Annotated in this window: 46 protein-coding genes (1 of these 46 running past the window's edge); 23 read left to right on the top strand and 23 right to left on the bottom strand. The window is 53.1% G+C overall.

What is annotated here, in order from left to right:
• Both ACIDE9_RS14025 and ACIDE9_RS14020 read right to left on the bottom strand, forming a co-directional pair.
• On the bottom strand, positions 1 to 237 hold the start of the coding sequence (locus ACIDE9_RS14025) for an NrdJb (protein ID WP_411995294.1). The gene continues 456 nt to the left of window position 1, outside the view; 237 of the gene's 693 nt are visible here — the first part of the coding sequence; the start codon lies at positions 235 to 237; the stop codon falls past the left edge of the window.
• A gap of 159 nt (positions 238 to 396) precedes the next feature.
• A complete protein-coding gene (locus ACIDE9_RS14020; protein WP_411995293.1) occupies positions 397 to 2,562 on the bottom strand; it encodes an adenosylcobalamin-dependent ribonucleoside-diphosphate reductase in 2,166 nt (721 codons plus the stop codon).
• A 375-nt stretch (positions 2,563 to 2,937) separates the two neighbouring features.
• Here ACIDE9_RS14020 and waaA point away from each other — a divergent pair, with 375 nt between their 5' ends.
• Positions 2,938 to 4,203: a lipid IV(A) 3-deoxy-D-manno-octulosonic acid transferase gene (waaA, locus tag ACIDE9_RS14015; RefSeq protein WP_411995292.1), complete on the top strand. Its 1,266-nt coding sequence runs from the start codon at positions 2,938 to 2,940 to the stop codon at positions 4,201 to 4,203.
• 714 nt (positions 4,204 to 4,917) lie between these two features.
• On the opposite strand, the gene metH is transcribed toward waaA, so the two are convergent.
• A complete protein-coding gene (metH, locus tag ACIDE9_RS14010; protein ID WP_411995291.1) occupies positions 4,918 to 8,706 on the bottom strand; it encodes a methionine synthase in 3,789 nt (1,262 codons plus the stop codon).
• A gap of 58 nt (positions 8,707 to 8,764) precedes the next feature.
• Positions 8,765 to 9,418 carry a DUF2490 domain-containing protein gene (locus ACIDE9_RS14005; protein ID WP_411995290.1) on the bottom strand — a complete coding sequence of 218 codons (654 nt, stop codon included), beginning with the start codon at positions 9,416 to 9,418 and terminating at the stop codon, positions 8,765 to 8,767.
• A 118-nt stretch (positions 9,419 to 9,536) separates the two neighbouring features.
• Between ACIDE9_RS14005 and ACIDE9_RS14000 the strand changes: the two genes are divergently transcribed.
• From ACIDE9_RS14000 to ACIDE9_RS13975, 6 genes are all read left to right on the top strand, one after another.
• A complete protein-coding gene (locus tag ACIDE9_RS14000; RefSeq protein WP_194742882.1) occupies positions 9,537 to 9,923 on the top strand; it encodes a CidA/LrgA family protein in 387 nt (128 codons plus the stop codon).
• On the top strand, positions 9,916 to 10,656 hold the full coding sequence (locus ACIDE9_RS13995; protein WP_411995289.1) for an LrgB family protein: 741 nt from the start codon (positions 9,916 to 9,918) through the stop codon (positions 10,654 to 10,656). Before ACIDE9_RS14000 ends, ACIDE9_RS13995 begins: the two co-directional genes overlap by 8 nt.
• Positions 10,657 to 11,521: 865 nt before the next feature.
• A complete protein-coding gene (locus ACIDE9_RS13990; protein ID WP_411995288.1) occupies positions 11,522 to 11,863 on the top strand; it encodes a hypothetical protein in 342 nt (113 codons plus the stop codon).
• Positions 11,864 to 12,085: 222 nt separating this feature from the next.
• On the top strand, positions 12,086 to 13,168 hold the full coding sequence (locus ACIDE9_RS13985; protein ID WP_194752660.1) for an efflux RND transporter periplasmic adaptor subunit: 1,083 nt from the start codon (positions 12,086 to 12,088) through the stop codon (positions 13,166 to 13,168).
• An 18-nt stretch (positions 13,169 to 13,186) separates the two neighbouring features.
• Complete coding sequence (locus ACIDE9_RS13980; protein WP_194752659.1) at positions 13,187 to 16,375, top strand: efflux RND transporter permease subunit; 3,189 nt, start codon at positions 13,187 to 13,189, stop codon at positions 16,373 to 16,375.
• Entirely contained in the window at positions 16,365 to 17,825 is a 1,461-nt protein-coding gene (locus tag ACIDE9_RS13975; RefSeq protein WP_411995287.1) for a TolC family protein, read from the top strand. Before ACIDE9_RS13980 ends, ACIDE9_RS13975 begins: the two co-directional genes overlap by 11 nt.
• 57 nt (positions 17,826 to 17,882) lie before the next feature.
• Here the strand turns inward: ACIDE9_RS13975 and ACIDE9_RS13970 are convergent, their stop codons facing one another.
• Together ACIDE9_RS13970 and ACIDE9_RS13965 are read right to left on the bottom strand one after the other, a co-directional pair.
• Positions 17,883 to 18,260: a DUF4186 domain-containing protein gene (locus ACIDE9_RS13970; protein WP_411995286.1), complete on the bottom strand. Its 378-nt coding sequence runs from the start codon at positions 18,258 to 18,260 to the stop codon at positions 17,883 to 17,885.
• 6 nt (positions 18,261 to 18,266) lie between these two features.
• Positions 18,267 to 19,499 (bottom strand): MFS transporter, encoded by a 1,233-nt coding sequence (locus tag ACIDE9_RS13965; protein ID WP_411995285.1) that lies wholly within the window; start codon positions 19,497 to 19,499, stop codon positions 18,267 to 18,269.
• Positions 19,500 to 19,789: 290 nt separating this feature from the next.
• Between ACIDE9_RS13965 and ACIDE9_RS13960 the strand changes: the two genes are divergently transcribed.
• The 9 genes from ACIDE9_RS13960 (at position 19,790) to ACIDE9_RS13920 (ending at position 28,452) form a co-directional block, all read left to right on the top strand.
• Positions 19,790 to 20,647 carry a hypothetical protein gene (locus tag ACIDE9_RS13960; RefSeq protein ID WP_411995297.1) on the top strand — a complete coding sequence of 286 codons (858 nt, stop codon included), beginning with the start codon at positions 19,790 to 19,792 and terminating at the stop codon, positions 20,645 to 20,647.
• A 3-nt stretch (positions 20,648 to 20,650) separates the two neighbouring features.
• The gene (gene alkB / locus ACIDE9_RS13955; protein ID WP_411995284.1) at positions 20,651 to 21,289 is read left to right on the top strand and encodes a DNA oxidative demethylase AlkB; all 639 of its coding nucleotides are present in this window, start codon (positions 20,651 to 20,653) and stop codon (positions 21,287 to 21,289) included.
• 198 nt (positions 21,290 to 21,487) lie between these two features.
• A complete protein-coding gene (gene hpf / locus ACIDE9_RS13950; RefSeq protein ID WP_194752653.1) occupies positions 21,488 to 21,814 on the top strand; it encodes a ribosome hibernation-promoting factor, HPF/YfiA family in 327 nt (108 codons plus the stop codon).
• Positions 21,815 to 21,976: 162 nt separating this feature from the next.
• Positions 21,977 to 22,927: an HPr(Ser) kinase/phosphatase gene (gene hprK, locus ACIDE9_RS13945; RefSeq protein ID WP_194742506.1), complete on the top strand. Its 951-nt coding sequence runs from the start codon at positions 21,977 to 21,979 to the stop codon at positions 22,925 to 22,927.
• A gap of 19 nt (positions 22,928 to 22,946) precedes the next feature.
• Positions 22,947 to 23,828 carry an RNase adapter RapZ gene (gene rapZ, locus ACIDE9_RS13940; protein WP_411995283.1) on the top strand — a complete coding sequence of 294 codons (882 nt, stop codon included), beginning with the start codon at positions 22,947 to 22,949 and terminating at the stop codon, positions 23,826 to 23,828.
• Positions 23,829 to 23,852: 24 nt separating this feature from the next.
• The gene (locus ACIDE9_RS13935; protein WP_019881015.1) at positions 23,853 to 24,260 is read left to right on the top strand and encodes a PTS sugar transporter subunit IIA; all 408 of its coding nucleotides are present in this window, start codon (positions 23,853 to 23,855) and stop codon (positions 24,258 to 24,260) included.
• Between the two features lie 11 nt (positions 24,261 to 24,271).
• Positions 24,272 to 24,541: an HPr family phosphocarrier protein gene (locus ACIDE9_RS13930; RefSeq protein WP_194752651.1), complete on the top strand. Its 270-nt coding sequence runs from the start codon at positions 24,272 to 24,274 to the stop codon at positions 24,539 to 24,541.
• Complete coding sequence (gene ptsP, locus ACIDE9_RS13925; RefSeq protein ID WP_411995282.1) at positions 24,542 to 26,293, top strand: phosphoenolpyruvate--protein phosphotransferase; 1,752 nt, start codon at positions 24,542 to 24,544, stop codon at positions 26,291 to 26,293.
• A gap of 128 nt (positions 26,294 to 26,421) precedes the next feature.
• Positions 26,422 to 28,452, top strand: coding sequence for a M3 family metallopeptidase (locus ACIDE9_RS13920; RefSeq protein ID WP_411995281.1), 2,031 nt, complete (start codon positions 26,422 to 26,424; stop codon positions 28,450 to 28,452).
• Between the two features lie 46 nt (positions 28,453 to 28,498).
• Here the strand turns inward: ACIDE9_RS13920 and ACIDE9_RS13915 are convergent, their stop codons facing one another.
• Positions 28,499 to 29,152, bottom strand: a complete 654-nt coding sequence (locus tag ACIDE9_RS13915; protein ID WP_411995280.1) for a PEP-CTERM sorting domain-containing protein — start codon at positions 29,150 to 29,152, stop codon at positions 28,499 to 28,501.
• 143 nt (positions 29,153 to 29,295) lie between these two features.
• On the opposite strand from ACIDE9_RS13915, the gene ACIDE9_RS13910 reads away from it, so the two are divergent.
• The 3 genes from ACIDE9_RS13910 to tmpT all read left to right on the top strand — a co-directional run bounded on the left by ACIDE9_RS13910 (position 29,296) and on the right by tmpT (position 31,711).
• Positions 29,296 to 29,607, top strand: a complete 312-nt coding sequence (locus tag ACIDE9_RS13910) for a hypothetical protein (RefSeq protein ID WP_411995279.1) — start codon at positions 29,296 to 29,298, stop codon at positions 29,605 to 29,607.
• Positions 29,608 to 29,761: 154 nt separating this feature from the next.
• Positions 29,762 to 31,009 carry a hypothetical protein gene (locus ACIDE9_RS13905; RefSeq protein WP_194742406.1) on the top strand — a complete coding sequence of 416 codons (1,248 nt, stop codon included), beginning with the start codon at positions 29,762 to 29,764 and terminating at the stop codon, positions 31,007 to 31,009.
• A gap of 54 nt (positions 31,010 to 31,063) precedes the next feature.
• Positions 31,064 to 31,711 carry a thiopurine S-methyltransferase gene (gene tmpT / locus ACIDE9_RS13900; RefSeq protein WP_411995278.1) on the top strand — a complete coding sequence of 216 codons (648 nt, stop codon included), beginning with the start codon at positions 31,064 to 31,066 and terminating at the stop codon, positions 31,709 to 31,711.
• Here the strand turns inward: tmpT and ACIDE9_RS13895 are convergent.
• Complete coding sequence (locus ACIDE9_RS13895) at positions 31,708 to 32,367, bottom strand: HAD family hydrolase (RefSeq protein ID WP_194753806.1); 660 nt, start codon at positions 32,365 to 32,367, stop codon at positions 31,708 to 31,710. The genes tmpT and ACIDE9_RS13895 overlap by 4 nt on opposite strands.
• Positions 32,368 to 32,609: 242 nt before the next feature.
• Between ACIDE9_RS13895 and ACIDE9_RS13890 the strand changes: the two genes are divergently transcribed.
• Positions 32,610 to 33,503 carry an N-acetylmuramoyl-L-alanine amidase gene (locus ACIDE9_RS13890; RefSeq protein ID WP_411995277.1) on the top strand — a complete coding sequence of 298 codons (894 nt, stop codon included), beginning with the start codon at positions 32,610 to 32,612 and terminating at the stop codon, positions 33,501 to 33,503.
• Positions 33,504 to 33,652: 149 nt separating this feature from the next.
• On the opposite strand, the gene ACIDE9_RS13885 is transcribed toward ACIDE9_RS13890, so the two are convergent.
• The 5 genes from ACIDE9_RS13885 to ACIDE9_RS13865 all read right to left on the bottom strand — a co-directional run bounded on the left by ACIDE9_RS13885 (position 33,653) and on the right by ACIDE9_RS13865 (position 41,879).
• Complete coding sequence (locus ACIDE9_RS13885; RefSeq protein WP_411995276.1) at positions 33,653 to 34,537, bottom strand: transglutaminase family protein; 885 nt, start codon at positions 34,535 to 34,537, stop codon at positions 33,653 to 33,655.
• A gap of 9 nt (positions 34,538 to 34,546) precedes the next feature.
• Entirely contained in the window at positions 34,547 to 37,087 is a 2,541-nt protein-coding gene (locus ACIDE9_RS13880) for a circularly permuted type 2 ATP-grasp protein (protein ID WP_411995275.1), read from the bottom strand.
• 61 nt (positions 37,088 to 37,148) lie between these two features.
• Positions 37,149 to 40,439, bottom strand: coding sequence for a DUF2126 domain-containing protein (locus ACIDE9_RS13875; protein ID WP_411995274.1), 3,291 nt, complete (start codon positions 40,437 to 40,439; stop codon positions 37,149 to 37,151).
• A 121-nt stretch (positions 40,440 to 40,560) separates the two neighbouring features.
• The gene (locus ACIDE9_RS13870; RefSeq protein ID WP_411995273.1) at positions 40,561 to 41,406 is read right to left on the bottom strand and encodes an SPFH domain-containing protein; all 846 of its coding nucleotides are present in this window, start codon (positions 41,404 to 41,406) and stop codon (positions 40,561 to 40,563) included.
• 35 nt (positions 41,407 to 41,441) lie between these two features.
• Positions 41,442 to 41,879, bottom strand: coding sequence for an NfeD family protein (locus ACIDE9_RS13865; RefSeq protein ID WP_411995272.1), 438 nt, complete (start codon positions 41,877 to 41,879; stop codon positions 41,442 to 41,444).
• A 63-nt stretch (positions 41,880 to 41,942) separates the two neighbouring features.
• On the opposite strand from ACIDE9_RS13865, the gene ACIDE9_RS13860 reads away from it, so the two are divergent.
• Both ACIDE9_RS13860 and ACIDE9_RS13855 read left to right on the top strand, forming a co-directional pair.
• Entirely contained in the window at positions 41,943 to 43,169 is a 1,227-nt protein-coding gene (locus tag ACIDE9_RS13860; RefSeq protein ID WP_411995271.1) for an FAD-binding domain-containing protein, read from the top strand.
• Positions 43,170 to 43,217: 48 nt separating this feature from the next.
• Positions 43,218 to 46,115 carry a valine--tRNA ligase gene (locus ACIDE9_RS13855; protein ID WP_411995270.1) on the top strand — a complete coding sequence of 966 codons (2,898 nt, stop codon included), beginning with the start codon at positions 43,218 to 43,220 and terminating at the stop codon, positions 46,113 to 46,115.
• Between the two features lie 27 nt (positions 46,116 to 46,142).
• On the opposite strand, the gene ACIDE9_RS13850 is transcribed toward ACIDE9_RS13855, so the two are convergent.
• A complete protein-coding gene (locus tag ACIDE9_RS13850) occupies positions 46,143 to 47,174 on the bottom strand; it encodes a zinc ribbon domain-containing protein (protein WP_194752639.1) in 1,032 nt (343 codons plus the stop codon).
• A 116-nt stretch (positions 47,175 to 47,290) separates the two neighbouring features.
• Between ACIDE9_RS13850 and ACIDE9_RS13845 the strand changes: the two genes are divergently transcribed.
• Positions 47,291 to 47,509, top strand: coding sequence for a (2Fe-2S)-binding protein (locus ACIDE9_RS13845; RefSeq protein WP_411995269.1), 219 nt, complete (start codon positions 47,291 to 47,293; stop codon positions 47,507 to 47,509).
• On the opposite strand, the gene ACIDE9_RS13840 is transcribed toward ACIDE9_RS13845, so the two are convergent.
• The 9 genes from ACIDE9_RS13840 to ACIDE9_RS13800 all read right to left on the bottom strand — a co-directional run bounded on the left by ACIDE9_RS13840 (position 47,506) and on the right by ACIDE9_RS13800 (position 57,623).
• On the bottom strand, positions 47,506 to 48,252 hold the full coding sequence (locus ACIDE9_RS13840) for a molybdopterin-synthase adenylyltransferase MoeB (RefSeq protein WP_411995268.1): 747 nt from the start codon (positions 48,250 to 48,252) through the stop codon (positions 47,506 to 47,508). The two genes, ACIDE9_RS13845 and ACIDE9_RS13840, sit on opposite strands and share 4 nt — an antisense overlap.
• Positions 48,253 to 48,267: 15 nt before the next feature.
• The gene (locus ACIDE9_RS13835) at positions 48,268 to 48,951 is read right to left on the bottom strand and encodes a type II secretion system protein (protein WP_411995267.1); all 684 of its coding nucleotides are present in this window, start codon (positions 48,949 to 48,951) and stop codon (positions 48,268 to 48,270) included.
• 41 nt (positions 48,952 to 48,992) lie between these two features.
• Positions 48,993 to 50,057, bottom strand: coding sequence for a hypothetical protein (locus tag ACIDE9_RS13830; RefSeq protein WP_411995266.1), 1,065 nt, complete (start codon positions 50,055 to 50,057; stop codon positions 48,993 to 48,995).
• A gap of 131 nt (positions 50,058 to 50,188) precedes the next feature.
• The gene (locus ACIDE9_RS13825; RefSeq protein WP_411995296.1) at positions 50,189 to 50,809 is read right to left on the bottom strand and encodes a hypothetical protein; all 621 of its coding nucleotides are present in this window, start codon (positions 50,807 to 50,809) and stop codon (positions 50,189 to 50,191) included.
• Entirely contained in the window at positions 50,809 to 52,314 is a 1,506-nt protein-coding gene (locus tag ACIDE9_RS13820) for a hypothetical protein (RefSeq protein WP_411995265.1), read from the bottom strand. The genes ACIDE9_RS13825 and ACIDE9_RS13820 overlap by 1 nt, the downstream gene beginning before the upstream one ends.
• A gap of 2 nt (positions 52,315 to 52,316) precedes the next feature.
• Complete coding sequence (locus ACIDE9_RS13815) at positions 52,317 to 53,516, bottom strand: type II secretion system F family protein (RefSeq protein WP_411995264.1); 1,200 nt, start codon at positions 53,514 to 53,516, stop codon at positions 52,317 to 52,319.
• Entirely contained in the window at positions 53,513 to 55,237 is a 1,725-nt protein-coding gene (locus ACIDE9_RS13810; protein ID WP_411995263.1) for a GspE/PulE family protein, read from the bottom strand. The genes ACIDE9_RS13815 and ACIDE9_RS13810 overlap by 4 nt, the downstream gene beginning before the upstream one ends.
• A gap of 2 nt (positions 55,238 to 55,239) precedes the next feature.
• A complete protein-coding gene (locus ACIDE9_RS13805; RefSeq protein ID WP_411995262.1) occupies positions 55,240 to 55,956 on the bottom strand; it encodes a hypothetical protein in 717 nt (238 codons plus the stop codon).
• The gene (locus ACIDE9_RS13800; protein ID WP_411995261.1) at positions 55,953 to 57,623 is read right to left on the bottom strand and encodes a type II secretion system protein GspD; all 1,671 of its coding nucleotides are present in this window, start codon (positions 57,621 to 57,623) and stop codon (positions 55,953 to 55,955) included. Before ACIDE9_RS13800 ends, ACIDE9_RS13805 begins: the two co-directional genes overlap by 4 nt.
• Between the last annotated feature and the right edge of the window lie 48 nt (positions 57,624 to 57,671).

The following is a 57,671-nucleotide window of genomic DNA, read 5'->3' as shown; positions in this document are numbered from 1 at the left end:
GTGTTCTTGTGGCGTGCCTTCGTACATGATGACGTCGTTGATGGTGATGTAGAGCGCGTGCTCGGTCACCGGCGTTTTGATTTTGTAGGTGTTACCCACGAGCATATCCGGGCGGCTCAAGGGTTCACCCATTTGAATGATGTTTGCGACAGGCGCTGAAGCGGCCTCGGCTGCTTTTTTGTCTTCATCGGTCACCAGTTTGTAGGCGGTGATTTTTTTGTCGATTCTGATTGCCATGTTGTTCTCCCTATTGGAGTATATTCTTTATCAATAATTCGTTTTAAGCGTCGCGTGTGCAGTGAAGGCTAGGCGCGTTTGGATTTTTTACCGGAATGTACAAGTAGTACATGAGGATTAAAAATTCAAACGTAACAACGCATTCACAAACAAAGCCGCTTAAAACTTGCCGTAATAGCCTTCTTTGAAAGCGTCGAATAAATTCGCCGCCGTGTGAATCTCACCATCGTACTCAATCTCTTCATTACCTTTGGCTTCGATTTCGGTGCCATCTTCCAGCGTGAATTTGTAAGTGGTGCTTTCGAGGTCTTTCTCGGTCACCAGTACACCCTGGAACGCTTCAGGGTTGAAACGGAAAGTGGTGCAACCTTTGAGGCCTTTGTCATACGCGTAGAGGTAGATGTTTTTAAAATCCTCAAAGTCGTAATCAGTCGGCACGTTAATGGTTTTGGAGATGGAGCTATCAATCCATTTCTGTGCAGCCGCCTGAATATCGACGTGCGCTTTGGCCATAATGGTGGATGAATCGAGGAAGTAATCCGGCAATTGCTCTTCCGGTTTATCGCTGAACGGCATGGCGTTAGCATTCACCAGTTCACGGTAAGCCAGCAGCTCGTAGCTGAATACGTCAACTTTCTCTTTGGATTTTTTGCCTTCACGGATGACGTTACGGGCATAGTGGTGGGCAAAGCTAGGCTCGATACCGTTGCTGGCGTTGTTGGCCAAGCTCAGTGAAATCGTGCCGGTGGGCGCGATAGAACTATGGTGCGTGAAGCGTACACCTTTGCTCGCGATCTGGTTACGCAGACCTTCTGGGAATTGCTGCATATAGCGGCTATATTTACCCAGCAACACTTTACCAGCCAGTTTCTGGCCAACCTTGATGCCATCGGCGGCCATTTCCGGGCGTACGCGCAGCATGTCGGCGGTGACTTCAAATTTCTCATCCATGATCGGTGCCGGGCCTTTTTCTTCAGCCAGTTGCACGCCGACTTCCCAACCTACTTCGGCCATGATGCGGGTGACTTCTTCAGTGAATTTCACTGAGTCTTCTTCACCGTATTTCATTTTCAGCATGGTCAGGGTTGAACCCAGGCCCAGGTAGCCCATGCCGTGACGGCGTTTGCGGGCGATTTCCTGACGCTGTTGCTCCAATGGCAAACCGTTGATTTCCACCACGTTATCCAGCATGCGGGTAAATACGCCCACCACTTCGCGGTATTCGTCCCAGTCAAAATGCGCATCGTCAGTGAATGGCTGGCGCACGAATTTGGTCAGGTTGACGGAACCCAGCAAGCAGGCGCCGTAAGGTGGCAATGGTTGCTCGCCACAAGGGTTAGTGGCGCGGATGTTTTCGCAGAACCAGTTGTTGTTCATCTCGTTGACGCGATCGATGAGGATAAAACCTGGCTCGGCAAAGTCGTAGGTGGAAGACATGATCACATCCCACAGACGGCGCGCTTTGATGGTTTTGTAAATGCGGCAAGCGACTTTACCGGCTTCCGGGCCTTCTGTTTTGGTCAGGTATTTATTTTTGATTGGCCAGTCACGCCACACCACTTGTGACTCGTCATTCACATTGAGGCCATCAATAATGGCTTCTTTCTCGGTCACCGGGAACGCCAAACGCCATTCGTCATCGGCTTTGACGGCTTCCATAAATTCTTTGGTGATCAGGCAGCTCAGGTTGAACTGGCGCAAACGGCCATTTTCACGTTTGGCTTTGATAAAGTCAGTCACGTCCGGATGCGAAATATCAAAGGTCGCCATTTGTGCGCCGCGACGGCCACCGGCAGATGAGACGGTGAAACACATTTTGTCGTAGATATCCATAAACGACAGCGGGCCGGAAGTATAAGCCCCGGCACCGGCGACAAATGCGCCTTTTGGACGCAAGGTAGAAAACTCGTAACCGATACCGCAACCGGCTTTGAGGGTCAGGCCAGCTTCGTGCACTTTGCCCAGAATATTGTCCATGCTGTCTTCGACCACGCCGGAAACAGTACAGTTAATGGTAGAAGTGGCTGGCTTGTGCTCTTGCGCACCGGCGTTGGAGGTAATGCGGCCTGCCGGAATCGCGCCACGGCGCAATGCCCACAAAAACTTTTCGTGCCATTCGGCTTTTTTGTCTTCGGTGGTTTCAACATCAGCCAATGCGCGTGCCACGCGGCTGTAAGAATCGTCCATGTCTTGATCAACATGCTCACCAGATTTAGTTTTGAGACGGTATTTCTTGTCCCAAATATCAAGCGAGACAGGCTGCACCGGAATATCGACGGCGACCTCTTCTGACTGGACTTTCTTTTGTTCAACGGCTTTCAGCATCGAGTTCTCCCACCTTTGGTGATTCTTATTAATTGATAACGCGTTGTGAACCGGAAAAACCCTGCGGCTGACAACGCGCTGGCACGAAAGATTGGCTTAAAACAAGCGTTTACACGCCATTTTTGCCGCACGCTATGGCTTGCGATTAGGCCCCAATCAAACACAACATCTTGTGTTGGTGGCAGTAATTTATGCCTATATTTTGTTGACGTCAACCCATTTTTTACGCCTTTTTTTGGTGCGTATAACTTGCATTCCGGCAATCACTTTTACTACAAGGCCTCAGGCATAGGTGAGTCATCACTCTCGTGTTTTGCATGCATTTCATTGGTGCGTGCCGACGAGATGTCAGCACAAATATGCGAGAATATCGCCATGCCAAGATTCGTCTATACCCTGCTCATGTTCGCGGTAGCCGCCCTGCTGCCGCTCAAGCTATTCTGGCGGGGCCTCAAGCAACCCGAATACCGCCAGCATGTGGGTGAACGCTACGGCTTTTACACGCAATCCGTTAATGCACCTGTCATTTGGCTGCATTGTGTTTCGGTGGGTGAAACACGCGCCACACAACCACTGATTCAAGCCCTGCTGGCACACTATCCGCAACACCAGCTCTTGATCACCCACGGCACGCCCACCGGTCGTGACACCAGCAGTCAGCTCTTTAAGCAGGAAATTGCCAATGGCCGTGTGCTGCAAGCCTACCTGCCGGTAGATACGCCGGGCGCCAGCAAACGTTTTCTGGCGCACTTCAACCCTGACTTAGGTTTGTTAATGGAAACCGAGCTATGGTTCCATCTCATTAACCAGGCCACGCGGCTAGGCATCCCCATGGCATTGCTGAGTGCCCGACTCTCGCCCAAATCAGCCGCTGGCTACGCCAAACTCGGCAGCCTGACGCGCAAAGGCCTGCAACAATTATCATTGGTCGCCGCACAAACGGCCGCCGATGCCGAGCGCCTGCAAGCACTGGGGGCACAACACCCCATCATCTGCGGTAATTTGAAATTCGATGTCACGCCGCCCGCAGACAGTGCAGAAAAAGGCGCCGCGCTGCGCCAATTGCTAGGTAAAGACCGCACCGTGTTCATGGCAGCGAGTACGCGTGAGGGTGAAGAGTCATTAATCCTCGACGCCGTACAAGGCACCGATGTACTCACCTTGTTAGTGCCACGCCACCCGCAACGTTTTGCTGAAGTAGAATCGCTGCTTAAGGCACGCGGCTTGCGTTATGTATTGCGTACGGAGCTGGTGCAACCCTTGAATGACGATGTCCAGGTGGTGCTGGGCAATAGCATGGGTGAGATGTACACCTATTACGCCGCAAGTGATTTCGCGGTGATGGGTGGCAGTTTGCAACCGCTGGGCGGGCAAAACCTGATTGAAGCAGCGGCCATGGGTGTACCGACGATATTAGGGCCAAATATGTTTAATTTTGCGCAAGTGACGCAAGCGGCTGTGATCGCGGATGCAGCAGTGCAACTAGGCGATGTGACGGAGCTGCATGGCATGATTGTTACCTTGGCGGCGGATAGAAGCAAAGTGCAAACGATGGCGCAAGCGGCGAAGGGGTTTACGTTGCAGCATAGAGGGACAACACAGAGGTTGATGGCTGCAATAGCGCCTTTATTAAAAAGGTAATTCTCCACGTTGAAAGTGGCTTGCGAATATAGAAATATTGCCGAATAAGGTCACATCTAATTTCGCCTATTGGCGAGTCACTTTCTGATGCTTGCCCCTCAGAAAGTAACCAAAGAAGAGGGCACCCAGCCATCACGGCCTTCGGCTTCCTTGTGTTGCTCAACAAAATAAGCCGGTCACGAAACTCAACCTAGCGGGCTGCACACTACGCAGCCCACCGCGGGATTCGGACAGTCGCTCCCTCTACTCTTATTTTGTCTCCGCTACTCAGCGTGATGGAATGGGATTGATCTCACCAAACTAACATTGTCGAAATCTGAACGATTCAAAAACCGGATTCTTTTATTAAACCTGCTAAACGATGGCGCTCGCGGGTGTTCGGGGCCCCCATCTGCCGCGCCGAGCAACGCAGGGTTGACGGGAGTCTTCGGCCATCGGCTGTTCGAGCTCCGCAACAAGCCACGTCTTTTGTGGCTTGTCAGGGCGAGTTTCGATGGACGCCCGGCAAGCCGAGTAGCGCAGGAATCAAGCGGAAGCTGGGGTGCATTTCTTTTGGTTACTTATTCTTTGGGCAAGCAAAGAAAAGTAACTCGCCGAAAAGGCGAAACAAAACGCCACATAAACACACAAACCGAAAAATCACCTTCACCGCGCATCAAAAAAACAAAAAAGGCGCACCTCTCAGCACGCCCTTTTCATTCGACCCAACATACATTAACCCAAGTTTGGCGCTAACCACCGCTCCAGCCAATCCTTATCCACATTGCGCCGTTTCGCCATATCCTCCAGCTGGTCATTGCCTATTTTATCCACACTGAAATACCTGGATTCAGGATGCGCAAAATAAAAGCCGCTTACTGCTGCCGCTGGCAGCATGGCGTAGCTATCGGTGAGCTGCATGTCGATCTCGGTAGCTTGCAGCACCTTGAACATATCCTCTTTCACCGTGTGGTCGGGGCATGCCGGATAACCCGGTGCCGGACGGATGCCTTTGTATTGCTCTTTAATCAGCGCTTCATTGCTTAAGTCTTCGTCTGCCGCATAGCCCCACAGGTCTTTACGCACGCGCTCGTGCATGTACTCGGCAAAGGCTTCAGCCAGGCGATCGGCCAGTGACTTGAACATGATGGCATTGTAGTCATCGTGATTTTTTTCAAAGTCAGCCAGGCGTTTTTCCATGCCCAGGCCAGCAGTCACCGCAAACAGGCCAATGTAATCATCGGTGCCTTTAGGCGCAATAAAGTCAGCCATACACTGGTTCGGTCTGGCGACGCCGTCAATCACCGGTTTTTGCGTTTGCTGGCGCATGCCGTACCAGGTGAGTGCGACCTGGCTGCGGGTGTCATCGGTATAAATCTCGATATCGTCGCTATTGACCTGGTTGGCGGGCAACAAAGCAATGACGCCATTGGCGCTGAGCCAGCGGCCATCAATAATACGCTTGAGCATGACCTGTGCTTCGGCAAACACTTTGGTCGCAGCTTCGCCAACGATTTCATCTTTCAAAATCGCCGGATAGAAACCTGCCAGATCCCAGGTCTGGAAGAACGGGCCCCAGTCTATGTATTGCGCAATCAGCGCGAGATCGATATTTTTAAAGACGCGGCGGCCGATAAACTTAGGCTTCACTGGCGCAGCAGCGCCGGTAAACTCCAATTTCGCGGCGTTGGCGCGCGCATCGGCTAGGCTTAGCATAGGCACACCTTTTTTATTGGCATGCTGATGACGGGCTTTTTCGTAATCGGCTTGAATCTCGGCCAGGTAAGCGCCGCGCGTTTCTGGCGTGAGCAGGTTTTGCATAACGCTGACGGAGCGCGAGGCATCCGGCACGTAAATCACTGGACCTTCATAGTTAGGTGCAATTTTCACCGCCGTGTGCGCACGGGAAGTGGTGGCGCCGCCAATCAGCAACGGCGTCTGGTTTTCGACAAAGTGCGGGTCGCGCTGCATCTCTTTGGCGATATAGGCCATTTCTTCAAGCGACGGCGTAATCAAGCCGCTCAGGCCAATAATGTCGGCGTTTTCACGCTTGGCCATTTCGAGGATTTCCGCCGCGGGCACCATCACGCCCATGTTCACGACCTCAAAGTTGTTGCACTGCAACACGACGGAAACGATGTTTTTGCCGATGTCGTGCACATCACCCTTCACCGTCGCAATCACCACTTTGCCTTTGGGCTTGGCGACCATGCCAGTGCGGCGTTCTTCGGCGGCTTTTTCTTCTTCAATAAATGGAATCAAATGCGCGACGGCAGATTTCATTACGCGGGCGGATTTCACCACCTGCGGCAAAAACATCTTGCCCTGGCCGAACAGGTCACCGACCACGTTCATGCCATCCATCAGCGGGCCTTCGATGACGTGAATCGGGCGACCGCCGTTGTTCATAATGTCCTGGCGCACTTCTTCGGTGTCGGCGACGATAAAATCGGTAATGCCATGTACCAGCGCATATTCCAGGCGCTTGCTCGCAGGCACAGGTTGCTCTGGCGTGCCACGCCAAGCCAATGTGGCTTCGGCTTTCTTGCCACCGGCGACCAAGGTCCCGGCGATTTCAATCATGCGCTCGGTCGCGGCCAGTGGATTGTCAGGGTCAACGACACGGTTGAGCACCACGTCTTCGACGCGCTCACGCAACTCGGCCGGAATATCGTCATAGACGCCAACCATACCCGCATTGACGATCCCCATGGTCATGCCGGCCTGGATAGCGTGGTAAAGGAACACAGTATGGATGGCTTCACGCGCCGGTTCGTTGCCGCGGAAGCTGAAACTCACGTTAGACACACCGCCGGAAATGCGGGCGTAAGGTAAGTTCTGCTTGATCCAGCGCGTGGCTTCGATAAAGTCCACCGCATAGTTGTTATGCTCTTCGATACCGGTGGCCACGGCAAAAATATTCGGGTCAAAAATGATGTCTTCCGGCGGGAAGCCGGTGCCGACTAACAAGTCGTAAGCCCGTTTGCAAATTTCGGTTTTACGCGCAAAGGTATCGGCCTGGCCAGTTTCATCAAACGCCATCACCACCACGGCGGCACCATAGCGCTGGCACAATTTGGCCTGGCGTAAAAACTCGGTTTCGCCTTCTTTCATCGAAATCGAGTTCACAATCGCTTTGCCCTGTACGCACTTCAGGCCTGCCTCAATCACCGCCCACTTGGAGGAGTCGATCATGATAGGCACGCGCGCAATGTCAGGCTCTGAGGCGACCAGGTTGAGGAAGTGCGTCATGGCTTTGACCGCATCCAGCATGCCTTCGTCCATGTTGATATCAATCACTTGCGCGCCGTTTTCTACCTGCTGGCGTGCCACGCTGAGTGCTTCTTCGTATTGCTCGTTGATGATCATGCGCGCGAACGCTTTGGAGCCGGTGACGTTGGTACGCTCACCGACGTTCACATACAGTGAGCTTTCATCGATGATAAATGGCTCCAGGCCTGAGAGCTTGGTTGTGACCGGTAGCTCAGGTACCTCGCGTGGTGGCAGGTCTTTAATCGCGTTATAAATGGCGTTGATATGGGGTGGCGTGGTGCCGCAGCAGCCACCGGCAATATTGATAAAACCGCTCTGGGCAAATTCCTTGACCAGGCTGGAAGTCACGTCTGGTGTTTCATCAAAGCCGGTATCAGACATCGGGTTAGGCAGACCGGCGTTGGGGTAGATACAAACAAAGGTATCGGCCACTTTGCTCAGTTCTTCGGCATACGGGCGCATCAGCGTCGCACCGAGTGCACAGTTCAGGCCCACGGTGAGCGGTTTGACATGACGCACAGAGTGCCAGAATGCAGTTACGGTCTGGCCAGAGAGGATACGGCCAGACGCGTCGGTCACCGTACCGGAAATCATGATCGGCCAGGTTTTACCCTGCTCGTCAAAAAAGCTTTCAATCGCAAACAAAGCCGCTTTACAGTTAAGCGTATCGAAGATGGTTTCCACCATCAGGATATCCGCGCCACCATCGACCAGGCCACGAATTTGCTCCATGTATGACGTCACCAGTTGGTCAAAACTGACATTACGTGCAGCCGGATCATTGACATCAGGCGAAATGGAAGCAGTTTTGGGCGTAGGCCCTAAGGCACCGGCCACAAAGCGTGGTTTGTCTGGCGTGCTGTATTTGACGCAAGCGGCTTTGGCCAGTTTGGCCGACTCGACGTTCATCTCGTACACCAGGTGCGCCATATGGTAGTCGTCTTGCGCGACGCTGGTGGCGCCAAAGGTATTGGTTTCGATGATGTCGGCCCCGGCGGCGAGGTATTTCTCGTGAATCTCCTGAATCACATGTGGCTGTGTCAGCGTCAGCAGCTCGTTATTGCCTTTGACAAACAGCTCGCGCTCGCCCGGCGGGCCTTGAAAGTCCTTGAAACGCGCACCGCGATAATCCGCTTCCGTCAGCTTGTATTGCTGAATCATGGTGCCCATCGCGCCATCCAGAATCAGGATGCGTTTTGAAAGCGCGTCACGTAACCATTGTTCTGTGGCGGAAATCGACAGTTGCGTCATGCGTATCAACTTGAAAACAAAAGCGATATTTTAACACAAGGGCTTTCTGGCGCTGCGGCTAGAAATTGAAACGGAAGGTGGTCATCAGCACGTGGTTTTCACGGTCCGTGGTACGCGTATTCACGAACTGATTCAGGTAACCAACATCAACATTGGAAAAATTACTAAACTTCCAATTCACGCCGAGGAACAAGCGGTTCTGGTCTATGCCACGCCGCACGCCCCATTCGGTCTGGTTCAGGCTGATAAATAACTCGTCATAAACAACCCACTGCAATTGTGGATGCCATTGGCTAGGCGTGGTCGCCCTGACCATCTGCCGCAAACGGTGGCCGACATCCTGAAAGTCTTCGCGGCGACGTTGCTCAAAGCGCGTGCGGCTGGTGAAAGTAACGTTGGCCACCTCGTCAAACTGGTGTTGAAACTGCTGCCACAGGCGGTTTTCACGCTGCGCAGACTGGCCGGACGGATGACTGATAATGGTGTCATAGCCTAACCAGACGCTGCTGTTCGCGTTGAACTTGTAAAACACCGATGGCCGCAAAATCAACTGGTCAAAATGCTGACCCTCGTCACGCCAGCGCGGATGCGTGTCCATGCTCCAGTAAAAGTTGTCGGCAGGCAGCTTGCCCTGGGTGTAGATGCTTAGCCAGTAACGACCATCCTCTTCAGTGTCGGCCAGCGCCTGTGGCAGTCCACACACGGCAAACATGAACAAAATGCGGCTCAAAAAAATATAGCTGAATCGGAAAAATGACATTAACATCGCGGCAATCAACAATTGTAAGAATGGGCCCGTCTGATGGACGGACAGACCTATAGGGGATCGCATGATATCAGGTTTGGTTCAACTCTTTTTATGGCAAGGTCTGGGCGAACTGCTGAGCAAGTTCTTTTTGCCGGGCATTCCGGGGCCGGTACTCGGCCTGCTCTTGCTGCTGACATTTTTATGCCTGAAAGGCCAAGTCAATAGCGACCTGGCCATGGTGGCCGACAGCTTTCGCCAGCACCTGGGACTCTTGTTTGTGCCTGCCTCGGTAGGTGTATTGCTGTTTTTGCCCGAACTGCAAACCCATGCATTGGCAGTCGGCACCGCGCTGGTAGTCAGCGTGATCCTGACCATTGCGGTGACCGCCATCGTACTCAAAGTGTTCTGGTATTTCTCGCTCAAGCGTCACAAACATATCACCATCAACAAGGGGCAGCGCCATGAATAAGCGTATCCCGATTTCCGAAATCTGGGTCTATCTTTCTGGCGACCCGCTATTTGCGCTGATTATTACATTGGCCACTTACCAGATTGGCTACCTGCTGTATGTCCGCGCCAAACGCCATCCGCTGGTGAACCCGGTGGCCATTTCAGTGCTGGCTACTTGCGTGCTCATCAACCTGCTCGACATGCCGTATGAAAAGTATTTTGAAGGCGCGCAGTTTGTGCACTTCTTACTCGGCACGGCCACGGTGGCTTTGGCGGTGCCAATTTATAATGGCTTTAAGCGCATGCAGGGCAAGATTTTTCATATCTGGGTGGCACTCACGGTTGGCAGTACGGTGTCTATCGTCAGCGCGGTGGCCATCGCCAAATGGATGGGCGCAAGCGACAATATTATCGGCAGCATGTATGCCAAATCGGTCACCGCACCGATTGCCATGGGCATAGCCGAGCGACTCAATGTGTCTCCCACCCTAACCGCAGTGTTTACCGTAATCACCGGCATGCTAGGGGCGATTCTGGCGCCCTATATATTAAATAGCGTGAAAGTGCATCAATGGTGGATACGTGGTACCGCCATTGGCGTTGGCGCGCATGGGCTTGGCATTACGCGCGCGTTTAGCGTCAACGAAGAGGCTGGCGTTTATGCCAGCATGGCGATGGGGTTGAATGGCGTGATTAGCGCTATAGGCTTGCCGATTGTGTTGACTTATCTGCGACCGCATCTGGGGTTTTAGCCACTAATAAAACATTCCATTCGCCTCTCGGCGAGTCACTTTCTGGTGCTTGCCCCTCAGAAAGTAACCAAAGAAGAGGGCTCCCAGCCATCACGGCCTAACGGCTCCCTTGCGTTGCTCGACAAAACAAGCGGTCACGAAACTCGCCCTAGCAGCTTGCACACGACGCAAGCTGCCGCGGTGCTCAAACAGTCGCTCCCTTCTCTCTTGTTTTGTCTCCGCTACTCAGCGTGATGGAATGGGATTTATCTCGTCAAACTCACGTCGCATAAATGCGGACGGTTTAAAAACCAGATTCTTTTATTAAACCCGCTAAAGGATGGCGCTCTCTTGGTGTTCGGGGTCCCCATCTGCCGCGCCGAGCAACGCAGGGTTGACGGGAGCCTTCGGCCATCGGCTGTCCGAGTTCCGCAACAAGCCACGTCTTGTGTGGCTTGTCAGGGCGAGTTTCGATGGACGCCCGGCAAGCCGAGTAGCACAGGAAACAAGCGGAAGTTGGGGTGTCTTGTTCTTTGCCTTCTTTCTTATGGACAAGCATAAGAAAGAATGGTCGCCGTAAAGGCGAAACACATCAGTCATAAACTCACCTAGGGCAAACAAAGAAAAGTAACTCTCCAACAAGGCGAAAAAGTAGCTGACCATCTCCAAAACGGCGCAATCTCGCGCACCAAACTGGTGCACCCAAAACTGACAGCCAGCTTACAAAAGGCACTTTTCTTCGAACTCGGCGTGATAGCGTATTGTCATTCGCTATGCATCAGGGTACATTGTAAGCAATGTAAAGAGCTCAATCTGCGTATCACCGAGACTCAACTCCTGCTTGTTTTTAATATTGGCTTTTGATTTCTTTCCATACACTCATCGCATGCAAAAACATCTGAACACCGCCGCGTTGCAGCTCAGACTGTGGGTCGTCACAGTGCTGCTGGCTGTGCTCGGCTTTGCATTGGTGGCTGAGTTTTCAGATCACTCCAGCTACAGTGACGATACCGTGCGTGTACGCGTGGCCGAAGTCGTTGAATACTCCGGTGATGGTGAAATACCCTTTTCTTCCCTTACCCCACTGATTTCCCCACCCGCAAGCATGACAGTTGCTTGCGTGATTCTGTTTGCGTTGCTGGCCTTGCCTCGCCGCCGCGTGACCCCACGCCCGGTGTTTGTTCGTCACCTGCACTCGCGCGCACCACCCGCCAACACCCAGGTGTAATCCGCGTTTGCGCTCTGCACAACGCCGCTGATTGCCACTTTCCCCCTCGTTGTTACCAGCACTCTCATAAGCGTCCTTTCAGGACGGCGCCTAGGCTAGCGGTTGTGGTTTGCAACAAGAAAGGATAGTTTGGCGATCAAGACAGGCCCCTGCAGCCAGGCATCCGCCAACCACCTGTTTTTTGCAAGTATTTCTCTTCATTTTTTAAGATAAGAACACACTATGATTAAACAGAACTTAATCGTTTTAGGCTTGCTTGGCTCCCTGCTCAGCGCTTGTCATCAGGAAGAGGCGCACGAAGAAGCGCCACCAAAACTAGAGGTCACAACGCCATGGCACAAAGACACCATGATTACCAAGGAATATGTCTGCCAGATTCATGCCATCCAGCATATTGAATTACGCGCGCTGGAGCGCGGCTATTTGCAGGACGTCTATGCCGGTGAAGGCCAGGTCATCAAACAGGGGCAACCCATGTTCAAGATTATGCCCAATGTCTACCAGGTCGACTTGCTGAAAGCACAGGCCGAAGCCAAAACCGTGCAAATCGAGTATGAAAACACCAAGGCACTGGCTGAGAAAAACATTGTTTCGCAAAATGAGCTGGCCCTGGGCAAAGCCAAGCTGGATAAAGCCAATGCCGAAGTGCAGCTGGCACAAACCCACCTCAACTTTACCAATATCAATGCGCCGTTCACCGGCATCATGGACCATTTGCTGGTGCGAAAAGGCAGCTTGCTGGACGAAGGTGATTTGCTGACCACCTTGTCTGACAACAGCCGCATGTGGGTGTATTTCAACGTGCCTGAAGCGGAATACCTAGACTTCAAGATTCACCAAAAAAACGAAAAAGGTGTGCCGGTGCAATTGCGCATGGCCAATGGCGCCTTGTTTGACCAGGCTGGTGCGATTGAAACCGTCGAAGCCGACTTTGATAATAAAACTGGCAACATTGAGTTCCGGGCCGACTTCCCTAACCCGCACGGTTTATTACGCCATGGCGAAACCGGCACTATTTTGCTGGAAGTCCCTTACCCGAATGCCATGCTGATCCCGCAAAAAGCCACCTTTGAAGTGCTGGATAAGACCTTCGTTTATGTGGTGAACAAAGACCACAAGATCGAACAGCGCATGATTCAAATTGCCGCTGAACTGCCCCATTTGTTTATCGTGAAATCCGGCCTCAAAGACACCGACACGGTGTTGCTGGAGGGCTTGCGCCGCGTCAGAAACGGACAAAAAATCGACACCGACTACAGAGCACCTGAAAAAGTCGTTCCTGAGCTGGAACTGTACGCAGAATAATCTTAAGGTGAAAAAAACATGTTAAACATCTTCCTCAGACGACCGGTGATGGCGATTGTGCTATCACTGGTGATGATTTTCCTCGGCTTTCTGTCGATCAAAACCCTGCCAATTTCGCAGTTTCCGGAAATTGCCCCGCCGCGCGTAATCGTGACGCTGGCTTTCCCAGGTTCCAGCGCCGACGTCCTGGTGCAGTCTTCCCTGATTTCGATCGAGCGCGCCATCAACGGTGTGCCAGGCATGAAATACATTGTGTCTGACGCCACCAGCGCCGGTGAAGCGACGATACAGGTGATTTTTGACCTCGGCGTAGACCCGAACGCGGCCATGGTGCTGGTGAAAACCAGGCTGGACCAGGTCATGAGTAAACTACCGCCCCTGGTGCAGTTAGAGGGGGTGATCGTCAATACCGTACAGCCAAGCATGCTGATGTATGTGAACCTGTACAGTAAAGATAAAAATGCCGACGAGAAATTCCTGTTTAACTACGTCAACGTCAGCGTGATTCCTGAAATTCAGCGTGTCCACGGTATTGCGCAAGCGCAGAACCTGGGTAGCCGCCAGTTTGCGATGCGTATCTGGCTCAACCCGGAACGCATGCGGGCTTACAAGATCTCGTCCAAAGACGTGATGGATGCCATCAGCAGCCAGAGCGTGATTGGGCGCCCAGGTCGCTTGGGCCAGAGCTCGGGGATTTACGCCCAATCCAAAGAGTATGTACTGGTTTACAAAGGCCGCTACAACAAGCCTGAAGAGTATGGAAACATTATTATCCGTGCCGACTCTAATGGTGAAATCCTGCACCTCAGGGATATTGCCAAGATTGAGTTAGGCAGTGAGTTTTTTGATATTTACTCCAACAAAGACGGCTACCCATCTGCCGCGATTGTACTCAAGCAAAACTATGGCACCAACGCCAGCGAAGTGATTGCTGACGTGAAAACCAAGATGGAAGAGCTGAAACAAAGCTTCCCGGCTGGCATGGATTATGAAATCAATTACGACGTCTCCAAGTTCCTCGACGCCTCGATTGAAAAAGTCATTCACACGCTGGCAGAAGCTTTTGTGCTGGTCGCGCTGGTGGTGTTTATCTTCCTCGGTGACTGGCGCTCAACGCTGATCCCGACACTGGCGGTGCCTATTTCGCTGATTGGTGCCTTCTTTGTCATGAAGGCATTTGGGCTCAGTATTAACTTGGTCACACTGTTCGCCCTCGTGCTCGCCATTGGTGTAGTGGTGGATGATGCCATCGTGGTGGTGGAAGCCGTGCATGCCAAAATGGCCTCTGACCATGTCGGCCCTTACAAAGCCGTACAACGTGTGCTGGGTGAAATCGGTGGCGCCATTGTGGCCATTACATTATTGATGACCTCGGTGTTTATCCCGATCACCTTTATGCCAGGCCCGGTCGGCGTGTTCTACCGCCAGTTCGCCATTACCATGGCCTCCTCAATCGTGTTGTCCGGTATCGTGGCGCTGACATTAACGCCAGTACTGTGCGCCATGATCCTCAAAGACACGCACGGCCAGCCCAAACGCAAAACACCCATTTCGGTGTTTTTGGATGGCTTTAACTGGGTGTTTGAAAAGGTCACTGGCCGTTATACCAACTTTTTGGAAAAAGTGGTCACCCTGCGTACCGTGACCTTTGTCGTGCTGGCGCTGTTCTCGGCCGGTATTTTCTATGTCGACAAAATCCTGCCTGCCGGGTTTATCCCAGGTGAAGACCAGGGCATGATTTACGCCATTATCCAGACGCCTCCAGGCTCAACACTGGAAACCACCAACAAGGTAGCACGTCACCTGCAAACACTGGCCAAGCAAGTGGAAGGCGTGGAGTCTGTCTCCTCACTGGCGGGTTATGAAGTGTTGACCGAGGGCCGTGGCTCCAACGCGGGGACGTGTATTATCAACCTCAAGGACTGGTCTGAGCGTAAACAGTCAGTGAAACAGATCATCGAAGAGCTGGAAGAAAAAACCAAGAACTTCGGTGCGGTGGTGGAGTACTTCCAACCGCCAGCCGTGCCTGGTTATGGTGCGGCGTCTGGCCTATCTCTGCGCTTGCTGGATAAAACCACCAGCGCGGACTACTACGTGTTTGACAAGATCAACAAGGAGTTCATGCAGAACCTGGGTAAGCGCAAGGAATTGACTGGCCTGTTCACATTCTACGCAGCGAACTACCCGCAGTATGAGTTGATTATCGACAACCAGTTGGCAATGCAGAAGAAAGTATCGATCGAAGATGCCATGAACAACCTGGACATTCTGATCGGCAGTACTTACGAGCAAGGCTTTATCCGCTTTAATAACTTCTTCAAGGTGTATACCCAGGCCGGACCTGAGTTCCGTCGTTACCCCAGTGACGTGCTGAACTATTTTGTGAAAAACGAAGAGGGTGAAATGGTGCCCTACTCCGCCTTCATGACCCTCAAGAAACGCCAGGGCCCTAACGAGATCACCCGTTACAACCTGTACAACTCAGCGGCGATCCGCGCTGAACCGGCACCGGGTTACACCACTGAATCGGCCATCAATGCCGTGAAAGAAGTCGCACGTGCCACCCTGCCTAAAGGCTACGATATCGCTTGGGAAGGCCTGTCTTACGACGAAGAGAAACGAGGCAATGAAGCGCTGATGATCTTTATCGTGGTACTGGTATTTGTCTACATGGTGTTGGCCGCGCAGTATGAAAGCTTTATCTTGCCGTTCGCGGTGATCCTGTCCTTGCCTGCCGGTATTTTTGGCTCGCTGTTTCTGCTCAAGATACTGGGACTAGCCAACGATATTTACGCGCAGGTTGGCCTGATTATGCTGATTGGTCTGCTGGGTAAAAACGCCGTATTGATTGTGGAATTTGCCGTGCAGAAACATGGCCAGGGCATGTCTATCCGCGATGCGGCGATTGAAGGCGCCAAAACCCGTTTCCGCCCTATCCTGATGACCTCGTTTGCCTTTATTGCAGGCTTGATTCCATTAGTGATTGCAACAGGCGCAGGCGCCGTGGGTAACCGCACCATTGGTACCTCAGCCATGGGTGGCATGCTGTTCGGTACCATCTTCGGGGTGATTGTGATTCCAGGCTTGTACTATATTTTTGGTACCTTGGCCGATCGTAAATCACTGATCCGCAAAGAAGAGACAGAGCCTCTGACCGAGACCTACAAATACAACTCCCATCAGGATGATGATGACGATGAAGAATAAGCATTTAACCTGGATGGTCGCTGGTGCAGTGTCGTTGATGCTGCAATCGTGCGCCATCCCATTTATCACCAGCAAGCAGGCTGACACCACGCTGCCTACGCAATATCAGGAAACGGCCACGCCAGCAGGCAATAGCGCCAGCGTGAAATGGCAGGACTTTTTCGATGACCAGAACCTGGTGGCGCTGATTGATACCGCGGTGAACAACAACAAGGAAATTCATATCATGGCGCAACGTATTACGGTTGCCCAGAATGAAATCCAGGCCCGTAAAGGTGAATATTTGCCATTCGTCGGTATCGGCGCCAGCGCCGATAAAGAGAAGGTCGGTAAATATACCCGTAACGGTGCGGTTGAAGAAAACCTCGATATCAAGGAGGGCCGCTCCAACCCTAGGTTCCTCGGCAACTACCAGTTTGGGCTGGTGGCGTCGTGGGAGCTGGACGTATGGAAAAAACTGCGTAATGCCACCAAAGTGGCGGTCATGGAATATATGGCCACCATTGAGGGCAAAAACTTCCTGGTCACCAACCTGGTGGCTGAAGTTGCGCATGCCTACTATGAGTTGATTGCGCTGGATAACGAGTTGACCACGCTGGACCAGAACATCAAGATCCAGCAGAACGCGCTGGAAGTGGTGAAGCAGTTGCAACAATATGCGCGCGCTAACTCACTGGCGGTGAAACGGTTTGAAGCTGAGGTACAAAAGAACCAGAGCCGCCAGTACGTGTTGAAGCAAAGCATTGTCGAAACTGAAAACCGCATCAACTACCTACTGGGACGTACTCCGCAACCGATACAGCGCGCCTCAGCCGACTTCATGCATATGCAAAACAAAGTGATGCAAACCGGCGTGCCTTCAGAGCTATTGGCCAACCGGCCGGATATCCGCCAGGCCGAGCTGGAACTCTCTGCAGCCAAGTTGAATATTGATGTGGCCAAAGCCAACTTCTACCCGTCCTTCTCTATCCGGGCGGGTCTGGGCTTTCAGGCGTTTGATCCTAAATATCTGCTCAATATCCCGGCTTCGGTCATGGCCTCCTTCGGCGGCGAGCTGGTCGCGCCGCTGATCAACCGGAACGCGATTGAAGCGCAATACAAGAGCGCCAATGCCGTGCAGATTCAGGCAGCGTATGACTATGAGCAAAAGATTATCAATGCTTATATGGAAGTGGCGAACCAGATTGCCAATATCGACAACCTGGACAAAAACTACCAGTTGAAAAACAAGCAGGTGGAAGCATTGACGCAATCGATTGACGTCGCCAACCAGCTGTTTAAAGCCGCACGTGCCGATTACATGGAAGTGTTGCTGACACAACGTGATGCGCTGGATGCCAAAATGGAGCTGATTGAAACCAAGCAGCAACAAGTGGCTGCCGTGGTGGATTTATATCGCTCGCTGGGCGGTGGCTGGCAAACACCTGACGCAACGCCAACCAAGCAATAGTAGTTAAGTAATACCTAAAAGGGAGAAGTGCCAATGGCCTTCTCCCTTTTTTTGTTTTTAAGGCGGTTGATGTGCTTCTGGCGTTTGTAAATAGCGCAGCAACCAGTGCTCAATCACCACCACGATATACGCCTGCTCTTCCAGCGTCAGCGCACGGCCTGCAGGCAGCCGATGCCATTTAGCGAGGCAACCGCGGCAACAAGTCGCCGTTGCATGCTGTGCCACAAACACCGGGTGGCCGCGCATTGGCGTTTGCTGGCCGTCATTGGCCACCACTGCGGGCGCCAGCCTGTCAGCGATAAAGCTTTCAGCATGATTCAGTATCGTAGGCAGGCCCTTTTGCTGCAAATAGTGCAGGTCTTTTGTGTTTAAGCGGAAACCGGTACGAAAGGTAGAGCGTTGCAGGGCTTGAAACAACGACTCCAGATCGCGCATGATTTTTTAATGCAGATGAGAAAGATGCAGGTCGCGCAATTTAGGCGCCTTGATGGCGGTGACACCGACCACGGCAATCGTCATGCAGCCGCCAAATATGACGGACGGCACCAGGCCCATGAGCCTAGCTGTGAGGCCAGACTCAAACGCACCCAGTTCATTGGATGAACCAATGAAAATACCGTTGATCGCCGACACACGGCCACGCATATTATCCGGCGTCGCCAGTTGCAGAATGGTTTGCCGCAAGATCACGGATACCGCATCCATCATGCCGGAAATCGCTAAAATCACAATCGCCAGCCAGTAAGTATTGCATAGGCCAAAGGCAATCATGCATAAGCCAAACCCGGCCACCGCCAATAATAACCAGCGGCCACTGTGCTCATGAATCGGATGTTTTGCCAGCCAGAGGCCGGTCACAATCGCCCCCAGCGCAGGCGCCGCACGCAACACGCCCAGGCCTTCCGGGCCCATCTGGTAAACATCATGTACAAACGCAGGCAACATGGCGACCGTGCCGCCAAACAACACGGCAAACATATCCAGCAATTGCGCACCCAACACCACCTGCGTGCGCCGTACAAAATGCAAGCCTTCGCCTATGCTGGCAAACACGTTCATGGGCTCATGGTTGTGATGTTCTTGCACGCGTAATGTGGTTGCGGCAATAGCCGCCGCCAGGGCCAGGATGGCAGACAAGCCATAAGCAATCGACTTATCGGCAAAGCCAATGAGTAAGCCACCAATGGCCGGGCCAACAATCAGGCCAATCTGGAACATGGAGCTGCCAATGCCTGAGGCTTTGGCAATGGAGGCACGCGGAATAATCAGCGCAAACAGGGTGTTGTAACTGGGCGAAATCAGCGCCCGCGCAAAGCCGGTAAGCGCCACCGTGCCATAAATCCACCACTCGGTGTGCTGTGGATGATGCTGTGCAATCAACACCAGCAAACCCGCATTCATCGATAGGAATAAAGCCGAAACCATGGCAAAGCCACGCCGCGAGAAATAATGATCGACCGCATGCCCGGCAAACAGGGCGCTGCCCATATAAGGGATGACTTCAGCGAGACCGATCAGGCCTAGTGACCAGGGGTCATGGGTGATTTCATAAATATGCCAGCCGATGGCAACCATCATCATTTGGTACGACAGCACCATAAAAATACGATAGGTCAGCAACTTGGGGAACGCATAGCCCTGATGGGCAAGAATCTGACGAACGGATAAGGACATGGCGTCTATTATACGCTATCCCTACCAGCGGCCTGTGTATTGGCATCTTGCCGCAGAATCCCCTAAAATAGCCAGGCGGGTGCAGTGAATCAGGCAGTAGGCGGTCACGCTGATGAGCCGTCGTTGACCTCGTGCGACCCTGCCGATATAGATGAGGCGCACCCGCCTCAGTCAAATGAAGAGAATAGGCGCACCCGCCCGGACCGCTTGTCAGGAACGCTACTATGCGCCACCTTTATCACTGTTTGCGAAGCACACTATTGCTAGCCGCAATAGCTCTCAGCTTGCCAATGCTGGTGCAGGCACAAGAGGTGATGCAGGTGTGGGTGACGGTCGACTGGGAAGGTTTGTCACTAGAAGACGACAACCTGCAAGCCATACAAAAGTTTAGGCAGCAATTTCCGCAGGTGCCATTACTGCACCTGATTAATCCCGCATATTTTATCCAGCCAGGCATCAACCGCGCGCAAATTGGCAGCCAGATTCGCAGCACCTTGTTGCCACACGACACCATCGGCCTGCATATACACCCCATGCGCACACTGGTGAAATATTGCGGGATCAGCTACCAGGCCGAGCCTTCCATTTCCGGCGCGGACGAGCACTGCACACAGGCCAGTTGCGGCCACACCGTCAGCCTGGAATATGCTTATAGCCAGACGGAACTGACACGCCTGGTCAGTTGCGCCAGCGAGTTAATGGTCAGCAACGGCTTCAAATATCCGCGCCATTTTCGGGCAGGCGCCTGGCAGTTTGGCCCCAAATTGCAAGCAGCACTGGAAGCCAATCATTTCTTATGGGACAGCTCGCGTATTGATGCCAACTTGCTCACCACACGCTGGCATGCTGACAGCCCCTTAGTAAAACTGCTACAGCAATTGCACCCGCAAAGCACTCCCTTCGACCAACCCTATGCGCTGGGCTATCAGTTGATGGAGTACCCGGATAACGCCGCCATGGCCGATTACACCAGCGCCAAACAATTACTGAGCCAGTTTGAGCAATTACTCAGCACCCAACGGCCAGTGATGGTGATGGGCTTTCACCAGGAATCTGCCGCAGAGTATTTATTGCGTTTGGAACGCACCATCCCACGTATGGAACAGTTGGCCAAACAAAAAAATGTGCGTATCGAATGGATGCCTTAAGCCATGGATTTGTTTTCTGAACAAGCAGCAGAACACATCCCTCTCGCCGAGGGGGCTGTCTGGTTACCAGGCTTTGCCTTGCCCTATATGCCAGCGCTGTGGGCTTACCTGCAGCAACACCTGTCTGCACATCCGGCACAACAGATGATGACGCCTATGGGGCATCCCATGTCCGTCAAGACCAGCAGCATGGGCCACTGGGGCTGGGTCAGCAGCCCGCAAGGTTATGGTTACAGCGCACATGACCCGGTAAGCCAACAACCATGGCCAGCGATCCCCGCTGTCATCATGGCCCTGGCTGCAGCCGCTGCCGAAAAGGCAGGCTACCCAACCTTTATCCCCGATAGCTGCCTGATCAACCTTTATGCGCCCGGCAGCAAAATGGGTCTGCACCAGGATAAAGACGAAACAGACTTTTCACAACCCATCGTTTCGGTGTCACTCGGCCTACCGGCGACCTTTATGTTCGGTGGTGCCAAACGTAGCGACAAATCAGTGCGTATTCCCCTGCACCATGGCGATGTGGTGGTATGGGGAGGTGAGAGTCGGCGCTTTTACCACGGCGTTGCCGCTATCAGGCCTAACCAGCACCCGCTCGTAGGCAACAGGCGTATTAACCTGACATTAAGAAAAGCAAAGTAACCCACAATCACCGCCCCGCAGACGCTCATGCGCTCGCAAAAAAGTCTGCACAACTTCTGATTAACATCAAAAATCCGCCTCACTTCCGGGTTGCATCTGTTTCTCAAAAGAGTAAACTGAAACTGTCTTATCGAACTTTCACTTCTTTTTTATAGGTGAAAAAATCCGATGGGATAATTTCAGAAAAAGGAGTTTGTCATGAATTTACAACTTACAGGACATCATTTAGAAATCACTCCGGCACTGCGTGAGTACGTGTCATCCAAGTTCTCCCGCATCAGCAATCACTTCGATCATGTGATTGATGTCAAAGTCACCATGTCTGTTGAAAAGCTTGCCCAAAAGGTTGAAGCGACACTGCATGTACCAGGCAACGATTTGCACGCGGCTTGCAGCGACGAGAATATGTATAGTGCCATCGACATGCTTACTGACAAACTTGACCGTCAGGTATTGAAACATAAGGAAAAAAACGGTGACCACCATAAATCTGGTGGCGCAGTCAAACACCAGTTAAGTTCCTAAGTCTTGCCTACGATTCTCTACCCGTACGGGTAGAGAATTCACCCCACCCCTCAGCACATCACTTTTACGTCGTTTCACCGCTTTTACGTCAATTCACGCCCGACACACCACATTCAGTTGTAAAATGGCTGTCAATTCCATGTTTACATGTTGATAACGCGTATGGCGCAAATCTCAGTCGCTGATTTGTACAAACAGATTCGCAGCAAACTCAAATTGAAATGGGTGGCAGGCGAGTCTGGCAGTCAAAAAATACTGAATTCCGGCACTGTCACCAAACCTTCATTGGCATTGGTCGGGCATTTGAATTTTGTGCACCCTAACCGCGTGCAAGTGCTAGGCTGTGCCGAAATGGATTACCTGGCGGGCCTGAGCATCCTCGCGCTGCAACAGGCGGTGAGTAATTTATTTTCAACTGACCTGGCCATGGTGGTCATCGCCAACGGTGAAAAAGTGCCGCCTATCATGCTGGAAGCCGCCCAGCAAACACAAACCCCTTTATTTACCACGCCCATGATCAGCCCGCAGCTCATGGAGTTGCTCAGCCATTATCTGGCGGTGTCCACCGCAGAAACCACCAGCATGCACGGCGTGTTTATGGAGGTGCAGGGGTTTGGGGTGCTGATTACCGGTAGCGCGGCCATTGGTAAAAGCGAACTCGCGCTGGAGCTGATTTCACGCGGGCACCGCCTGGTGGCAGATGATATTGTCGACTTTTACCGTATCTCCCCCGAGCGCATTGAAGGGCGTTGCCCCGAGTTGTTGCAGGATTTTCTGGAGGTGCGCGGCCTGGGCATTTTGAACATCCGCGCACTCTATGGCGATAATGCGGTCAAACCGACTAAACCGCTGGATATGATGATACAGCTGGAACTGGCCGATGAAATGAAGCCGCAAGACCTGGACCGTTTGAGTGCAAACCGGCAAACCCAGCATGTGCTGGATGTTGAGGTCAGCAAGGTCATTATCCCGATTGCGGCTGGCCGAAACATTGCGGTGCTGGTTGAAGCCGCCGTGCGTAACCATATGCTGTTGCTGCGCGGCGTCAATGCCACCAAGCAGCTCACCCAGCGGCAAAAACAAATCATGCTCAGAGAAAGCAAATTACGATGAACAAAAAGTGGTCACGCGCATGCAACTGGTGATTGTCACAGGCTTATCAGGCTCGGGTAAAACCATCGCGCTGCGTGTGTTTGAAGACAGCGGTTATTACTGTATTGATAACCTGCCCGCCACCCTGCTGCCGCATATTCAAAGCCACGTTGCCGACCGCGATGCCGCCAAAGTGGCAGTCAGCATTGATAGCCGCAGCATTGCCATTGAGTCTTTGGCCGACATCGTACAAGCCCTGAAAACACAAGGCATTGCCGGGCATCTGCTGTTTCTGGATGCCAGCTTGGAAACCCTGGTCAAACGCTTTTCTGAAACACGCCGCAAACATCCACTCAGCACACCTGATCAGGCGCTGGCTGAAAGCATTAACCACGAACGCGACCTGCTCTCTGGCCTGAATAACCTGGGGCATCATGTAGACACCAGCAATTTGTCAGCCAATGCCTTGCGCCACCATACGCGCGACTGGATGCTGCAAATTGAGCAAGGCTACCAAGAGGCACGGCCGCACTCGCTGGTGTTATCGTTTATTTCGTTCGGCTTCAAACATGGTATCCCGCTGGATGCCGACTTTGTATTTGATGTGCGCAGCCTGCCTAACCCGCATTACGACCCGATTTTGCGTCCTTACAATGGCAAGCAGGCGCCAATTCAGCAATTTTTACAAAACGAAGCCATGGTGCTTGAAATGCAGCGTGACATTCAGCACTATATAGAAAAATGGCTACCAAGCTTTTATCACGACCATCGCAGCTATGTCACCATCGGCATTGGCTGCACAGGGGGGCAACACCGTTCCGTCTATCTAGTGGAACAACTGGGGGCATATTTCAAGCAACAGCATCAGGTCATGATCCGTCATCGTGAATTACAGGATGCCCATGCCACGGTTAGCCCTTAAATTACGGAGTCTGAGAGCAAAATTATGATTGGTGTATTGATTATTGCGCATGGCAGCCTGGGCCCCAGCCTGATCGATTGCGCAACCCATGTGATGGGTAATCGCCCGGCACAGCTGGATTTCCTGGAAATTTCCAAACATGACGACCCGGCCAGCGTATTGCCCAAGGCGCAGGTACTGGTGAAGCAACTGGATAGTGGTCAGGGTGTACTGGTCTTGTCAGATATTTATGGCGCGACGCCCTGCAACATTGTCACCCGATTGCTGACGCCTGATGAAATTGAAGGCGTCGCCGGGGTCAACCTGCCCATGCTGGTACGTGTGTTGAATTACCGCCATGAAGGCCTGCACTCCTGTATCCAGAAAGCTCTGAGTGGCGGTCGCGATGGCGTCGTCCACTTTACCAAAACCACTTGTCACCACGCCCAATAACTTAAACATCTATGGCAAAACTCTCTCTCGAAATTATCAATAAACTCGGCTTGCACGCACGTGCCTCCACTAAATTCACCCAAACTGCCAGCCAGTTCAAGAGTGAAGTCTGGGTGGAAAAAAACGGCAGACGCGTCAATGCCAAAAGCATTATGGGGGTCATGATGCTGGCTGCCGCCAAAGGTAGCATCATTGATATCGAAGCCACGGGCGCAGATGAAGCGCAAGCAATTGCGGCGCTGCAGGCGCTGGTGAACGACTACTTTGGTGAGGGCGAATAATTGACCAGTTTCAGCATGCACGGTGTGGGCGTGTCCAGTGGCATTGCCATTGGCCATGCACACCTGATCTCCCATGCCTTGCTGGAGGTGGTGCATTTTAAAATAGATGCCGATGGCGTCGATGAAGAAATCGCCCGTTTTGAGCGTGCCATTGACCTGGTCAAGCAGGACCTGGAACAGCTCAAGTCCCAGCTCCCAAAAAATGCGCCTGCCGAACTGAGTGCATTTATTAATACACATTTGGCCATGCTAACGGATAAGTCACTCTCCGAGGCACCCAAGACGATTATCCGCAATGAGTTGTGCAATGCCGAATGGGCGCTCAAGCAACAAATGGACGATATTGTTGCCCAGTTTGACGCCATTGAAGACGCTTATTTACGTGAGCGCAAACAGGATGTGGTGCAAGTTGTTGAGCGCGTGATCAAGGTATTGCTGGGCCGCGACCAACTGGCTGCCAGCGAAAAGAAACTGCAAGCGCGGCAAGAGCGCGCCATGATCCTGGTCGCACATGATGTGTCACCAGCCGACGCCATCCAGTTTAAACACCACCAGTTTGCTGCGTTTATTACCGATGTCGGCGGCGTCACCTCGCACACCGCCATCCTCGCACGCAGCCTGAATATTCCATCCATTGTGGCGCTGCAACGTGCCCGTGATTTAATCAACGATGGCGAGCTGATGATCGTAGACGGTGCCGCAGGCGTGGTCATCGTCAATCCAGACCCGGAAGTCCTGTCCGAGTATCAACTCAAACAAAACCAGTGGCAACTGGCGCAACAAAAACTGCAACTGATCAAAACGACCAAAGCAGTGACAGTGGATGGCGTGGCGATTGATTTATTCGCCAACATTGAAGTGCCGGAAGACGTGATTAGCGCCAAAGCCTCCGGTGCGGTGGGGGTCGGTTTATACCGGACCGAGTTTCTGTTTATGAACCGTGCAGAAATGCCAGACGAGCAGGAACAATTCGAGGCCTACAAACACGTGGCCGAGGCCATGAAAGGCCACCCGGTGACTATCCGCACTCTGGATATCGGTGCCGATAAACAACTCAACCCGGATGAGGTGGTCACCGCCACCAACCCCGCACTAGGTTTGCGCGCCGTGCGCTATTGCCTGGCCGAGCCACATATTTTCCATACGCAGTTCCGCGCACTGTTGCGCGCGTCGCATTACGGGCAAGTTAAAATCCTGATTCCCATGCTGTCGACGTTGGCTGAATTACGCCAAACAAAACTATTGCTGGAACGAGCCAAAGAGTCGTTACGCCAGCAAAAAATTCGGTTTGACGAGCAGATCCAGCTCGGCGGCATGATAGAAATCCCTGCTGCCGCCATTAATGCAGACGCTTTTGCACAAGAACTGGACTTCTTATCGATAGGCACCAACGACCTCATTCAATACACGCTGGCGATTGATCGCGCGGATGACGCCGTCGCACATTTGTACAACCCACTGCACCCGGCAGTGCTGCGCCTGATCCAGATCACGATTCAGGCCGCCGCCAAATATGGCAAATCAGTCTCGGTCTGTGGTGAGATGGCGGGCGATATCAAATTGACGCGCCTGCTGGTCGGCATGGGTATGCGCCAGTTGTCCATGCACCCGGCCCATATCCTGAGCGTGAAATCGCAAATCCTGCAGAGCGAAGAGAGTGTACTGGCCAAGCAGGCCAAAAAAATCCTGTCATTCAATGACCTGGAAAAAATTGTCCCACTGATTAAAAAATATAACGGCGAGCTGCTTTAGCAAGAGGTGCGCAGCCTCTTGCATTTAGTAAACTCATCACCATCATCAATATATACAATCACCCAAACGCGAACATTTGGCCAATAATAGGCCTCTATCAGATATTGCAACCCTCAAAGGATACCGTTGTGAGCACTAATCCATTACTCGTTTTTAACGGCCTGCCAAAATTCAATGATATCCGCCCCGAGCATGTGTCTCCGGCGATAGACAGCCTGCTGACCGAAGGCCGTGCCCTGGTTGAGCAATTAGCGACCACCAGCGAAACACCTGACTGGCAGAATTTTGTGCAGCCAATTGAGAATTACTCTGAAAAATTATCACGTAGCTGGGGGCCAGTCGGCCATATGAATGCCGTGGTCAACACACCAGAGTTGCGCGAGGCCTACAATGACAACCTGGCCAAACTGACTGACTTTTATAGCGACCTGTCGCAAGATGAGCGCCTGTATAACAAATATAAAGCCATCCAGGCCAGCACAGGCTATGCCACACTCAGCCGTGCGCAGCAAAAAATCATAGACAATGAAGTGCGTGGTTTTAAACTCGGTGGTGCTGAGTTACCAGCCGCAGAGAAAGTGCGTTTTAAAGAAATTGCCGAACAATTATCCAAGCTGGGCAGCAAGTTTGAAGAGAACATTCTCGACAACACCAACGACTTCAAACACTTGGTTGCAACGGCAGACGAACTGGGTGGCCTGCCGGAAGATGCCCTGCAAGCGGCGGCTGAGGCCGCCAAGGCAGAGGGCAAAACAGGCTATCTGTTCACTTTGCACTTTCCCTCTTATATGCCAGTCATGCAGTATTGCGAAAACCGCGCACTGCGTGAAACGCTTTATCGTGCCTATGCCACACGTGCCTCAGAGTTTAGCAAACCGGAGTGGGATAACACGCACCTGATTGCCGACCTGCTGAAACTCAAACGCGAAGAAGCGCAACTACTGGGCTTTGGCAACTATGCAGAGCTATCGCTCGCGACCAAGATGGCCGATACTCCAGCACAAGTGATCGACTTTTTGGACACCCTGGCAAAACGCGCCAAACCCTACGCTGAAAAAGACATGGCCGAGTTAAAAGCCTATGCTGAAAAACTCGGCTTTAGCGATATGCAAGCCTGGGACGTGGCGTTTATCAGCGAAAAACTGCGCGAAGAAAAATATGCTTTCTCTGACCAGGAAGTGAAACAATACTTTCCCGAAGACAAAGTGCTGGCTGGCCTGTTTAAAGTGGTGGAAACTATTTTTGGCGTACAAGTACGCAAAACTGATGCCCCGCTATGGCATAAAGACGCCAGCTTTTACGAGATCAGCGACCAGCAGCGTCAGCCGATCGCCTACTTTTACCTGGATTTATATGCCCGCCAAGGCAAACGCGGCGGCGCCTGGATGGACGAATGCATCACGCGCCGCAAAACCGCCAACGACATTGAACTGCCTGTCGCCTACCTGACCTGTAACTTCTCGGCACCCGTCGGCGACAAGCCTGCCCTGTTTACACACGACGAAGTCATTACCATGTTCCATGAGTTTGGTCACGGCTTGCACCACATGCTGACGCAAGTGGATGAATACAGCGTGTCTGGCATTAAAGGTGTGGAATGGGATGCGGTAGAGCTGCCCAGCCAGTTTATGGAAAACTTCTGCTGGGAATGGGATGTTTTACGTCATATGACTGCCCACGTGGACAGTGGTGAGCAGTTGCCGCGTGTATTGTTCGACAAAATGGTGGCCGCCAAAAACTTCCAGGCCGGCATGCAGACCGTGCGCCAAATCGAGTTTTCGCTGTTCGATATGCGTTTGCACAGCACCTTTGACCCGGCGAGCAAACAAACCGCGCTGGATGTCCTGGAGCAAGTGCGTAACGAGGTCGCCGTGCTGCGACCACCCTCATGGAACCGCTTCCCGAACAGTTTCAGTCATATTTTTGCCGGCGGTTATGCCGCAGGCTACTACAGCTACAAATGGGCTGAAGTGCTGTCTGCCGATGCCTACAGCCTGTTTGAAGAACTGGGCGTACTGTCTGAAACGGCGGGTAGCCGCTTTAAAAACGAAGTGCTGGCGCAAGGCGGTGCCCGCCCGGCCATGGAGTCGTTTGTCGCCTTTAGAGGCCGTGAGCCGAGCATGGATGCTTTGCTCAGGCATAATGGCATGACAAATTAATAAAAAAGCTCCGTTAACGGAGCTTTTTTATTAATCGGGTTAACATTCAGCGAGATTTTCTCATTGAATATAGCGTCATCAATAGCAAGCCCAGTGCAACCAACGAAAGCACGGATGGCTCAGGAACCCCGGAGACTGTCTGCAAAACGATATTATCAAATTGCACGCCAGGAAATGCAGAACTATCAATCGCAAATTGAGTTAATCCGGTAAATCCTACCAATGAATAAGCCGTCAATATATTCTCGGCACTCGAATTGGGTAAAGTGATTACCTGACTAACAATAGTCCCATCCACTTTAAGGCCATAAATAGTGGTTTGATATGGCACTCCTACTTCGCGATCAACGCCAAAAGGATCATTCAACCCCAGCGTCACTGGCGCAAGATCGACTGACAGGAAATCAAAGCTGGTGCCTGTATTGTTCTCCACAAAAACCATACCCGAATTAAAAGTAGTGAGCGCAGTACTCCCGGCAAAACGGGGGTCAAATGCACCTGCACTTGCAAAACTGTAAGGAACAGGATTCGAAGCCGTAAAAGTATAGCCTGAATCAACATAAGGGCCTGCAATGAAGGTATAGCCAATGTCATTCTGCTTTAGGCTTTCGAAATCAATAGTCACTGTCGCAGCATTCACAGTCTTGACTAAAGATACAGCCATCGCTAGCACAATCAAAAAACTTTTAAATTTATACATGTTGTTACCCTCTCTCCGTCGCCGCTATCCTAGCTTAAAACTGCAAGACTGTGCAAAGGAAATACATGTCCTTCGCGAAGGTCTGTACTTTCTAACGTGTTTGCCTTAGTCTTACTGCAACTTTTGCTTTGTAAGGTCAATAGATGCCGCGCACCTCTGTCACACTCATAATGTTGCTATGCTTCATTGCAGGTTCAGCTAAAGCAACGTCCAGCCAACCTGACGACATTCAAGCCAAGACACCGGAGGGCGACGAGGTGATCCTACATTCCAATGGCTACTGGGAGTTTAAGGATGCCAAGAAAGCAGAAGTGGCCAAAGTCAAAGTGGAGGAGTTTGAGCGCAGCAACGGCTGCCCTTTAGGCATGCGGCCCAGCTTTTTGGGCATGGGGCGCTGCATTGCCTACGACGACCCGATTCTCAAACGCGGCTCACTCAGTGGCAAAGGCCGTTAAATACCCAGAACTTCAAGCACTAAAACAGGGCAGCCATGGCGGCACTGTGTGCATCCCTCGACGCCAACTCACTGATAGTACTTGGTTTTCTCCGGCAAAGCCAAGTGGAACGCGCCTTGCTTAAACATGGTTTTACATTGAATGTTAAAGCACCATGATTAACTCTCTCGACTTTGCCCGCCACGGCGATAAACAAAATTCCGCCTTCTTTGAGGAGTATCTGCAAAAACTGCTGGAAGAGCGTGACCAGATGGGCCTGACCGAGATGATTCAGGAAATTGATGCGTTAATGATTACGGTGGACCCGGATCATTCGATTCAATATATCGCCGAATTGTCGCTGATGACCTCCTACCATTACCTGGTTACGCTGGAGAGTGAAAAACATTGGACCCATGTATTACGCATAGACCTCAACTCGCCGGATTTACTGGTGCGCGAGGTGAAAGACCCTAACCTGCGCGGCATTTTCCGCTCGCTGAATGAGATTTACCCGGTGGGCGCGCGCAAGCCTAACAGCCGTTATATGGGTGAAATAATCCGCGTCAGCAATATGCATGAAGTGGTGAAATTACAGGAAGAACGCGAGTTCCGCTTCTTCACGCAAGACGAGGTGCGCAAGCTGGAATTACCAGGCAATGTGGCCATCAGCAAGCCGTCACCGTACACGCACAATATCGTCGGCTATATGAAACGCGAGCCTGGCGAACTGCGGGTATACTCGCTAGGTATCAGCACCATACGCGCGGATGTACAGGCCGCCTATGAGCAAGCCAAAGACCAGCAAGCCAAGCTACGTATCGACGACCTGATTTTGCCGGTAGACCACCTGGCCACGCGCGTGTATAGCCAGAACCGCGAAGTGGCCATCCTGGAATATTTATCCTGGTCCAGCTACTTTTTCTGGGGCGCTTACAATATCTGGGACCAGAACTCCTCTACCAATGTGACCAAGAGCGTGCACGGCTTTGCCGAAACCAAGAGCCCGGCCAAAGTGTTCACCGCCAACAACACGCCTTACTTCGTCAATCACCTGGAAAAATTGCCCTCTCCTACTGAAACCTTTGTGCGCAACTATGGCCCGCGCCTGCATCATATTGCCTTGTCGGTGAAAGACGGTACGCGCGATGGCAAAGAAAATATCGACTTTGTCGTCAATGCCATTGCCAGCCAGGGCAAGGGCTTTTTGCTGGATGTGATAGGCTCAAAAGAAGAAGGCCTGAAGCAGATTTTCTCCAATGCCTCTGAGCACTCGTCACTGATTATTGAATACGTGCAACGTTATGATGGCTTTGATGGTTTTTTCACGCGTGACAATGTCGCCAAGCTTACAGAAGCCGCCGGGGTAGAAGAAGGGGTACTGGAAGCACAAGCCAAACTGAGCCAGTTAGCGGGCAAGTAATCTGGCAAGCATATCTGCCTTATACTATGCGCTGCTTTTCATGACCCGCATATCATGCATCACGACTTCTGGCATCAACGCTGGCAACACCAGCAAATCGGCTTTCACTTACATGAGGTCAACCCGTTTTTACTGGCCCATGTTGAGGCACTCAAATTGCAGCCCGGTCACCGTATATTGGTGCCGCTCTGTGGCAAAACGCTGGATATCCATTGGCTGTTGGCGCAAGGCGTGCAAGTGGTGGGCGCCGAACTTAGCGCCATAGCCGTAGATGCCTTGTTTGCTGAACTCAACCTCGTTCCTGAAATCACGCAGACAGGCACACTCAAGCATTACCGCACAGCCCAGTTAGAAGTCTTTCAAGGTAATTTTTTCGCGCTGGACCGGACGCTGCTTGGGCCTGTGGATGCCGTATATGACCGTGCCGCCCTGATTGCGCTGCCGAATGAAATGCGCCGGCAGTACAGCCAGCACTTAATCAATCTCACGCACACCGCGCCGCAACTCCTGATTAGCTTTGCCTATGACCAATCGCTATTGCAAGGCCCGCCGTTTAGCGTCAACAAAGAAGAAGTTGGCGCGCACTACCAGGCGCATTACCAGTGCACAGAACTGACCAGTGTATTCATGGAAAAAGGCTTGAAAGGGCAATATCCTGCTGAGGAAACGGCCTGGTTACTCAGCCCGAGAAGCTCGAACTAAATGACACAACCCGCGAGCGTCTCATGGTGCGCCAGCCAGTGCTGCAAACTCTCAACCACCTGATGTGCCCCTGCACGGACTTGCTCGCTAGGTTGCCTGAGGTCTGGCACCACCACCACGCGCAAACCTGCAGCAATCGCCGCCTGTGCTCCCAGCTCACTGTCTTCAAAGGCAATGCATTCGTCTGCGTGCAAGCCCAGTTTTTCCAGCGCTAGTAGATAAATATCCGGATTGGGTTTGCCGCGCTTCACCTCTTGCCCGCTGGTGACATGGCTAAAGTAATCCAGCACGCCAGTGTGGGTTAAACGATGTGTGATATGCGGCATGGGCGAAGAAGAAGCCACGCTGCACACAACGCCTTGCGACTGATAGTACTGCAACAAGGCATGTGCGCCGTTTTTGAGTGGAAACGCATGGTCGCGCGCGTCGAGAAAAGCATTCAGGCCCTGCATCACGTGCTGAAAATTGGCTTCGCTCCCTAACTGCTGCGTCATCAGCCGGGTCGAGTCAGACCATACTCGCCCAACCAATTCGACATATTCGGCCTGGGTATAAGTAATGCCTATGCTGGCCGCCGCCTGTATGCAGCCTTGCATAATAATGCGCTCAGAGTCGATCAACAGACCGTCCATGTCAAAAATAGCCGCTTTAATCACTGACAACGCTCATTGATGAAATAAAACACCATTTTACCGCGACTGCGTTGCGGCTAAACACACACTTGCTGGCAGACATGGGTTTATTTGTTGCCAACACACCATCAAACAAACACAACTTAACAAAGAGCGGCTAATATAAAACCACATGACAGCAGCAGAGGCTGCTCATGCCATACAGAGATCGCCACAGCAGCGTGGATGAACAGGTGGCGGCACTTAAACAATCAAGGAGCCCCTCCATGGATAAAGCAAAACTGTATACCTTGCGCTGGTCAGCCATGCAAATTGCCAGGCTGTCTGCCGACCCCAAAGTCGATGCACTGGCGCTCAGCCAGATTGAAATCCTGTCACAACTGCTGGAAGAGCCGGTTCCCGAAGAGTTCAGGCCACCCGAACCACCGCGCCCCAGCCTGCATCCTGAGGAAGCTGCCCCAGAAAAAAAGCGTTATCCGGTCGGCGAAAGAAAACTGTGGTACCCGGAAGCCGTCATACGCACCGACATTAAACGCGCCGCCCAGGGTGAATACCCGAAAGCCTATCCTTATGGCGCGATTGTGCACTTCACAGCCGGGCAATACACCAAAGGGCTGGAAAACGCGGTGAGCGCCATTACTAGCAGCCCGTATTTCTTTTGCTGCATCAGCACCGATGGCAAACTGGTACAGGCAAACCCGCTCAACCAATGGGGCTACCACGCTGGGGAAAGTGCCTGGACCATTGCTGGTGCGAAATGTAATGGCGTGTCCAATTTTCTGGTCGGCATAGAAATCACCAACCCGGGGCGGCTAGAGGTGCATAACGGTAAGTATTACACCTATTGGGATACCAGCCATAAGCAACCAATAGACGCCAAAAAAGTGCGTGTGATTGATAAAAATACCGACAACATCCTGGCTGGGGCTTATCTCCCCTACACCAAAGCGCAGGAAACCACTCTGCTTGAGTTTTTGCTCTGGGCCAAGGCAAACAATCCCAGCGTCTTTGATTTTGATTATGTCCTCGGCCATGACGAAGCGGCAGGTCCCAAAGGCATAGGCCGCTGGCGTAAAAATGACCCTGGCGGCGCCTTGTCGATGACCATGTCTGAATTCAGGCAACTACTTAAAGACGAGTATAAAAAGCGCTATGGCTAATCACGATAGGTAAAAAAATGCCCCGACAAGTCGGGGCTAACGTGGACTTTACTACTTACCTACTCCTCACATGGCGTAGATTAAACGTTGTACGAACGCCGAGAGTTGATCAATATCAAATCAACGGCTAAATAGCACTGAAAATGACGCTAGGCGGCGTACGCTAATGGTGTCACCGTCACACTGACTGTCAGTTGCTGCTGGCCGCCCCCCAGCACCACGCCGCGCATGGGCGACACATCCCCAAAATCGCGCCCCCAGGCCACGGTAATATGTTCCTGCTGCACCAGGCAATTGTTGGTCGGGTCAAAGTCCACCCAGCCATTGACCGGGCAATAGACGGATACCCAGGCATGTGAAGCATCTGCGCCCACCAGCCGTGGCTGGCCTGCGGGAGGATGTGTGAGGATATAGCCACTGACATAACGGCATGCCAGGCCCAATGAACGCAAAGCACCAATCATCAGGTGAGCAAAATCCTGGCAGACGCCGCGGCGGCCTTTGAGTACTTCATCCAGCGGCGTTGAAATGTCTGTTGCCTGCGCATCAAATTCAAATTCGGCGTAGATCTGCTGTGTCAACGCCATCGCGGCCTCCAGCAACGGACGTTGCGGCGTAAAACACGTTTGTGCAAACGTGGCCAACGCCTCACTGCATTTCACTCTTGCCGTGGCATAAATAAACGGCGTGGCTTCGAGATGCTGCGTCCCCTGCAATTGCAACATAGCCTGCACCTGCTCCCAAGCGGGGCTTTGCATGAGTGTTTGCATGGTGGGGCGCGGCTGTACATCAACCTGAAAACGTGAAGTGACTTCCAGTGACTGATGCGGGGTCAGCAGTGTCAAATAATCATTATGGTTGCCAAAAAAATCACAGCGCCGCGATTGCTCGGCAGGCGATGGCTCACACGCAAGGGTATAAGAAACGCACTGCTGGAAGTCCGTCTGGCGCGGCATCATATGCAATAACTGTTGCGACTGGATCACAGACGTATCGTAGCTATACACGGTTTGATGTTCGACCTGGTAGCGCATCACTTTCCCTTAATGCCCAGGTGTCACCAGCGGACTGGCATAACTGAAAAAACGCAGACTCAAGCGGTCTGACAAGGTGAGCGTCACCGCATAGGTGCGGTTAAGCCACTCGGCCAAAGCAGTATTTCCTGCCGTAAAAGATTGATCAGGATCGAGTTGCAACAATGCCTGCCAGCAATTATTCAGCTCAGTGGCGATGCCGCCCGCATTGTCCTGCGCGTCCATTTCTTCCAGGTATTTGACCAGGCCCTTGATCTGGAACACCACAGAATTAGGGTTATTATCATCCATCAACAACAAATCCAGCACCGGTAACCACTCTGGCTGTGCAGCATAACGGGCCCGATAGGTGACCAGGTTATTGGTGACCTGCAACAACCACTCCAGGTTGCTGTGCTGTGGCATGCCGAGCGCACGGCTCAACAGCACACACATAAACTGCAAGCGCTCTATGCGTCGCCCCAGGGACATAAAACGCCAGCCCAGGTCACGCGTCATCCAGTCCATGGCAAAGCCCGTCAGGGTAACGAAATGATTAATGGCCTGCTCAATATAAGACAAGGCATCCTGGAGAGTGGCATGCTGGTGACGGGTAATAAACAGGCGTGACAATACGTTCACCGTCCGCCAGTGGTCATTCGAAATGCGTTCACGCAGGTTGAATGCCTGCTGAAACAATTGCTGCACACTGGTAGCCAGACTGCTGGACTGTTGTGAGAACACGGCCTGAATCAGCAACGGTTCAATATCATCATCCGTCCAGGGTTGCCAGCTGGCAATGGCCTCTTCATCTTCCGGGTTGGGTAACAGGTCAAACCACTGGCACAAGCCCTGCATGGTCGCCCACTCGCCGTCGCGCATCTCCGGCGTGTACTCGAGCAAGGCGCGGATGGTGGCACGTAACATGATGGCTTTTTGCAGATTACGCACTGAGTAACGGCCATACCAGAACAGGTTTTCTGCCATGCGGCTGGACAGGTAGGCATTTTCACGCACCAGGTCCTGGCTGGAGCTGGTTTTACGCAACAGGCTGAACGGCGGTTGGCTGTCAGGCGAGAGCACCCAGGTATCTTTGCTGGTGCCGCCACGCTGCATGGTGACCACGCGGGCATCTTTACCGCTGGCCACGCGCGACAAGCCGCCTGGCAGGATGGCATAGCCGTTAGGCGTCGCAAAGGCATACACCCGCAAACTCACGGCGAGCGAGCCGATTTGCGGATGGCTCTGGTGGCTGGTCAGCACCGGCGCATGCGAAATATCCACTTGCTCCTGCGCAATATAGTGGTCGGGTTGCGCCCGCAACTTGGCAATCAGCGATTCTTTTTGGCCCGGGTTCAAATCCTCCCCAAAAATGGGGGATGACCGCACTTGCGGATAAGCCGGTTTGATGACGAGGTCATCCAGGTGCTGGATCACATATTCCAGGGCGGCTGGTTCACCACACCACCAGGTAGCCACCGAAGGCATACGTAAGGTTTCGCCTAACACTGACTGGCATAAGTTAGGCAAGAAACCGAGCAAGGCGCCAGATTGCAGCAAATTGGCACCCAGGGCATTGGCAATCAACACATTGCCCAATCGCGCGGCCTGCGTCAGGCCAGCCACACCCAGCAAGGACTCGGCATTCAGTTCCAGCGGATCACAGTAGTCGTCATCAATACGCCGCAAAATCGCATGCACGGGCTTGAGTCCGGCAATGGTTTTTAGCCACACCACGCCATTGCGTACGGTGAGGTCACTACCTTGTACCAGCGGATAACCGAGGTAGCCCGCCAGGAAGGACTGCTCGTGGTAGGTTTCGTTATAAGGTCCGGGGGTCAAAATAACCACCAATGGCGGCTCCCCTTGACCCAGCGCGGCGATACCGGGTACCGTTCGTGCCTGGTTATCCGCCACGCGGTGTCCCCAGTGCGCCAGACTATCGCGCATGCTGGCAAAAAAGCCGCTCAGGCGCTCAATATTCAGGTCACGGAACAGCTCGGGAAACGCACTCGTAATAATGGTACGGTTTTCCAGCGCATAGCCCGCGCCAGTTGGCCCTTGCGTGCGGTCAGACACCACCCACCACTGGCCGTTAGGCGCGCGTGCAATATCGACGGCATAGCTATGCAATGCAATATTGTCATAATGTGGAATCCCGACACAAGACGGCAAAAAGCCGTTATGCCCGTAAATCAATGCCGGGGGCAATTGACCATCGGCCAACAGCCGCTGCTCGCCATAAACATCCAGCAATACCTGGTTAAGCAAGGTAGCACGCTGTGCAACCGAAGCGGCAATGTGCTGCCATTCGTCTTGCGGAATAATCAGTGGCAGGACATCCAGATCCCAGGGCCGCTGCACGCCATGGGTATCGGCATAGACGTTATAAGTGACACCGTTATCCCGCACCTGGCGCTGCACGGCTTCCACGCGTTTACGCATGGCGGTCGGCTCTTCAGACTCCAGCTGTGCCAGCAAGGCCTGCCAGTGCGGACGTGCCTGACCGCTGCTATCCAGCAGTTCGTTGTAGCGGTCAGAAAAATACAGTTGGTTAAGCACTGGTTGCATGCGGGATCAGGAGAAAAAATACATTACATTACATTACAAGACAATGAGTGTAACAGGATGTTCACCCATTGGCCTGCCAACGCAGGTCCAGCGTAAACGGAAAACGCGGGTTAGGTGGTTCTTTTACCACACACATCTCGCCTGGCGTGTGTCCATGCGCCCAGAAACGGGCAAATCGGCGCGCCTCTGCCTCATTGGCATTGACCGGGAAAGTATTGTAATTGCGCCCACCCGGATGCGACACATGATAGGTGCACCCACCTAATGACTTGCCACTCCAGGTATCTACCAGGTCGAACACCAAAGGCGCTTGTACCGGGATGGTCGGATGCAAGGCTGACCACGGGTTCCAGGCGCGGAAGCGGATACCTGCCACATGCTCGCCCGCATTGCCGGTTGCCTGCAAGGGCAACGGACGGCCATTGCAGGTCACCACATGTCGGCCGTCCGTCAGGCCACGCACACGCAACTGCATGCGCTCCACGGACGAGTCCACATAACGCGCTGTGCCGCCGCCAGACACCTCCTCCCCCAGCACGTTCCATGGCTCTATGGCCTGCCGCAGCTCCAGCTCTATGCCGTGATAAGCCACGGTGCCATAACGCGGAAACCTGAACTCGACAAACGGCTCAAACCAGCGCTGCTCAAAGGCATAGCCTGCCGCACGCAAGTCGGCCACCACATCGGCCATATCCTGTGCCACAAAATGTGGCAACATCCAGCGGTCATGTAATTCAGTGCCCCAATGCACCAGCTTGCCGGTATAAGGCGTTTTCCAGAAGCGTGCGACCAGGGCACGTAACAACAAACTTTGCAGCAGGCTCATGCGCGCATGCGGCGGCATTTCAAACGCTCGGAACTCCACCAGCCCCAGCCGCCCGGTCGGGCCATCTGGCGAATATAGTTTGTCGATAGAAAACTCGGCGCGATGCGTGTTACCGGTCAAATCGACCAGCAAATGCCGCAACAAGCGGTCGACCAGCCAGGGCTGCGCACTTTCTTTGCCCGGCGGCAGCATTTTCTCCATCTGCTGGAAAGCAATGCCCAGCTCGTACAAATTATCGTCGCGCGCCTCATCCACCCGCGGCGCCTGGCTGGTGGGGCCAATAAATGTACCGGAAAACAAATAAGACAGTGCAGGGTGGTTTTGCCAGTAGGTAATCAGGCTGCGCAACACATCCGGCCGTCTTAACAGCGGGCTGTCGGCGGCTGTTTCGCCGCCCAGCGTCACATGGTTACCACCGCCCGTCCCCGTGTGGCGGCCATCCAGCATGAATTTCTCTGTGCCTAACCGGCATACACGCGCCGCTTCATATAAGGTGCTGACATTCGCGACCAGTTCCTTCCAACTGCTGGACGGATGAATGTTGACTTCAATCACGCCAGGGTCTGGTGTCACACTGAGTAACTTCAGGCGACTATCGCGCGGTGGCGTATAGCCCTCCAGCCACAGCTTGAGCTTGAGGTCACTGGCGGTCTGCTCAATGGCACTCAGCAAATCCAGATAATCCTCCAGCCGTGTCACCGGTGGCATAAATACATATAAGCGGCCTTGCCTGACCTGCACACATAAGGCGGTATGAATGACTTCGCGCGCGGTGGGCTGGCTTGTTTTGTGTTTTAACCTGACCTTAGGCACCTTGGCATCACCCAGCGCCGCCTGCTCAGTAAACGAGTCCAGCGCAAATTCCGGTTCAATCTCCGCTGGCAGTTGCCATGGCAATGAAGAAAGCGGCAAGCGCAACCCCATGGGCGAATCGCCCGCCAGCAAATAGAGATGCTCGCGCCGCAATGGCCACTTGCTGGTCAGCCACTCACCGGCCACTTGCGACTCTATTGGCTTCAATGGCATGACATAACCGACGACCGATCCCAAACCCTGGTTCAGCACATTGGCCAGCCGTTTACGCTCGGCACCATCCTTCAAGTCAGCCTTGAGCGGGTCAATATTGTGCGCCAACTGCTGCTCTTGCTGTGCCAGCGACCACACATCTTCATAGGCAGGCACCACACAGGCAGGCGGGAATCCCAGCATATCGGCCAGATGCCGCGCAAATGCCTGCGCCTGTTTCGCAGTGTAGCCATCCTGACCACTTTCGGCAGAAAACAGGCTGGCATCACGCCATACCGGCTTGCCATCAGGCCGCCAGTAGATATTAATCGCCCAGCGCGGCAACGGCTCACCGGGATACCACTTGCCCTGGCCGTAATGCAAAAAGCCGTGAGACGCGAACTGGGCCTTGAGCCGCAATGCCAGATCTCCTGCCAGTTGGCGCTTATGCTCCCCCAGCGCCAAGGTGTTCCACTGCGCGCCATCCATATCATCAATCGAGACAAAGGTCGGCTCACCGCCCTGCGTCAGGCGCACATCCATTTTGTTCAGTTGTTTATCCACCTGCTCGCCCAGCTTCACAATGGCTTGCCAGTCTTGTTCGCTATAAGGCTTGGTCACACGCGGATCTTCATGAATACGGGTGACACGCATCTCGTGGCTAAACGTCACTTCGGCGACATCGGTAAATCCCATCACTGGTGCGGCCGAAGATGGTAACGCCGTGCAAGCCAGCGGAATATGCCCTTCGCCTGCCATCAAACCGGACGTCGGGTCCAGCCCGACCCAACCAGCGCCGGGGATGAACACTTCAGTCCAGGCATGCAAGTCGGTAAAATCTTTATCCGTGCCGCTGGGGCCATCCAGCGCCTCAACATCAGCTTTTAGCTGTATCAGGTAGCCAGAAACAAAGCGCGCCGCCAGGCCAAGCTGGCGCATCACTTGCACCAGCAACCAGGCGGAGTCACGGCAGGAACCCGTACGTTTTTGCAAGGTGTCTTCCGGCGTCTGTATGCCTGGCTCCATGCGCACGGTGTAACCAATCGCCCCTTGCAGGCGCTGGTTCACAGCCACCAAGAAATCGACAATACCAACCTCCGGCTTCACCACCTCACTGCGTATGACGTCCATCCATTCCGTGAGCAAAGGCCCCATGGGCTCCGCTTGCAAATAGGCGGTCAGTTCAAACGCCTGTTGCTCGGTGTAGCTGAATGGAAAGTGCTCAGCATACTTCTCCACAAAGAAATCAAACGGGTTGATGACGGTCATGTCTGCCACCAAATCGACCGTAAAATCGAGCTCACGCACCATTTCGGGGAATACAAAACGGGCAATATAGTTGCCGTAAGGGTCTTGCTGCCAATTGATAAAGTGCTTTTCCGGATTCACCGTCAATGAATATGACAGCACAGGCGTGCGCGCATGCGCGGCAGGCTTTAAGCGGACTTCATGTGGAGATAAATTGACCAGTCGGTCGAACTGATAACGCGTGCGGTGATGTAAAGCGACACGGATAGCCACTGCCACTCCTTTTAGGAATTATGATTTTAGGCAGTGAAGATGCAGGAAATATGCCAGCTGCGGGCAAACAGGCCTCGACGCAGCTGGAAAACACAAGAAACAGGCGAAAGTGAGGGATGGCTTATTTGCCGCCACCCACCAGGCTTTTCACAGCGCTGACGACATCACCCGGCATGACCACGATTTTGCTGTTATTGGAATCCGCCATTTTTTGCAGGGATTGAATATAGCGGTCACCGAGCAAGAACGTCGCCGAGGCGTTATTTTCTTTCACCGCTTCCGTAATCATTTTGATCGCCTCGGCCGACGCCTTGGCACCGACCATCTGCGCTTCTGCATCTTTGCGCGCCGCTTCCAGGCGCGCTTCTGCATTCAAAATCAGGGATTGTTTGGCGCCTTCGGCCTCGGTCACCACCGCCACCCGCTCACGCTCGGCAGCGGCTTGCCTCTCCATGGCATCCTGCATATTGGCAGAGGGCTTGATGTCTTGAATCTCAACGCTTTTCACGGTCAGCCCCCAATCCAGCGCCTCATCGGCAATCGCCTCTTTCAACTCTGCCTTGATGCGGTCACGCGAGGTCAATGCGTGGTTTAAATCCATGCCGCCAATGATAGACCGCAAACTGGTTTGGACCATATTGCGCATGGCCTCACGGAAATTTTCAATCCCGTATACAGCGCGCTCAATATTAGTCACCTTGATAAAGGCTACCGCATTGGCCAGAATCACTGCGTTATCGCGGGTAATCACTTCCTGCTCTGGCACATCCAGGATAATATCTTTAGTGGTCACTTTATAGCTGACTGTACTCAACACTGGGTTAATCACATGTAACCCTGGCGTTAAAATCCCGGCAAACTTACCCAGGCGTTCAACTACCCACTCCTCGCCCTGCGGCACAATGCGCACGCCTTTAACGATGGCAATCACTACTAATACGATCACAATGACACTGACTTCGGTCATGACTACTCCCTTGATTCAATTAAGTTAATGCCTGGCTAGACAGGCACCACACGCAAACTGTTACCCTCTACCGCAACGATCTTCGCTGCTTGCTGTTCGGCAATTGCAGTATCGGCATAGGCCACCCACTCGCGGCTGCCTAGCACCCCCTGGCTGAAGCGTATCTTGCCTGCTTGCTGGGGTGAAATCGCGACCGTCACAATGCCTTCACGACCGATTTCTTCTCCTTGTGCCTGGCCCACACGTAACGCAGGCTTACGCTTTTCCAGCTTACGCATCACGCCGAGGGCAACCGCAGACAACACCGCGTAGTTCAATGCCTGTAACGCTAATGGCATCTCGGTAAAAACAGCGCACAACATCGCCATCACCAAAGCAGCGATGCCTAGCCACAAAAAATACAGGGTTCCTAACAGCATTTCCATGCACAGCAGTATGAGCCCCAGCCCACACCACCACCATAATGTCGTCATTCGCGCACCTTTCCAACGAAATTGCAACTCATGGTATCACTAGTTGTGTCAAAATGGTGCGCTATGAACCCGCCAGCCCTCATCACGCTCGCTGCAGACCGCGTCACGCGCCTGCAGCAAATCAGGGAATATTTTCCGCAAGCCTCGGGGCCAGACTTATCCCCGGCCTGGCAAGGCGGACGTGCGTCTGCATTAGCACGGCTATCGACGGTGGACGCTGAAGACTACGCGCGTAGCCGCAACCAGCTCACAGGCGCAGTGACCGGGTTATCGCCCTACCTGCGCCATGGCTGCCTGTCGCTACCAGAAACCATGGCGGACGTGGGGGCACGATTTGGCAAACACGCGCACAAACTCGCCGCCGAATTGAGTTACCGCGATTATTTCCGCCAGGTCTGGTACCGGTTTGGTGAAGCTATCATGCAGCCCATGGAGTCTCCCAAAGTGGGCTTAGGCGATAGGCCCATGCCAGACTTTATTGCACAAGGCTTCACCGGGCTGGTATGCATGGATGAAATCGTGCGTCAATTGCAGCAACATGGCTATGTACACAACCACGCACGCATGTGGTTTGCGGCTTATGTCGTGCATTGGCTCAAAGTAGACTGGCAACAGGCTGCGGATTGGTTTGAAACACAACTACTGGATGGCGACACGGCATCCAACCATCTGTCCTGGCAATGGATCGCCTCCAGTTTCAGTAATAAACCTTATCTTTTTAACAAAGAAAACCTGATCAAGTTTGGCGGTGAATCCTGGTGCCAGCAATGCCGGGTCACCTGCCCGTTTGAAGGCAGTTATGAACAATTGCACCAACAACTGTTTACTGATGCAGTGGTCGCAAAAAAACCCGTCCATCATCTGAACCCGCCTGAACCCACGCCCAAAGGCGTCGCGAGCCTGGTATGGATACACGACGAGATGCTGTCACCAACGCATGCACTATGCGCCTTTAACCTGCCCGCTGTATTTATATTCGACCCGGCACTGTACCAGCACTGGCCACTCAAGCGCTTGCAATTTATGGCTGACTGCCTGGCTGAAATGCCAGGGGTAGATATCTGGATAGGACAGACCAATCAAGTACTGGCGCGGCTGGCGCAGGGACGCATCATCACCCAAAACACCCCGCAACAGGCACTCAAACAAGCAGCAGCAGGCCTTGATATTGAGTGGCGCACCGAGCCTGTTTTGACAGAAACGCCGTTAAGCGACCACCAACTCATGCGTTTCAGCCGCTACTGGAAAGCGGTAGAACCCACCGTCACGCGCGGCCTTTGCACAAACTAGCGCCTGCGCCTGCGCTGCGAGCCTGTGTGGCGTGGTAAAATCCCGCGCATGAATACTCCGACATCAAACACTCAAACCAACCGCGAACTCGCAAAATCATTCGACCCAAAAACCATAGAAAGCCAATGGTATGCTTTTTGGGAAGGTAAAGGCTTTTACGCCGCCGGCATGAACCCGCAAGTGCAGGATAACTTCTGCATTTTGCTGCCTCCACCCAACGTCACCGGCACGCTGCACATGGGCCATGGCTTTAACCAGACCATCATGGACGCACTGACCCGCTACCACCGCATGCGTGGCGACAACACCTTATGGCAACCAGGCACAGACCACGCAGGCATTGCCACGCAAATTGTGGTGGAACGCCAGCTCGACGCACAAGGCGTGAGCCGCCATGACCTGGGTCGCGAAAAGTTTCTGGAAAAGGTCTGGGAGTGGAAAGAATATTCCGGCGGCACCATCACCAAACAGATGCGTCGCCTGGGCACCTCGCCTGACTGGCAGCGTGAGCGCTTCACCATGGACGCAGGCCTCAACAAAGTGGTCACCGAAACCTTTGTACGCCTCTATAACGAAGGCCTGATCTACAGAGGAAAAAGATTAGTTAACTGGGATGTGAAACTGGGCACGGCCGTGTCCGACCTGGAAGTTATCCAGGAAGAAGAAGACGGCACCATGTGGCACATCAATTACCCACTGGCAGATGGCTCAGGCTCACTGACCGTGGCGACAACTCGTCCGGAAACCATGCTGGGCGACGTCGCCGTGATGGTGCACCCGGAAGATGAGCGCTATGCACACCTGATTGGCAAAAATGTCACTCTTCCGTTGTGCTCCCGCGAAATTCCGGTCATCGCCGACGAGTATGTGGACAAAGAATTTGGTACCGGCGTGGTAAAAGTCACGCCAGCCCACGACTTTAACGACAATATGGTCGGTCAACGCCAGGGCCTGGACAAAGTCGTCATCCTCAACCTGCAAGGCTTTGTGCCTGCAAGCGCTGAAGTCTACGCCACTGACGGCAGCGCCAAAGCAGCGATCAACCTACCAGCCAACCTGGTCGGGCTGGAGCGTTTTGCTGCGCGCAAACAAGTTGTGGCCGACCTGGAAGCCGGCGGCTTCTTGGTGAAAGTGGAAAAACACAAACTGAAAGTGCCACGTGGCGACCGCACCAATGTGGTGATTGAGCCCATGCTCACCGACCAGTGGTTTGTGGCAATGAGCAAAGCCGGAGATGACGGCAAGAGCATCACCGAAAAAGCGCTAGAAGTGGTTGCTAATGGCGAAATCAAGTTTTACCCGGAAAACTGGGTGAATACTTACAACCAGTGGCTGAACAACATTCAAGACTGGTGTATTTCTCGCCAGCTGTGGTGGGGTCACCAAATCCCGGCCTGGTATAGCGAACACGGTAAAGTCTATGTGGCGCACGATGAGGCTGAAGCAAAAGCCATGGCCGCTAAAGACGGTGACACCGGGGCCCTGACACGTGATAACGATGTGCTGGATACCTGGTACTCGTCTGCCCTGTGGCCATTCTCTACCCTGGACTGGACGGGCAATGACGCGATTGACGCGCAAAACCAGGCTTTACAGCAATACCTGCCATCATCGGTGCTCGTCACCGGTTTCGATATTATCTTCTTCTGGGTAGCGCGCATGGTCATGATGACCAAGCACATCACCGGCAAAATCCCGTTCAAGCACGTCTATGTGCACGGGCTGATCCGCGATGCGGAAGGCCAGAAAATGTCCAAGTCCAAAGGCAATGTGCTGGACCCGATAGATCTGATTGACGGTATCGACCTGGAATCACTGCTGAAAAAACGCACCACCGGCCTGATGAATCCAAAAGATGCCGAGAAAATCGAGAAGCGCACGCGTAAGGAATTCCCAGAAGGCATCGCCGCGTATGGCACGGATGCACTTCGCTTTACCTTTGCCAGCCTGGCCTCACCTGGCCGAGACATCAAATTTGACCTGCAACGCTGCGAAGGGTATCGCAACTTCTGCAACAAACTGTGGAACGCCACCCGTTTTGTGCTGATGAACACAGAAGGCCAAGACAATGGCTTTGGCGTGGAAAGTTGTGAGGATGGCGGCCGCAAGTTCAGCCAGGCAGACCGCTGGATAGTCTCACTGCTGCAGCGCACCGAAGCCGAAGTGGAGCGCGCGTTTAACGACTACCGTTTCGACCTGGCGGCCAAGGCCATTTACGAGTTTGTCTGGGACCAGTATTGCGACTGGTACCTGGAAATCGCCAAGGTACAGATCCAGGGCGGCAGCGAGGCTGAGCAACGTGCTACACGCCGCACCTTGCTGCGTGTATTAGAAACGATCTTGCGTCTGGCGCACCCAATTATCCCGTTTATTACCGAAGAAATCTGGCAGACCATCGCGCCGATGACTGAGCTGAAAGACAAGTCACGCGGCACTGAGAGCATTATGCTGCAAGCCTACCCGAAAGCAGACCTGGAAAAAATTGATGAGCAGGCCGAAGCCTGGGTGACCACCCTGAAAACGGCGGTTGAGGCTTGCCGTAGCTTGCGCGGTGAAATGAGCATTTCACCTGCCGCCAAAGTGCCATTGATCGCTGCTGGTGATGCTGCGCAACTGGCAGCGTTTGCGCCTTACCTCAAGTCACTGGCCAAGCTGGAGAACGTCGACATTGTGGCTGAACTCCCAGAAGCCGATGCGCCAGTGATGCTGGCGGCTGACTTTAAGCTGATGCTCAAAGTGGAAATTGATGTTGCCGCTGAAAAAGAGCGTCTGGGTAAAGAAATTGCGCGTTTGCAGGGTGAAATTACCAAAGCCAACAGCAAACTGGGCAACGAAAGCTTTGTCGCCCGAGCACCTGTGGCCGTGGTTGAACAGGAGAAAGCCCGCCTGGCAGAGTTCAGTACCAACCTGGACAAGCTGCAAGCGCAATTGGCAAAATTGAAATAATGTAAACACACCGGCACCGTTGCCGCCTCAGGCGACGGTGCCGCACTTGTGGCAAAACTTGGCAAAGGCATTTTTTCTTGCGTTGCAGCCACCGCAATAATTGTGCAAACAAATACCACAATGCATACAAAAATCATTATGTTCATTTTTCAGGTCTACCTGCCGCTCACACCCTGGGCAAATACCCTTGCCCAAGCGCTCTAGCGCGGTGTCATAACCCAACTCTTCACGACGCTGAAATTCAGGTTGCGACTCTGCCAACTGCTGCTGCGCCAGATAACGCTGTAGGGCAGCAATGGCATATTTCCCACCCACCACCGTGAGCAAAATACCTACCAGATAGCGCACGTAACCACCATAATCTGGCAAATACGGCACCAGTTCAACGAAAAATGCCATTAATGCAAAGATAATAAAACCCCATACGAAAGGCCAGTACTGGGATTTGCGCTGTTTCACAAACAACCAGGCGGCGAGCCCCAGCAAAGGCAGCGTCAGCAACAGCCTATACAAAAATACCCGCGTCGCCTTGTGTTGGTAAGCCTCATCGAACTTTTTACGCGCCACCTCTTCCATGGCATTGATCTGTGTTTGCAGTTGCGCCTCATGCTGAAACAGGTTTGTTTGCTTCTGCTGAATATGCTCTACCGCCTTTTCAGCGTTGCGCTCCTGCACTTTCAACGCATCCAATTGCTGTGTGCGCCTGACCAACTCATCATCCTGCGTTGATAACTGCGTCACGTCTCGCGTGGCTACCCAATTATCGAAAGTACTGCGTGCAGCCTGATAGTCTTTTTGTCGAATTGTGAGCTGTAAACTGGCTTGCTCCAGTTGATCTGCCAATCGTTGCCGTTGCTGAACAAGGTCGCCCAACTCAGTGCGCAAAGGCTCCATGGCACGATGGTTAACAAAATGCTCGGTGGTGTACTCAGCCTCCACCCGCGGCAGGTCGCCGATAATATTCTTTCCCAAACCGGTTAAAAACCAGGCGAAGATAAAAGCCACCGCCCACAATGCACGGTTAAACCACTTTTCGGATAAACGAACACCTTTATTCATCAGCAGCTCCTGATTGGATGTTTATTGATGCTAACGGGCTTTGAGCCCAGCAGCAAGCCAAAGTCTGACACAAGCCCGACATCTGCCGTTAAAATGATGTTTTAAAGGATAGCAAGATGCCTGAAGCAGACGAAGAAAACCCGAAAGAAGTTCTGTGCAGTTGCAGCGGGACGACGCGCGGGCTGATTATTGACCTGGTCGCGCAAGGCAAAGATATTGAAGGCATTTCACGCTACTCGGGTGCCCTCAGCGGCTGTGGCGGCTGTGAATGGGAGATTACCGAACTGGTGAATGCCCTCAACGCAAAACACCCCACACAAGCACCCAAGACCTAATGCGCACACACCGTGCAAGACGGGTCTTTTTTCAGGCGTATCGTGCGCCATTCGGCACTCAGCGCATCCAGCAGCAGCAATCGGCCCTGCATGGTTTGGCCAATATTAAGCAAAACCTTGATCGCCTCCGCCGCCTGCGCGGTGCCTATCATGCCCACCAGCGGCGCAAACACCCCGTTATCGGCACAACGCAATGCCTGATCATCCCCGACATCGGGATACAGGCAGTGATAACAAGGGCTTTCGTCATGACGAAAATCAAATACGCTTAACTGCCCTTCAAAACGGATGGCCGCGCCCGAAACCAACGGTGTTTTGCGGCTAAAGCAAAGCTGGTTCAGCAAGTAGCGCGTAGCAAAATTATCCGAGCAGTCAATCACCACATCTGCCTCGGCAACACGCGCGGCAAGCGCGTCATCATTAAGCCGCGTTGTCTCGACATTCACTTTGACCTCGGGATTCAGGCTGGCAATCGTCGCCTGCGCGGACAGGGCTTTGTTCTGCCCGACCGCAGCAGTAGTGTGAATAATTTGGCGTTGCAGGTTGGTTAAATCCACCTGGTCAAAATCGCAAATGGTTAAAGTACCCACGCCAGCAGCAGCCAGATACATGGCAACTGGCGCACCCAAGCCTCCGGCACCAACAATCAGCGCATGGCTTTGCGTGAGCTTTTCCTGCCCGGCGTATTCAACCTGCGGCAACATAATGTGCCGACTGTAACGTAACAATAAATCGTCTTGCATGAAAAATCCGTTTATTCAAGGCAGGCGCTGCGCCTGCACCATCTGCTGTATCAACACTTTGGGCGACAACATGACCAAGCGGTCATCAAACACCGCACCACCCGCCTGCTGCTGGGCTTTATCGACAAAAACCAGGTCGCCATCAACATTTTCCTGCTCATCTACATGCACAGGGGCAGTCATCACAAAGGCTTGCCCGCCAGACACGGATTGTATGCCACCCAGCCCGTTTTCGCCATGCGAAAGGATAATAGCTGCGGGGCGGCTGGGCGCACTGATTAACGCTCCGGCGTCACCCACCACTTGAATATTGCTGGCATTCTCGGCCGCGGACACAGAGAACCATTGTGCGTGGTGCGTAAAGGTACTATCAGCACGGTAGCGCAAAAAACGTCCCCAGGCATCGGTCGCCACCAGGCCTAGTTGTAGCCATGGCAGCACACCTTCATCCCCTACACAACTTTGGTTTGCCGATACATTTTCCCAGCCATCTGGCGGCTGGTCGGTATCCGGGCAGGGCAAGTAATGATAAATAATCGCGTGGCCAAGCAATGCCTGCTGTGCTGCATAAAGCCGTTGTTCTGTTTGCTGATATTTTTGCAAGGCTTGCTGCACACGCAATGGCGTCATCAGCCAGCCCATCATCAAACTTAAAATCACCAATGCCAGCGCCATTTCTAGCAAGCTAAACCCAGACATGACGGCCCTGAGGCGAATTGGGCGAGTTTGCGGCGCCAGATTCATGGCCGACTCGCCTTATCCTGCAAGTCATTGCTCGGCAGATTAAGCACAGAGGCATCTTGCACATGCAGCGCAAGCAAGGTGGATGCCTCAAGATAGGCGTTCAGATGCAGTTTATCCGTAGCACTGTCACGGATCTGCCCGGCCAAGCGCTCACCCGCCAGGATAATACTGGCCTGCGTTTGACCTGGCAGGTAAAACACTTGTTCGCGCCATGCATTCTGCTGAAACCAATGATGTTGTGGGTTACCGTCCAGCACATGCTGTGTCGCCCATGGCCAGTGCGCGTTCGCATCGAGCGGCAAGCGGCCGATACTGACCGCCGCAGAAAGGCATTGTCCGGCACTCAAGGCTTGGTTGCCCAAACAACTACTATCGTCAACGGCGGAGGGCGGCGGGTAACTAAGACAAGGTAACGCAACACAGCGCAGGCTGCGCCTCACCTCTGTCAGCACTTGTTTTTGCATGACCTGATGCATTTGACTGGTGGTGATTGGCCAGACAACATCGTTGAAATGTATGCTGGATGATGTACTGACAAAGCTACGTGCTGCGTTTTCCTGCGGATTGGCATTATCGGTAGCCCCCTGTATATCCAGGTAATGCTTTGCTACCTCACTGGTCGCGTCTATACGTTGCTGTACCCAGCCATCCTCCCGCGTGAGCGGCTGCATGGGCGCAATTAACACGGCAACTACCCCATTGCCTTGCGTCGCATCCCACACCACACCTCCTGACGAAACCACACTCCATGTGCCTGCCGTATCCAGATTTAACGGTCGCAGGCGCGGATTGTTTTTGTAGCGCTCGGAGACGGCATACCATAAGCGCTCGCCACTGCCATCGCGCACGTCGCCCACCCCCAGTGTTTTCCACGGCAGCCGCCCCATGCGTGAGGTATTGCTACATGAAGTTTCAGCAATGCCATCATTATTGCGGTCCGGACAAGGCAAATCACCAGGACGAGGACAATTCAACTCGCACGGAGTGGTCCCCAAAGGCTGCTGGGCATAAGACAATAAGGCTTGCTGCGCCATCGCCAATGCTGCGATTGTTTGTTGCATCGCTCGCTGTCGGGCAGGATAGTTTCCAGATACTTTATATAGCATCCATGTACCCATGCCAGACAACAACAGCAACACCATCCAGATAGCGACACCAGTTTGCACTCCTCGAGCAACATGGGCAGACCTTATCATTGCGCGCCTATCAGCTCAGCGGGCAACACATGAGGAAAATTAAACAGATCCAGATCGCATTGCGCAGCGATCATCTCGGCGCCTTCCGCCAATATCCAACTGCAACGACGCACCAGCAACAATCCGCCATATGCATGCTCAAGCTGCTGCAACCAATCTATGACGGCAGACTCATGAGGCACTGACCAACGCAGTTGTATGGACGTCACCGTGAAATTCAAGGTCGGCGGCTGGCTGGTCGGCCATTGCACCCGACAGGCATCTGCCGGACACGACACCGTCGGTGCAATTTCATAAGCAACATGTGGCAAGGTAAACCGTTGCTGCATGGAGACCAAATCGCTATCCCAACGATCGAAATCCGGCGGCTGCATTAAGCCATGGGCTTGCCAACCGATACGATGCGCAAGAAAGTAATGCATATCAGGCTGATAACTAACTTCAAGCTCTGTTTGCTGCTGCTGTTGCCGCCATTGACGTCTGGCCTGACTCAAGCCATCTTCAGCAACCCGTTGGTCATTTAATGTGATGGCCATCACAGCGACAAGCAGGCATAGTACGACCAGCCAACTGATCAAAGTCGCGCGTAACACTGGCCAGTAAGCAGTGGCTTTCATCAAGTGGCCGCCTCATTCACATCCCGCAGATATAGCTTAAGCACGGGTGGGTGATCCGGCGCTGGCGCCTGACCTGTATTGCCTTGCCGCTGAGCGCTGCTTGCGGATGCTGAAGGCGTGAGCAGCTCTACTTTTTCGATCTCAGGCAACCCTCGTAATCGCGCGAGCAATTGCTGCCATTCCATCGCCGCCTGTTCGCTAGGACCACCCTGCGACCATGTCACAGTGAGCGTTTCCCGCCAACGAGAGGGATGCTGAGTGAAGGCATCAGCCTGCGAAGATCTCTCTGAAAAATCCCACGCCAGTGCGGCTACCTGCCAGTGAGAGATGCCCGTTAACGCCTGCTGCATCAGGGCCAAGGCACGCTCTGGCAATCGCACGGAAGCCTGTAACCCTTGCACTGCTTGCGTCAATGCGCGCATGCCTGACAACTGTGCCTGATTGATATGCACAGCGGGTGTACGCCGCCCAACTTGTAGCTGGCGCTTCACCTGCTGCATTTGCACCTGCGCCTGGTGGGTAGCCTGCATGCTGACCCAGCAGATCAGGGTCATCAAGCAAACCATCGTTGCCCCTGCCCAATGCAAGTGACGCTTTATACGCGCGCTGCTATCCAGCAACAACACAGCCTCAGGGGCCAGATTAGGTAACGGCCGACCCTTTAATATAGGCTGTATCGCCGCCCATTCCATGGCATGCAGCCCCGATGGCAAGTCGCTGCCACTGAAATGTCCCGCCACCCCTGAGTCCTCAGCCCATATACACCCAGCAGGCAACTGCGCTTTTAACAATTGCAGATCTACAGGCACCTGGCCCAGCCAGACAAGCGATAATACATCTGCCTCTTGCAGCCAATGCTGGTGAATTAAAGTCATACGTATTTGCGCCACCTCATACACAATCCGATTCACAAAATCCTCTGGCGTAGAAAGCGTATCTGACGGCAACGAAATCAGGCGGCTAAAGAATAAGCGCTGCTGGTAGATATAACTGATACGGACTTGTTGTGCCATATATTGCACACACAACCCGCGCATCACTTGCAGTGTCGCGGGTAGCCAGCAAACCAGGCACAGGGCTTGTGTGTATACCCCCTGGACGCGAATAGACTGTGCTTGCAACACCGACAGCCAGTGAACCAGAGCTGTATAAGTGAGTGCCACGAACAGGAAGCGGCTCTCCCGGCGTAATGTTTTCACATGGCCCAAACGACAAACCGCATGCATGCCTTGCGAAAAAGGCCATGCTGCCAGCTTACGCAGTAACAACTGGCGCCCAGCCGACCCACGCACCTGCGGCAAGGTTTCCACGTGATAATGTTCATCCGCATGATTGGCCAGGAACGAGACTCTTGCCTGCGGAAACTGTTGCCACCAACGCAAGATTTCCTGGCGACGACTATCGTCACACTCAAACGTGCGCATGGCTAACGCTTGCTGACCGCGCACATGCACCACACGCCAGCACGTTTGATCGACCAGGACGATGAAATGATGGCTTGCCATATTTAATAGCGCAGGCTTGAAAAGCTGTCATACACCGGCAACATCACTGCGGCCATTAAAAACAACAACATCATGCCCAGTGCGATGGTGAGTGCAGGCTCAAGCAACCGCAATAACATCTGCAGTTGTGACTGCACCTCCCGGTCATAAACCATTGCCAGCTGGAATAACATGCGATCTAGCGCACCCGTTGTTTCACCGACACTCAACATACGCAACATCAGGGGCGGGAACTGCTGGGTGGCGGCAAACCCTGCAGTCAGGCTTTCCCCGGCCTGAACGCGCTGATAGACCTCAGCCAGCGCCTGCTCCATGACGCGCTGTTGCAACAAGGGCTGGCACCAGGCCAAGGCTTGTAATAAAGGGATTCCCGTCTGATACATCAAGCCAAGAAAGCGACAAAACCTGGCCAACACCAGTTGATGCACCAACCGCCCAACCACCGGTAACCGCAACAGCTGTTGGTCCAGAAAAAAGGCAAAGACCGGTGAACGGCGTATCGCCAACGTGAATACAGTCACCATGGCGATGATGCCTAGCAACAACCATCCACCATAAGCCATCACTCCGTCAGACAGTGCCAGCAATAAACGGGTAGACCAAGGCAGTGCCTGGCCCAGGCTTTGTAAAAAACTGGCCATTTGCGGCACCAGAAAAGTCAACATAACATAGGCAGCAATTGCCACCATGACACACAACACCGCCGGGTAAGTCAGCCCACGACGGACTTGTGACCGCAGCTCGGCCTGCCACGATAATGTACGTGTCAAATGCCCGAAAATCTCGGGTAACTGGCCAGTACGCTCACCCGCATCAATCAGCTGACCCAGCAAAGGCGGAAAGATTTTGGGTTGCGCTTGCAACGCTTGCGACAATAACTTGCCAGCTTCAAGATCACGTTGTACGTCGCGCAATGCCGCCTTCATGCCTTGATGTTCGTTTTGCTCAGCAAGATCGGCAAGCGCCTGCAACAACGGCACTCCTGCTTGCAGTAATTGCTCCATTTGCACACAAAATAAAATCAGCGTCTGCGTATTGACCCTGGGTTGCCGCCAAAACCATGGCTGGCCCATCCTAAAAGTCAGCAACTCCAGGCCCTGTTGCTGCAAACTCGCCGTGAGCATCTGCTCATTGGGCATCTCCAGCACCCCACGGTGCCGTTGGCCATATTGGTCGATGGCAATATAGCGATAACTGGTCATGGACTAGCCACCCCAGTCTCAAGCGCACTTAAATCGACAACCCGGCGCAGTTCCTGCACACTGGTCTCTCCCGCGTTGACCAGTTGCAGCCCCTCTTCAGCCAGCGTTGTATAGCCATGCAACCGCGCCTGTTGCTGTATTTGCGACATGACCATGGGTTGCGCCAGCATGGCATGCATCTCGGCGTGCATGGTCAGCACCTCCATAATGACCAACCTGCCGTGATATCCACTCATACGGCAATGCACGCACCCTTCTGCCTCAAACACTGGCCTTGACCAGGTCTGTGCTGGCGCGCAAGTGTGGCGTAACAACTGCTCCAGCGCACGATCAGCCACCGTTTGGCGCTTGCAGTGACGGCATAAACGTCTTAGCAAGCGTTGCGCAATCACCCCCACCAGACAACCCGCCATCATATGCGGGCTGACCCCCAGATCTTGCAGCCGCGAAAAAGCGGCGGTTGCACTATTAGTATGCAAGGTAGTCATCACCAAATGGCCAGTCATTGCCGCCCTCACGGCCATAGCCGCGGTAGACTCATCGCGGACTTCGCCGATCAGGATGATGTCAGGATCCTGCCGTAAAATGGCCCGGATACCATTAATGAAATCGACTTTGTTTGCCGCATTGACCGAGGTCTGCCGCATGAGCGAATGGGGATACTCAACCGGGTCTTCCAGCGTCATGATATTGACGTGCTCATGATTAAGGTACCCCAGCATGGAGTACAAAGTGGTCGTTTTCCCGCTGCCCGTCGGGCCCGTTAAAATCAGCAAGCCTTCCGGCTTTTCCAGCATATTTTTGACACGCAGCAATTGTGGCGCGCGTAACCCCATGGACGCCAGCGGAATAATTGCCTTGTCGCGGTCCAATACCCGCAATACAAGATTTTCACCATGCAATGTCGGGTGGCTGGACACCCTGAAATCAATTTGCCGCCCACATAAAAACATATTGACCCGGCCATCCTGTGGCGTGCGCTGCTCGGCAATATCCATCCCCGCCAATATTTTTAACCGTACACACATGGCAGGCCAATAGCGGTCATGCAAGCAGCGAATCTGCCACAACACACCATCGATTCGGTAACGTATCCTGAGAAAAGCATGTTCAGGCTCAAAATGGATATCCGACGCGCCTTGTTTGACTGCATCAATCAACACGGCATTGACCAGCCTGATCACTGGCCGGGATGCCTGCTGCGCGGCGAGCGAGGCTGGCGCGTTACCTTCCTGCTCAATTTCACGCAAGAGACTGTCCAGCAACAAGCTATGCCCATAACACTTATCCAGCGCCTGCTCCAAATGTGCTTCGGTTGCCAATACCGATTTAAGCTGTATGCTGCCGCCCAACATATGCCGCAGCGCATCTAACACCAGCATATGATTGTGGCCAGACAGGGCCACACGCATGACCTGCTTGTCTGCGGATAAATCCAGCGGTAACAATTTATGCTGGCGGGCAAAAGCTTCCGGCACTAGCGCCAGCGCTTCGGGATCCACAATCACCTGCTGTAAGTCAATGCTTTCCTGCGCGTGATGCTGCGCCAACACATCCCGGATCATGGCGTCTGTGACAAAATGCAGTCTGACTAACTGCTGCCCTAACAGAAGCTGGTGTTTTTGTTGCTCAATTAAAGCGATCTCCAGTTGATCTGCGGTAATCATGCCTTTTGCCAACATCCACTCTCCAAGACGGGTTTTGTCTGCGGCGGCCAACATGCTCACTCCTCCAACTGCATTAAAAACAGGTCGTCATCGGGCGCATAATCCGGAATCTCACTACGGATTCTGCTTAAGTAGTCTTCACGCTGCTGAATCTCACCGCGCTGACTGGTGACAACGAGCATGCCCGCCAGGGCAATCACTTGATGCGGATCTTGCTGCAACACCCGCTCAAACGAGTCACTCGCCTGCGCCAATTGGCCTGAAAGCAGTTGTTGTACCGCTATATTGAGTGCTGGTTTTAGGCTGGCGTGTAATTGCGGCAGCGTTTGAATATGCAACGCCAGATGCAGTGGTTGTGCGGCAGGCTTTGCTGTTGGATGCACCATCTGAGCCTCAAGTGCCGGAAGACTGACGGCCGCAGGAGAATGTGCGTCCACGGGTTTAAATCTAAACAGGCTGTGCAATTGATTGGATAGAGCGACCTTTGCCAACACGGGGACTTGGGGCGGGTTAAACCCGCTGACAGACTGACTCAAGCCAGCAGGTCTTTTTCCGGCCAGGCCATCGTCATCACCAAACCAGAAGTGATAGCCCGCTGGCCAGACCAGGCTACTCATCAACACCACACAAGCCCATAACAAGTAACTTAATCCCACCTCAATGCGTTTAAGGTCAGTGTGTATCAATGCGTTGCGGTAAGCGTTCAGGGCTGCGCGTCTTGGCACCTGCCACGAAACCAGCGACCTCATGCAACGATGAAAGGCTTGATTCATGAGGGCTCCCCCACATTGGTTTCAAATGCATCGGCAGGTAACTCATCAGGCAATAATGGCTGAAACGATTGCAAATCCCCAGACCGCACATCGGCTCGCCCGATGACCGTCGGCCTGAGAAACACAATCAACTCCGTCTTTTTCGCTGCCTGATTTTTGCCGGTAAACACTTGCCCGAGCACTGGCAACCTGGATACGCCAGGCACGCGGTCGGTGAATTCGCGTTGATCCTCCTGCATCAGGCCGCCCAAGACAGCGATATTGCCACTGGCAATATTCAGCACAGACTCCATTTCACGCACCTGTATTTCAGGAATACTGCTGACGATCCGCGTACTGCCGCTGCCCAATTGCGGATTGGGGTCTTCGATATAACGCAACACCTTGGACACCGTAGGGCGTACATTCAGATTCACCCGCTGATGGCTGTTAATTTGTGCCGTGACGGCCATGACCAACCCGACTGGGACGGTATTGGCAGTGGTGGTGACGGCCTGTAAATTACTACCGCTATTGCTGCTGCTTTGGGAAATTTGCGACTGAATCGTGAAATACACCAAGTTATCGACGACCTTGAGAATCGCGGTCTGATTATTGAGCACCATTAATTTAGGGCTGGATAACACGCGCGTTTTGCCAAACTGTTCAAGCAAAGTCACACTAGCACTCAGGTTACCCAAGCGGCTAAACGGATTAAAGTAACCAAGCATGAATGCCACGCTGCCATTATTCTGGCCAAGTGCATTTTTACTGTTATTGCTTTCCCAGGTACCAGCGGTACGATTAAATTGAGCTGCATCATTGCCAAGCGATTGCGCCACCTGCCATCCGCGCTGCTGTGCCGAGGCAGACAATCTGCTCCAATCTATGCCCATCTGAAAACCTTTACCCAGCTCAACTTCTACAATCGTGGCTTCGATCAGTACTTGCCTGGCCGCCACTTGCATCACTGACTCCAGGTAAGCCCTGACTTGTGCCTGTTGGCTTTGTGACGCCCGGATCGTCAGAATACCGGTTTCAGGATTGGCAATCAGGCGCGAAGCATGCCAGCGTACATGCGCCTGTTTGATTTTTTCAGAGGCAATAGGCGCACTGCCCGATACTTGATCTGACGCTTCACGTGGTTGTCGGATGGCCTGCATGCTTTCGACTGCGGCATTATCTTGTGCTGGTAAGTCCAGGCCTGATGCCGCGCTCTCCAATACCTCGTCACGTGCGGTACTGGCCTTATCCGTCTCCTCTAACAACGTCTGTATATTTTCAACGATGCTTTCCCACAAGTGATAACGCGATTGTGAAGTGACAGCCGTTCTTGAGCTATTACTGTTACCGCCCTGCTGCGCCACTACGGCTTGCGCGCCACCATTACCTGCAGCACCTGCCGCAGCTCTGCCAGCACTATTGATCTCACTTGCGACCCCAATATAGCCAGTGGTGTCACGGCTCATATTGACGTAATTCAACTGATAACTGCGAATCACTGGCATGTCTGGCGTAATGAGCCACACGCCATTCGACCACTCATAGTACATATCCAACTGCTTAGACATACGTGAGAGAATGGACGGCACCGACTGCTGGATCGCATGCAGACTCACCTTGCCTCGCAAGCCTGGATGCACATCAAGATTCAACCCGCTTTGAATCGCCACTAACTTTGTAGACACTGTTCAGCCGATTGATTGAACTGCTTTTCAAAGTCTATCGGAGATAGC

The organism is Methylophilus sp. 'Pure River', from assembly GCF_046765995.1.
Taxonomy (GTDB): Bacteria; Pseudomonadota; Gammaproteobacteria; order Burkholderiales; family Methylophilaceae; genus Methylophilus.
This window is presented reverse-complemented; position numbering and strand designations above follow the sequence as displayed.

Bases quoted from the DNA above. Each gene is read 5' to 3' on its own strand.
- ACIDE9_RS13805 (WP_411995262.1), bottom strand. From the start codon at position 55,956: ATGAATCAAGCCTTTCATCGTTGCATGAGGTCGCTGGTTTCGTGGCAG.
- ACIDE9_RS13850 (WP_194752639.1), bottom strand. From the start codon at position 47,174: ATGAATAAAGGTGTTCGTTTATCCGAAAAGTGGTTTAACCGTGCATTG.
- ACIDE9_RS13815 (WP_411995264.1), bottom strand. From the start codon at position 53,516: ATGACCAGTTATCGCTATATTGCCATCGACCAATATGGCCAACGGCAC.
- ACIDE9_RS13980 (WP_194752659.1), top strand. From the start codon at position 13,187: ATGTTAAACATCTTCCTCAGACGACCGGTGATGGCGATTGTGCTATCA.
- hprK (WP_194742506.1), top strand. From the start codon at position 21,977: ATGGCGCAAATCTCAGTCGCTGATTTGTACAAACAGATTCGCAGCAAA.
- ACIDE9_RS13960 (WP_411995297.1), top strand. From the start codon at position 19,790: ATGCTGGTGCAGGCACAAGAGGTGATGCAGGTGTGGGTGACGGTCGAC.
- ACIDE9_RS13915 (WP_411995280.1), bottom strand. From the start codon at position 29,152: ATGTATAAATTTAAAAGTTTTTTGATTGTGCTAGCGATGGCTGTATCT.
- ACIDE9_RS13835 (WP_411995267.1), bottom strand. From the start codon at position 48,951: ATGTCTGGGTTTAGCTTGCTAGAAATGGCGCTGGCATTGGTGATTTTA.
- ACIDE9_RS13845 (WP_411995269.1), top strand. From the start codon at position 47,291: ATGCCTGAAGCAGACGAAGAAAACCCGAAAGAAGTTCTGTGCAGTTGC.
- ACIDE9_RS13855 (WP_411995270.1), top strand. From the start codon at position 43,218: ATGAATACTCCGACATCAAACACTCAAACCAACCGCGAACTCGCAAAA.
- ACIDE9_RS13825 (WP_411995296.1), bottom strand. From the start codon at position 50,809: ATGAAAGCCACTGCTTACTGGCCAGTGTTACGCGCGACTTTGATCAGT.
- ACIDE9_RS13840 (WP_411995268.1), bottom strand. From the start codon at position 48,252: ATGCAAGACGATTTATTGTTACGTTACAGTCGGCACATTATGTTGCCG.
- ACIDE9_RS13810 (WP_411995263.1), bottom strand. From the start codon at position 55,237: ATGTTGGCCGCCGCAGACAAAACCCGTCTTGGAGAGTGGATGTTGGCA.
- ACIDE9_RS13890 (WP_411995277.1), top strand. From the start codon at position 32,610: ATGGATAAAGCAAAACTGTATACCTTGCGCTGGTCAGCCATGCAAATT.
- ACIDE9_RS13865 (WP_411995272.1), bottom strand. From the start codon at position 41,879: ATGACGACATTATGGTGGTGGTGTGGGCTGGGGCTCATACTGCTGTGC.
- ACIDE9_RS13860 (WP_411995271.1), top strand. From the start codon at position 41,943: ATGAACCCGCCAGCCCTCATCACGCTCGCTGCAGACCGCGTCACGCGC.
- ACIDE9_RS13930 (WP_194752651.1), top strand. From the start codon at position 24,272: ATGGCAAAACTCTCTCTCGAAATTATCAATAAACTCGGCTTGCACGCA.
- ACIDE9_RS13880 (WP_411995275.1), bottom strand. From the start codon at position 37,087: ATGCAACCAGTGCTTAACCAACTGTATTTTTCTGACCGCTACAACGAA.
- alkB (WP_411995284.1), top strand. From the start codon at position 20,651: ATGGATTTGTTTTCTGAACAAGCAGCAGAACACATCCCTCTCGCCGAG.
- hpf (WP_194752653.1), top strand. From the start codon at position 21,488: ATGAATTTACAACTTACAGGACATCATTTAGAAATCACTCCGGCACTG.
- ACIDE9_RS13935 (WP_019881015.1), top strand. From the start codon at position 23,853: ATGATTGGTGTATTGATTATTGCGCATGGCAGCCTGGGCCCCAGCCTG.
- tmpT (WP_411995278.1), top strand. From the start codon at position 31,064: ATGCATCACGACTTCTGGCATCAACGCTGGCAACACCAGCAAATCGGC.
- ACIDE9_RS13820 (WP_411995265.1), bottom strand. From the start codon at position 52,314: ATGGCAAGCCATCATTTCATCGTCCTGGTCGATCAAACGTGCTGGCGT.
- ACIDE9_RS14005 (WP_411995290.1), bottom strand. From the start codon at position 9,418: ATGTTTGCCGTGTGTGGACTGCCACAGGCGCTGGCCGACACTGAAGAG.
- ACIDE9_RS14020 (WP_411995293.1), bottom strand. From the start codon at position 2,562: ATGCTGAAAGCCGTTGAACAAAAGAAAGTCCAGTCAGAAGAGGTCGCC.
- ACIDE9_RS13905 (WP_194742406.1), top strand. From the start codon at position 29,762: ATGATTAACTCTCTCGACTTTGCCCGCCACGGCGATAAACAAAATTCC.
- ACIDE9_RS13990 (WP_411995288.1), top strand. From the start codon at position 11,522: ATGCAAAAACATCTGAACACCGCCGCGTTGCAGCTCAGACTGTGGGTC.
- ACIDE9_RS13970 (WP_411995286.1), bottom strand. From the start codon at position 18,260: ATGCGCGATCTGGAGTCGTTGTTTCAAGCCCTGCAACGCTCTACCTTT.
- ACIDE9_RS13885 (WP_411995276.1), bottom strand. From the start codon at position 34,537: ATGCGCTACCAGGTCGAACATCAAACCGTGTATAGCTACGATACGTCT.
- ACIDE9_RS13985 (WP_194752660.1), top strand. From the start codon at position 12,086: ATGATTAAACAGAACTTAATCGTTTTAGGCTTGCTTGGCTCCCTGCTC.
- metH (WP_411995291.1), bottom strand. From the start codon at position 8,706: ATGACGCAACTGTCGATTTCCGCCACAGAACAATGGTTACGTGACGCG.
- ACIDE9_RS13870 (WP_411995273.1), bottom strand. From the start codon at position 41,406: ATGACCGAAGTCAGTGTCATTGTGATCGTATTAGTAGTGATTGCCATC.
- ACIDE9_RS13910 (WP_411995279.1), top strand. From the start codon at position 29,296: ATGCCGCGCACCTCTGTCACACTCATAATGTTGCTATGCTTCATTGCA.
- ACIDE9_RS13995 (WP_411995289.1), top strand. From the start codon at position 9,916: ATGAATAAGCGTATCCCGATTTCCGAAATCTGGGTCTATCTTTCTGGC.
- rapZ (WP_411995283.1), top strand. From the start codon at position 22,947: ATGCAACTGGTGATTGTCACAGGCTTATCAGGCTCGGGTAAAACCATC.
- ACIDE9_RS13965 (WP_411995285.1), bottom strand. From the start codon at position 19,499: ATGTCCTTATCCGTTCGTCAGATTCTTGCCCATCAGGGCTATGCGTTC.
- ACIDE9_RS13975 (WP_411995287.1), top strand. From the start codon at position 16,365: ATGAAGAATAAGCATTTAACCTGGATGGTCGCTGGTGCAGTGTCGTTG.
- waaA (WP_411995292.1), top strand. From the start codon at position 2,938: ATGCCAAGATTCGTCTATACCCTGCTCATGTTCGCGGTAGCCGCCCTG.
- ACIDE9_RS14000 (WP_194742882.1), top strand. From the start codon at position 9,537: ATGATATCAGGTTTGGTTCAACTCTTTTTATGGCAAGGTCTGGGCGAA.
- ACIDE9_RS13830 (WP_411995266.1), bottom strand. From the start codon at position 50,057: ATGCAACAAACAATCGCAGCATTGGCGATGGCGCAGCAAGCCTTATTG.